Genomic DNA, 48934 nt, shown 5'->3' with positions numbered 1-48934 from the left:
ACACCGGCGACACCCCGATCACCGAACCGTCAGCCTGACCATCAAGGCCCCACCCCGAACACCGGGACGGGGCCTACGTCATACCGCCTCAACCGCACCCACGATGACGCCGACATCCTCATCCAGCGTGGCGGCTAACACCGAGAAGGAAGTGGTGCATCTGCACGATCACCCTCGTTCGCCCCGGTTGCCGTGGAAGCTAGGCGGCCCGTTGCCACGGGTACCGCTGGGTGACCGTGATCTGCTGAGATCCCTGGACAACGATCGTGGCGGTGTACACGGGGACGAGCCGGGTTTGCTTGACGAAGAAGAGGGCGAATCCGACGAGGCCCACAAGTATCCAGACGAACAGCACGATGATGATGATGCCGGTGAGTACCGCCCAGGCTGGGTGGTACGTCTCTTGGATCTCACGCTGCTCGCGGACGAGTGTGGCGTCGCGCGCATCCCAGCGGGCCAGCCAGGCGCCGTTTGTGGCCGCGCCAAGGTAGTAGTAGCTGGAGACGAGCGCGACCGTGGAGCCTACGGGTACGGCCGCTGCAACTGAGTAGGTGACTGTGCCGACTAGCGTGTCGGCGGTCTCGCCAGCGTCACCTGGCGGTGTGTAGCGCGGGTCCGGGGCGGACATGTGGCCCAGCATCGCACGGTTTCCGGCTGATGGCCTCGTGCGATCTTGCCGCGCGCTCCCGGGCGCCTGGACCGCGCGCAGCCTCCGCCGCGCTTTCGCCACCCAGGTCTATCGGGAGTCGGGCCAGGACTTGCGGTTGACCCAGGATTTGCCCAGGCATTCGGCTACGGCGGCGTATGTGGCGGTGGCGGATGAGGCATTGTGGGCGGCGGTAGCGGCGGCGGCGTGAGCGCGCCGGGGAAGAACGTTTGCAGAAGTTCGGGTGAGTGTCGCGCCAGCCACGCTTGGGCGGCCGCGCCGTCGATCTCCCACACGCGTCCCCCGGCGCTCCACGCGCCGCCACCGACCCACACAGCGTAGGTCGTGGCCGCACCGCCACGAGCGCGGATGATCCACGCTCCTGACGGGGAGAGGAGGAGCTCCTCCTGGATCCAGTCGCTGATACCGGCGGCGATGGTCGCGACGGCGACTGTCACCGCTCCGGCGAACTGGGCGGTCATGTAGCCGAAGCTACGCCTGAACCGGGGGTTTCGCTGGACAGGGCCGGGGGTTGTCTTGGTCGCGGCCCACGCGCGTCGCGTTGGCGTTCTAGTCAGGGTTGCGGCTGCTGCCCCTGGCTCCACGTGGCGTAAAGGCGGAAGACGCTTTCATTCAGCGCGAGCCGTTCGCTCCAATCGCCGGACGTAGGCGGCCACTTGAACTCCGCGATAAGCGCTCGGATGACTGATTCGAGAGATGTCCGCCCGGCAGGTATGTGACTTCGTGGCGTGATCACGCCCTTGTTAGTGAGCGCGGCTTTCTGGAGATGCAGATGGGGGAAGACCACCCCGAGAGTCGAGTCCGGGTGCCAGTGCCATTCGATGAGCGCCTCTGCGTCCACTGCGATCTGGTACTTGTAGCCGCGAGTGCTGATCTTCCAGCGTTCACCGGGCAACTCGTCGGGTCGCTCCGTGAACGAGTAGAGCATCAAGGCGCGGAAGTGGAGTCGCCCGTTCTGGAGTCCGTTGTCGCCGTTGAGCATCCAGGAATGGATCTGCGTCTGATCCTTGTCGCTCCGGCCCCCAGGGCTGCATGTGACCTTGCCTTGGCCCTTGAGGCAGGCAATGGACTCCTGAATGGGCTTCGCGAATGCTTTGTAGGCCGCGCTTGGAGTTCGTCCGGGCAAGAGGATCAGGCTTCGCCGAAGGGCAGAAGCATCACTAGCTCTGTCACGCCGGGGCTCGCCGGGTCCTCTTGGATGGCGCCCGAGTGGTAGCCGTCGAGGAACTCCTGGCCCGGCAGTCCCAGGAGTCGACGAGCTTCTCTGTCGAACAACTCATGTGCTTGCTTGACCGTGAGTTCTTCAGTTTCCACGGTTGGCGGTCTGCTGAGGACAGCCATGGCGACCCCTTCGCTTGTCTCCTATCAGAGTAGAGCAGAGGGGCACGACATAACCTGGTGGATCAGGATAGAAGTCCCAGGATGCCGTTAGGTCACCCCAGGCGCGAAGAAACGCCCCCGTTGACCGAAGACAGCGGGGGCGTCAGACCTGGAGTCATCCTCCCGGCGGGGTTGGTCTGAGTCCAGCGCGGCCCCCTCCAAAGGGGGTGCACCACGCCTTGTCAATAGGGGAGACGTGCTTAGGCCGCGAGAGGTTCGAATCCTGTCGGGGGCGCCTCGTGAAGTCGCGTGACATAGGAAAGGGTCTTTCAGGAATCCGCGGCGAGTTGGGGCACACTGTTGCGTTGAAGTTCGCCGAGGACTGGGAGCACACGATGTTCAAACATGGCTGGGTTGCAGCGAGGGCCAAGGTCATCGACGCCAGTTTCGGGGACGTGATCCAAGCGGGCCCGCTGATCTACGCAAACTACGTCATTGACGACGCCAAACTGGATGCACTGCCGGAAGATCTTGAGGGAAGTTAGGGCTCTTGAGACTCGGGCCTGTTGGCGTGTTCGCAGAACTCACCGCTAGCGGTGGCCGCGCGACCATCACTCAGACGTTGGCGTGCGCTTCCATACCTGCCCGATTTCCGGGGTGGTGGGTTCGTCGCTCATGGCCGAGTCGGGGGGGTACCGGTCCAGCAAGGACGTCAGGGTCTGTGCCGGCGGGACGTCGCCAAGTCGACGAATCACGTCGACGGTGCCGTAGCCAGGCAGGAATCCGGCAGACGCCCGGGCAGCGAACCACGTCGGGTGCGAACTCTGGGACACGTAAGACGACGTTGCCCACGTCCAGTAGTCGGCATAGGTCTTGCCCAGTACCGGCGAGTATGCGGATCGGTCGAACTGTTCGTCACCAGGTTGCGGCTGCTGGGATTTCTCGTACCAGCCGATTTCGCGCAGACCATAGAGCGCCGGGCGGGTCCCTGGCCGGGAGTTCAGTTCGTCGTCTTGCCACATCGACTGCACGACTGTGCCCAAGCCCTGGTGCTGCGGGTGAGCCCACAGCTCATCCGGGTTAAGCGTGATAATCACGTCCGGCTTCACCTGCTCAACGATCTTCATCAACTCGGACTGCAGGAGTGCCGTGTCCCAGTTGCGGGTCCCGTTGTCCCAGGAATCCTCGAACTGCGGATGAGCCGGATCGGACAGGAAGAAGATCCGGCTGACCCCTTGCTTGCCCATCGAATCGGTGAACTCCCGCTGACGTTCGTTCGCCAGATCGACCGGAGATTCGATGGTCGAGCCGTTGGCGCCGGTCGGGGGGTTCGGGACCACCCTGACCCCCGGTCCCGGTGGCCGCTCGAGGAGCACCTCCCCGTCGGACTTCGGGTTCTTGCGGATTGCCTCAACGACCTGGCCAGATTCGCCGTTGGTAACCAATGCGATGTCGACGGTCCAGCCCCGTTCCGCGAAACGACCAAGACCGAAGAGGGTCTCGTCATCTGGGTGGGCGGTGATGAACAGCACGGCCTGCGGGCCAGCTGACGGGTCATTGGCTTGCGTCCCCGAGCAGGCGACTGTAACCAAGCTCAGTGCGACGAGCAGCAACGTCGCCAACTGTGCGCGCTTGCGGAAGTGCTGCCGCAGCCAGGTCGCGAGCCTCAACTTCAGATCCAGATGCGAACGTCGGTCGAGGCGGTCGCCATCGTGCGAGCGTTCCACACTCCCCAGCCCCGCGCAACGAGTCAACGTCCTGCTCGCCCCGGATCATTGTGTTACTGGCGTAGGAGTGCCGGCGCTAGGAAGTCGTCGCGACCCCCGGCATCAGGTCACGGGGCAGACACGTGCTGATAGTCCTTGGCTCCGCGCCATCGTCCGCCCCAAGTCCACCCGGCGGCATCAAAGGCCCGGAGCGCCGCACTTCCCGGTAGCAGCATTCCTAGCCGCTCGGGTCTGCGGGCCACGTACTCGTCGCTGGCCGGGTGCGATGTGCGGCCACGCGAGACGTAGGGGTTCTCTATCGGGTTGACATCAATGGCACGGCCGTACGCGTGCATGGACCAGCGCTGGGTTCCGTCGACGTAGCGGCAGTTGAAGGCGCTCGTGTTGTCTGCCTCGATGGAGGCGTAGTCGCTGCCGCCGAACCGCTGGATCGGGCGCATCCGGCGGATTGGGAACTTCGCGGAGGACAGGTCCTTCATGATGCGAGCAACCTGCCTCGCCACCCTCCGGTGCACGACCAGTCGACCTACGCGAGTCCGCCCGGAGAAGGTCCAGTGGCGGACACGCACGACGCGGAGCGCCCGGAGAGGCACGGGGCAGCCACGGCGCCAAGCGCTGGGCGTCATCGCGCGTCGCTCTGCCTGCGTTAACCGCGTGACGCTCGCGAATGGGGGCGGATCGGCTTCGGTCTTCAGTGCGTCAGTGGTGACCGACCCGCTCGCCGGTATCGCCAGCGCGATGCTCGCCACCACTGCGGTAGCAGACAAGGGGAGTCTCGAAATGCGCGAGCCTCCAATCCGTCCCGCCGCCGGCTCAGGCCATTCGTGAACGAGGGGCGTCGGCCCTGAGCGTGATTAGCGGCTTGTCAAGGTACCAGCCCCGGCTCGGCGCGCGAAGGGCCCAGGCCGATGACCCAGGTGGTGCAAATCCTCTACCGATCAAGGACATCCGCCACCCCTCAGGTAGGGGTATCCCCTTTAGGGGAAGGGAAGATCGCGGACGAGCATGATCATGAGGGGGTTTGCATCAGTCAGCCCACGACAAGAGCCGTCGGCGAGGCCCGAGGGGGCTGTCGAGGGCTGGGCGCGGCCGCGGCTAGGTGAGGTCCTGCCCGCAGTGTGGGCAGAAGTGCGCATCGGGGGCGTGCTGCTTGCCGCAGTTCGGGCAGAAGCTCTCCGAGTCGTCATCGGCGACGGCCTGGGGCGCGGGCGGCACCTCTGCCTCAGCGGGCAGGGGCGTCTGGGACTCCGGCGGGGCTACGGGTGCCGGGGCTCCGGGGGCTTCTGGGGCCGTCTCGGCAACAGCGGGCGGGAGCCCCTCAGTGACCGGACCCGCAGTTCCGCCGGGCGACGGCTGTGGAGCGGGAGGAGGTGCCCACTCCGCTGGACCCGAGGCGTCGGATGCGGCGGATCCGGTTCCGCCCTTGCGGCGCCGTCTGGCCACCACGATGATCACCACGACCACGATGATCACGAGAACGACTACGACTACAAGGCCGATCTTGACAGCGGGTGAGCCGAGGCTGAGCCCCGACGCCGGCAACTCCTGGGCCTTGCGCTTGTACTGCTGGGCGAACTGGTGGTTCGGCACTATCGCGATGACTTGGTCGAAGGCCTGGATCGCCGCGTCTCGGTCCCCTGCGAAGTAGGCGGTCAGACCGGTCCGATACAGGTCGGTGACCTTCCCGAGTGAGTTCTCCACGCCTTCGCCTCGTAGCAGCTCCTGCAGGGTTCCGGATGGCTGTACGAAGTTGAACGACTGAGGCTCGCCGGTGATCCCGAAACTGTTGACGCCGATCACGTCACCGACCTTGCTAACGGTTGGCCCGCCGCTCATGCCGCCGGACACTGCCGCGCTTATCTCGTACACGGGGAGAAGCCCGCCCGAAGTCGTCTTCTCGGCGCTGATCGAACCCTCCTTGAAGCTGGGGTTGAAGTTCGCGTCGGTCACGAGGTCCACGGAGATCGGATACCCGATTGACACGACCTCGGTGCCAACGCCCGTGTTGGCGTTGTTGGACAGCGGGACAACTGTCAGATCCTGTGCCTTGATCTTCAGCAAGGCCACGTCCCCCTTGTCGAAGGCAAGCGATTTGATGATCCGCGCAGGGAGCGCCTTACCGGAGGGCTCCCCCGACACGCTCACGCCATATGCGACCGACACGGCCTCATCCGGTTGACCCTTTGTGGACTTGCCGTCGACGCGCCAGTTGCGGGAGAAGGTCGCGATCGTCTCCTTCGACGGTCGTGCTTCGTAGTAGTTGTTCTCAAAGGCGTAGTTGACGACCTTGGTGAAGATGGCGTCCCGGACCGCATTCTCGTAGTTGACGCAGTGTCCGGCCGTGGCAACGTATCCGTCGGGGTTGACGACAAATCCCGTGCACTGGAAGGTCGCGGTGAACGGTTCTGTCTCGGAGAAGTACCCGCCGTTGGTGATGTCGTACACCCAGCCAGTCCAGGTGATCTGCTCGTAGACAACGGCGGGTTGCACGAGCGCCTGTACTTGTTCTAGTGGTGTCGAGGGCGGCGCGGAATCCGAAGGCAGCTGCGCGGAAGCGGCCGCGCCCGGCAGGGCGAGTGCGGCTGCGGCTATCGCGACGCCGAAGATTGTGATGGCGGCGGAGCGGAGCGGATGCTTGCTCTCCCTTCGAGCGACGCCGTCGCGCGTGCATCTCGGAATCGGTGCCATTTCAACTCCCAACATCGACGGGGACCCCGCTGGCGGTCGCCGTGTCACTTGGCGGAAATTGTCCCACTCCGGCCCCGATGAGGCGCGTTTTCAGGCGGTTGGCTGTTCGGTTTCTTCGAGGAGCTTGTCGTGCCCAGGCAGGACCTTGTCCAGTCCGAGAATCGCCATGCCAAGCAGGAACGCGAACGCCAGAATCGCGAACGAGATGGTGAGGGCCTTCGGGTAGCCGATGTTGTCCACGTCCAGGAACGGGTACGGGTACCAATGCAGGAGCGCCCCGTGGATGAACGTGACCAGGAGCCAGACGAGACCGATACCCATCGCGTAGAACAGGTACTTGAACCGAAACGGAGTCCTCGGGCCGAATATCAGCCAGCCCAATGTGGCCAAGATCGGTACGACGACGTGAACCATGTCGTTGTTGATCAGGTCGATGCCCTCAAGGTGGACGAACTTCCCGAGGTAGAAGTTGACGACCAGGCCGGTGATGATGATCGAGAACAATCCGAAGAGCCTGAACACCCGGAATACCGTCGACGTGCGATCAAGGCGGATCGCCAGTAGCAGAGACGTCACCCCCACGACGACGTTCGACAGGATCGTGAAGTAGAAGAACGTGATGGTTAGGCGCACGAACCAGTTATCGAAGTCGGCGGGGTTCCCGTGTCCGCCGCCGTGCGCCACCAGGGCGGCTGGATCGGTCATGACCCAGATGCTGGCGCTGAGCGTCACTCCCCAGATAGCGATTGCCGCGACTACCCCGAACCACACCCGTGCGATTACGTCCCGCATGGTTAGACGGTATCGGCGTCGGCCGCGCCATGCTCGCTGAGCGCCTTGGCCCTGAGGCTCAGTGAGGCTGCATGTTGTCGGCCGCGCTGGAGCCTAGTGCCAGAAGTGACGGGTCCCGGTCAGGTACATAGTGATACCCGCAGCGCGGGCAGCTGCGGTGACGTCGTCATCACGCACCGATCCGCCCGGCTGAACGACTGCCCGCACCCCTGCGTCGATGAGAATCTGCAGACCATCGGGGAACGGGAAGAACGCGTCAGAAGCCGCCACGGCCCCGTTGGCCCGGTCAGCGCCCGCTCGAGCCACGGCCAGCCGCGCGGAATCCACGCGATTGACCTGCCCCATCCCAACGCCGACAGCGGCGCCGTCCCTGGCCAGCATTATCGCGTTGCTCTTCACAGAACGGCACGCCCGCCAGGCGAAAAGTAGATCCCGCAGCACGGCCGAGTCGGCCTGCTCACCGGAAACGAGCCGCCATGAGTCGGCGTCGTCGCCTGGCGCGTTCACCAGATCAGCCTGCTGCAACAACACTCCACCCGTGATCGGTCGGTACTCGGCCCGCGGTTCGGTGAAGTCGTGAGCGACCGTGAGCACCCGAAGGTTCTTCTTCTCGGCGAGCACTTCCAGCGCCGCGGGATCAATGTCCGGCGCTACGAGGACTTCGGTGAACACATCTGCCATAGCGACGGCCATCTCGCGCGTCACCGTGCCGTTGGTGGCAACGACGCTGCCGAACGCCGACAGGGGATCCGTCTCCAGGGCTAGCCCGTAGGCCTCTGCCACATCGTTGGCGATCGCGATACCGCAGGGGTTCGCGTGCTTGATGATCGCTACGCACGGCTCTGTCTGGTCGAACGCGGCCCGAAGCGCGGCGTCGGAATCGACGTAGTTGTTGTAGGACATCTGCTTGCCCTGATGCTGCTCGGCGGCAGCCAGACCGCCTCCACCACCGCCGACGTACAGGGCAGCGTTCTGGTGCGGGTTCTCGCCATATCGCAGTAACTCGGAGCGTTCCCAGGATCCGCCGAGCCACTGTGGGAACCCGCTCGCGTCAGGCGCCACGACATTGCCGAGCCAGGACGCCACCGCGATGTCGTAGGTGGCGGTGTGCGCGAATGCCTTCGCGGCCAGGTCCCGCCGTTGGTCGAGGGTGAATCCGCCGTCGGCAACTGCCTGGACGACCGCGTCGTAGTCGAAGGGCTCGACCGCCACCGCCACACAACGATGGTTCTTGGCGGCCGCACGGATCATCGCTGGTCCGCCGATGTCGATTTGCTCGATGCATTCAGCGGCGTCGGCTCCGCTGGCGACGGTCTCCGTGAACGGATACAGGTTGACGATCAGTAGCTCGAACGGCGCGATTCCAAGATCGGCCAGAGCGCTGACGTGTTCTGGAGCCGAAACGTCTGCGAGAAGGCCCGCGTGCACTCCCGGATGCAGTGTCTTCACCCGCCCGCCAAGGCATTCGGGAAAACCGGTGACGCTCGACACTTGCGTGACGGGGATGCCAGCGGCTGTGATGTGTCCGGCGGTGCTGCCCGTAGACACGATCTCGACCCCGGCTTCGTCCAGGGCGCGCGCGAGGTCGGGCAGGCCCGACTTGTCGTACACCGAAACCAACGCCCGTCGCACGGGTGTGCGGTCGCTCATGGAATCGTCACCTTCCTTCCATCCACGGTGCAGCCGAACCGCGCCAGCCGCGCGACGATGTCCACGAGTAGCACTCGTTCGACTGCCTTGATGCGCTCGTGCAGGGCCGCTTCATCGTCCCCCGGCTCTAGGTCGATCGCTCGTTGCCCGAGAACCGGTCCTGTGTCGATTCCCGAATCCACCAGATGCACGGTGCATCCACTCACTTGGACACCGTAGGTCAGGGCGTCTCGGACCGCGTGAGCGCCCGGGAACGACGGCAGTAGCGCCGGGTGGGTGTTGACGATCCGGCTAGGGAACCTGGTCAGGAACGCCGGGCCGAGGATGCGCATGAAGCCGACGCTGACGATCCACGTTGGCGCGAACGCGGACACGACTTCTGTCAGCGCCTCATCCCACGCCAAGCGGTCCGGGAAGTCCCCTGGCGAAACCTGCGCAACCGGTATTCTCGCCCCAATCGCGCGAGTGACGGCTCCTGTGCCCGACCGGTCGGCGACGACTGCCGCGATCATGGCAGGGAACGACGAGTCCCGGCAGGCATCGATGAGCGACTGGAGAACTGTTCCGGAACCTGACGCGAGTGCTACGACCGGAACTCGATCCACGAGCCAATGCTATGGGGTCCGCACGGGCAGCCCGGCCCGGGTACGAGCGGGCGGCTCAGCTGACGTCGGCTCCGGCCTGCGTCGCGCCTGCCTCTTCGTCAATCCAGCGCCGATCCGTGTGCCGACGTCCTGTGCCATGGGCCGCGCATCCGATACCAAAGTCGGCAGTAGTGCCCAAACAACCGCACCGAGGCCAACTAGCGCCCCGGACGCTAGGGCAGTACCTGGGGCCGGTCCGATCCATTCCAGGCGCCCGCCGCCCAGGGTTCCCCCGGCCAACGATCCCGCGGCGAACCAGACCGCTGCCGTCCCGCCGCCAAGGATCGCGGCCCGCCCTAGGCGGTGGGTCAGGCTGGCGCAGCCACATCGGCGGTGCGCGGTCATTCCCGCGAGCGCTCCGCCGACAGCTATGAGTATCGGCAGGAGTGCGGTCCATGCCGGAGAGGTCGGTGGAAGCGACTCAAGCAACGGTAGGTTCGGCGCGCTGGCGGTGACGCCGACATAGGGCGATAGAACGTTGCTGCCACCGACTGCGATCCCCGGACCCGCTGCGTAGGCGGCCCCCCAGAGGACAGCATTCGGCAGGTACGCGACCTGCAGGATCATCAGACCTATCGACTGCGCGGCCCCCATCTGTGCCGACTGTCGCGCGTCAACGATCGCCGGAGTACTAGCGGCTAGCGACCCGGCAACCAACACAGCGCCGACCGCCACCGCGAACGCGAACGCCACTGCGACTCCTGCCACCGCTCCCGGAAGAGCCAGGGGAGTGTTCGACTGCTTGCGGAAGCCCCAGAATCCAGCTACTGCCGCCACCGCGGTTGACATCACGAGAGCGGACACGGCTGACGCCCGGAATCCCGACACGTCGACAACCGCCGCGACCATCACCGCGGCCGCGACGTATAGACCTAACGCGGGTGCGCACAGGCGAGTCCGCGAACCGGTGGAGCGGCAGATGAGCCATCGAGTGGCTCGTCGGACCGCGAGCAAGGGAATGACCATCATGCCAAGCGGAAGCAGGGTGATTCCGCCGTCCGGGGTCAAGATCCGCGAGTGGTGAGATGCGAGCCACGCAAGACCAGCGGGGCCGACGAGATCTCCCGCCGCCGCTCCCCCTGCCAGCAGCAGCAGCGCCGTCGCGAGAACTCCGACCACAGCCGCCCAAGCCGCGGCCAGGACAGGGACCAACAGCCGGGGCACATCCGGCCCTGCCCGGGTCATCGCCGCTATCCGGAGCGCAGCCCCCATCGTGGATCGTGCGCGAGCCCCTCTTGACGAGGACCTCTGCTGACTCACGGACATCTCACGATGATGCACCGTGAGGTGCCTTCAACCCGGCAGGCACGCTCAAACGCGCGCGGACATTAGGTCTCGAACGATCTGAGCGGCACCGCTCGGTGTCCGGCCAACCCTGACTCCTACTAATTCCAACGCGTCTTGCTTCGCTTGGGCCGTACCCGAAGACTCAGACACAATGGCGCCCGCGTGCCCCATCGTCTTGCCGACGGGTGCGGTGAAGCCAGCCACGTAGCCGACCACCGGCTTGCTCACGTTGCTGGAGATGAAGGCGGCTGCGCGCTCCTCGGCGTCACCACCGATCTCGCCGATCATGACGATCGCATCGGTCTCTGGGTCATCCTCGAAGGCCTGTAGGCAGTCAACATGCGTCGTGCCGATGATCGGGTCTCCTCCGATGCCGACACAGGTCGAGAAGCCGATGTCACGCAGTTCGTACATCATCTGGTAGGTGAGCGTCCCTGATTTGCTCACGAGCCCGAGGCGCCCGGGCGTTGTGATGTCGGCGGGGATAATTCCCGCGTTGCTCTGGCCAGGTGAAATGATCCCTGGACAGTTCGGACCGATTATCCGCGTAGTGCCGGAGTTCTGGGCGTACTGGAAGAACTGGGCAGTGTCGTGTACCGGGATCCCCTCGGTGATCACAACGGCCAGGGCGACACCGGCGTCCACGGTTTCCTCAACCGCTGCCTTGGCGAACTTCGGCGGGACGAACACGACGCTGACGTTGGCTCCGGTGGCCGCGACGGCCTCGGAAACTGAGTCGAAGACTGGAATCCCGTCGACTTCAAGTCCGCCCTTGCCGGGGGTGACTCCAGCCACGATGGATGTGCCGCTGGCGACCATCCTGCGAGTGTGCTTGGTGCCCTCGGATCCGGTCATGCCCTGCACCACGATCCGGCTATCGGAGTTCAAGAAGATTGCCATACCTGCTCCTGATCAGGACGCGGCCAGCTCGGCTACGCGCCGCGCCGCATCGTCCATCGTTTCGACCAACTCGATTACGTCGTGTTCGGCAGCGTTGAGGATCCGCCGCCCCTCGACCGCGCTGTTGCCATCAATGCGGCACACGATCGGCTTGGTGACGGTCTCGCCCTTGGCTGCGAGCATGTCGAGTGCTCCGACGATCCCGTTGGCGACTTCGTCGCATGATGTGATCCCGCCGAAGACATTGACGAATACCGCCCGGACATCCGGGTCATTGAGCACGATGTCCAGACCGTTGGCCATGACTTCCGCGCTGGCGCCTCCTCCGATGTCGAGGAAGTTCGCGGGCCGGATACCGCCGAACTGCTCGCCCGCGTAGGCCACGACGTCGAGCGTGGACATCACCAGTCCGGCGCCGTTTCCGACGATTCCGACGTGGCCGTCGAGCTTGACGTAGTTCAGGTCCAGGTCCTTCGCGCGCTTCTCGATGGGATCGATATCGTCCGCCAGCGCCAGGTCAGCGTGGGAAGCGTGCCGGAAGTCGGCGTTGTCATCCAGGGTCGCCTTGCCGTCCAGTGCGACGATCGAGCCCGCCGCCGTCAGCACCAGCGGATTCACCTCCACCAGCGTGGCGTCCTCGCGAGTCATCACTGACCACAGACTCTGGATCACATCTACGAGTGCGTCCCGGTGCTGCTCGGGGAACCCGGCCGCGGTCACGATTTCCTCCGCCTTGGCGCGGTCCACGCCCACAAGGGCATCAACGCGGATCTTCGCGAGAGCACCGGGGTTAGTGGCGGCCACCACTTCGATCTCGACGCCACCCTCGACACTCGCCATAGCGAGGAAAGACCTTTCGGCGCGGTCGAGCAGGAAGGACACGTAGTACTCGTCCGCGATCTCTGCCGCTTCAGCGACCAGCACCCGCTTGACCTTGTGGTCCTTGATGACCATCCCAATGATCTTCTCGGCCCAATCCGCAGCTTCTTCAGGCGTAGCGGCCAGTTTGACGCCGCCCGCCTTGCCCCGGCCGCCTGTCTTCACCTGGGCCTTGACGACGACCGTTGTGCCGATCTTGCGAGCCGCCTCGGCGGCCGTGTAGGACGACGTGCACACCTCTCCGGGAACGACCGGTACACCGTTCTTGTCGAACAGATGCTTGGCCTGATACTCGAAAAGATCCATTCGGGAAGACCTCTCAGCCGGTGCGCAACCGGGCTGAGACTACCCAAAGTCCATATGTCGATCTTCGCCGGGTTGCCCGGCCAATCGACCGCACTACGACGTGTAGGCGGGTCGGCCTGGGAGGAAACTGCGACATTGAGTCTTTGTTTGGCGCTTCCGTCCGCGTGAGTCGTGGGCTAACGTCGGCATCCGTGACCCCATCGGCGTTGCCAGACGAGCCCGCGGTTGAATCCGCACCTTGGGCAGACATCTGGGACGGCGAGGACTGCGGCCCTAAGGGCCTTCGGGCGGTCGCTCGTGATCGTGCTCAGCGGACCCGCCGCGCCACGCGGAAAGGAGCCCGGACGCTGCTGAGCGCGCGAGGGCTGCGCGGCGCCGCTGTCGAAGTCGCCTGGGTATCGGCCCACATCGCTATGTACCCGCTGGGTCTAGTCGAGGAGAAGGCGCGCGAGGAGGTAGTCCGCCACAACTTGGACGGGCTGGATCCTGTTCGCAGGGGTCTGCTGATCGGTGACGTGGAAGCTGCCGGGACTCCGATCATCCTCATCCACGGGATGGTCGACAACCGAAGTATCTTCGCGCTGCTGCGCAGGGGTCTGCGCAAGCGCGGGTTCGGCCGAGTTGTTTCTCTGAACTACAGCCCCCTGACAGCGGACATCCGGCTAGTCGCGGAACGGCTGTCTCGGCTGGTTGAGACCGTAGTCAAGGAGACTGGGTACGAGCGTGTTCACGTAGTTGGCCACTCGATGGGCGGGATGATCGGCAGGTACTACGTGCAACGCATGAACGGTGATGAGCGTGTCCATACCCTGGTCACGCTTGGCACCCCGCACCTGGGCACTGCGCCGGCCAAGTTCGTACCCCATCCGTTGGCCCGGCAGATCCGGCCCGACTCGAAGGTCGTAGCAGACTTCGATAGCCCCGCGCCGGAATGCCGGACCCGCTTCTTGGCTGTTTGGTCAGACTTGGATCAGTTGATGGTCCCCAAGCGAAACGCTCGTGTTGTTCACCCTGACCTGAACGCTCGCAACGTGTTCGTGCGCGGAGTCGGTCACATGTCGTTGCCAGTCGACGGAAGAGTTGTCCACGAGATCTGCACGACCCTGGCCCATCTGGACCACGACGGCCGGATCGTGGTTGACGGCGTCACTTCGATAGCTCGCTCGAACGGACGTGTCGCTGTTGTGCCGCAACCGCGGTCAGCGCCAGCAGCGGTCGTGCGTGACGCGCGACCCGCTGGCTAGCTCGCTGAGGGCCAACGCATGCACTTCTCACACCTGGCTGTCGTGCTACAACCGCTCCAGGGGCGCGTAGCGCAGCAGCAATCGTTTGACACCCTGTGATGCGAAGTCGACGGTCGCCTCCGCGTGGTCACCGTCGCCCGCTATGGTCACCACCGTGCCCATCCCGAACTTGTCATGGGTCACGCGGTCCCCGGCGGCTAGATCTGTCGGGGAAGCTCGCCCTTGTCGGGCGGGCTTGACAAAGCGTTCTGAGGTGCGGCCGCTTGGCTCCCATGCTGTTGATGCGGTCGTCGCCGCCTCCGGCAAGCGCCTCCAGTCCAACAGTGCCGGCGGGATCTCTTCGACGAACCTGGATCCGGCGTGGTACTCGGGCGCCCCCCAGGAAGCGCGGGACAAAGCTCGGGTGACGAACAACCTCTGCTCGGCCCTGGTGATGCCGACGTAGGCCAGACGCCGCTCCTCGGGTAGCTCGCCGGAGTCCAAGGTCCTGGCGTGGGGGAAGATTCCCTCCTCCATACCAGTCAAGAACACGACAGGGAACTCCAGTCCCTTCGCCGTGTGCAGCGTCATGAGAGTCACTTGACCCCCATCGGCGTCGGGTATCTCATCGGAGTCTGAGACGAGAGAGACCCGCTCCAGAAAAGTGATCAGGTCCCCTTCTGGCTCTGTGCGCTCGTAGTCGCTGGCCACTGACTCCAGCTCTCCGATGTTCTCCAGGCGGGTGACGTCCTGAGGATCCTGGGATTGCTTCAATGCCGCCAAGTACCCGGACCGGTGTAGCGCCTCGTTCAGCAAGCCCGCGGGGCCGGCACCGCCTTCGGCCAGCTCACGAAGCCCGGTCAACATGGCGTGGAATGCCGCGACAGCTTGGGCAGATCGTGCGGCCAGCCCTGGTGTCTCCTTGGAGCGTGCGCAGGCTTCGTCGAAGGCGATCTGGTTGCTCGCGGCGAACTGAGCCAGCGCCGCTTCGGCTCGATCGCCGATGCCACGGCGTGGCGTGTTCAGGATCCGGCGCAGGCTGGTCTCATCACCCGGATTGGCTACCGCGCGAAGGTAAGCCAACGCGTCACGCACCTCCCGGCGCTCGTAGAAGCGGACGGCGCCGACGACCCGGTACGGGAGGCCCTCGCGGATCATGACTTCCTCAAGCGCCCGCGACTGAGCGTTGGTGCGGTAGAAGACGGCCACGTCCTGTGGCTTGACCGCGAAGTCGTCAGCCAGCCGGAGGATCTCATCTGCTACGAACCTGGCTTCGTCATGTTCATCGTCGGCGACGTACCCGATGATCTTCTGTCCCGCCGGGCCGTCAGTCCACAGCCGCTTGGGTTTGCGCCCGGGGTTGTTTGAGATGACGGCATTGGCCGCGCTGAGGATAACTTGCGTCGACCGGTAGTTCTGCTCGAGCATCACGGTCACGGTGTTTGGGAAATCTGTCTCAAACTCCTCGATATTGCGGATCGTCGCACCACGGAAGGCGTAGATGGACTGATCCGCGTCACCGACGACGCAAAGTTCCCCCGGTGGCGGCTCGGACCCAGGCGCCCCGACGAGCTCGCGCACCAGCACGTACTGGGCATGGTTGGTGTCCTGGTACTCATCTACCAGCACGTGCCGGAATCGCTCTCGGTAGTGCGCGGACACTTCCGGGAACGTCCGCAGGACAGCTACGGTCGATCCGATCAGGTCATCGAAGTCGAACGCGTCGGCTCTCGCCAAGCGTCGCTGGTATTCGGCGTAGACGGCTGCTGTGGTCTCTTGATCCGCGCCGGTGGCCTGGCTGGAATAGGCGCCGGGGTCGATCAGTTCACTCTTGGCCGCGCTGATCCTGCCAGCGAGCACTCGGGGCCTGTGGCGCTTGGGGTCCAGATCAAGATCCCGCAGGACCATAGTCAGCAACCTCTGCGAATCGGCGGAGTCGTAGATCGAGAAGCTGCTCTTGATGCCCAGCCGCCGGGATTCCGCACGCAGGATTCGAACGCACGCTGCGTGGAACGTCGATACCCACATCCAGCGGGCAGCCGTGCCAACCAAGACCGAGACCCGGTCGCGCATCTCGCTGGCCGCCTTGTTTGTGAACGTGATGGCGAGAATCTGGCCCGGGCTGGCATCCCTGGTAGCGAGCAGGTGGCCGATGCGCCGGGTGAGCACGCGGGTCTTGCCGGACCCAGCACCAGCGACAACGAGCAAGGGGGAGCCGCGATGAACCACGGCCCTGCGCTGTTCAGCGTTCAGGTCCGTTAGAAGGTCATCCGGATTGAAGAGGGTCCCCACCCGGGAAGTCTATGGCCGGGTGTCGGACGGCTTGAGAAGCGTCGCGGTCAGCGTGCTCTGACTCTTAGCTTCCCGGATCTGGCGACGCGTGTCGAACCAGATTTCACGATCGCGCGGACCTTGTACTTCCCAGGAATCGGCAGCAATGCCTTGGCGGCGAAGGAACCGTTCGCGGCGGGCCGATGGCCGGCCTTGCGCCACTTGTACCCCGCGAGTTTGCGACGCAACACGATCCGGCTGCCGGCTGGGGCCCCAGCCACCGTGCCTCGGACGCGGGTTTTCTTCCCGGCCGCGATGGGTGATTTCGCTGACGTCACGACTACGGCCGGCGGGAGCACCTCTACGCGGCGCTTGGCCGACCTGTCCAGCTTCTGACCGTTCTTGGTGATCAATGCCCTGTACACGTACGTTCCTGGCGTCGTGGGTGCTGCGCTCGCAATGGAGTAAGCCCCCGTCGTCGCGGACTGGGTAGCCAGGTCCGCGAAGGCGCCTCCGACGAGCTTGCGCCGGATCGTCAGTGACGTGCCCGACGCGATGTTCGCCACCGAGCCGACCAAGGACACCGCGTCACCAACGTGGACTTGGCCCGAGGGGGGACTGAGAGCCACAGTCGGGGATGGGGGTGGGAGCGGAGCTCCTGTGCCGAGGCCTCGGACCTTGAACCGCGAGTAGCCGGCTCCGACAGAGAAGGTGATCAGGCCCTTGGAGTTCAGCGGAATGTCCATGGATATGGGCAGCTTGGCGCCTCGCGGGACTGACTTCGACGCTGCGCTGGAAACCCACACCGAGGACGGCGCGTTCAGATTCATCTTCGTGATCTTGATGCGTTGGACAGGGGTATACCCCGCGGCCACCGTTGGCACCGGAACTTTCACCTTGTAGGTCCGGCTCGTGTAGCTCGTCCCGGCTGCCAGTCGACACCGGGAGGACGTAAGTCCGATTCCGCTGTGCGTGTTGAGCAGTGTCGTCGGCTTGTCCGACGTGCCGTTGGTCCGGCTCGCTGTCGACGAAGAGCACGGTCCCCGCGTCTCGGCCACTCCAGTCCAGAAGGATGTCGTGCCGTAGGCGCCGTCCCAAGTCAGCGAGATGTGGATGTGATCGCGGTGGCAGACCGTGTCGTAGGAGCTGGACGACTTGCCCGATGAGGAGCAGTTCTGGTACTCGCGCCACCCAGCTTGCGGGCTGTATACGCCCCAGATCTTGTTCTCGTAGATCAGATACATGATCCCCAATCGCCGCGCCATCGCGCCTGGCTCGCCGTTGGGCCCAGGGGCGATCGCCCAGTTGAGGAATCGGAACGCCTTCTTCCTCTGCTTGTCGATCTTGGAGTTCACCATCCAGTCGAGAGCTCGGCCCTCCTCGTGTTCGCTCGTGCCAGGAGTGGCGCACGACCGTGCGATGTACTGGGTGAACGTGCCGTAGGTGTCATCTAGGAGCTTGCCGAGCCGTAGAGTTCCCGGCTTGGCGGTTGGTGTGCATAACGTTTGCCCCTGGTATTCGGCTTGCCAATCGACCTGGGCCGGGAGCTGGACAGTTGGGGCCGGAACTTTGAAGCTGATGACGGTTGCCGCGATGGCAGCCGGGGCTGCGACGACCGCACAGGCGGCGACTATCGCGGTCGCGATGCGTAGCGGGCCGCGTCGAAACGCTCCGCCGCGGCGAGCCGCACTACTCACCGTGTCATCATCGGTACCGCCTGCAACGATCTTGACCACGGCGTCACCGTGACAGGATCGAGAGCCATTCGCAATTGAGCCACGCGAGAATTGGGCAAGATGTCTGCATAGCGGACGGCTGACGACTATTTCCTCTATCTGTCAGGTGCGAGGTCTTGGTCCCAGGGGCCGAGCGAAGGAGGCTTGATGGATCCGACCGCGCTCCCAGAACGTGTACTCACGGTCACGGCGCACCCGGATGACGTCGATTTCGGAGCTGGCGGGACGGTCGCGGGATGGACCGCGGAGGGCGTGCCCGTGTCCTACTGCGTTGTTACCGATGGCGACGCAGGTGGGTTCGATCCCGGGATTCCGCGTGCTGAGATCCCAGGGATCCGTCGGAGTGAGCAGCGCGCCGCGGGTCGTGAGCTTGGTGTCACAGACATCCATTTCCTGGGGTATCACGATGGCGAACTCACCGTCACGCATGGATTGAGGCGTGACATCGCCCGCGTCATCCGCAAGGTCCGGCCGTCGTTGGTGCTGATCCAGTCCCCAGTTCGGAATCTCGAGCGTATGTACGCCAGTCACCCCGACCATCTAGCTGCCGGGGAGGCGGCGATGCAAGCGGTCTACCCTGACGCGCGCAATCCGTTCGCGCATCCGACACTCCTGACTGATGAGGCCCTGGAGCCTTGGCCGGTGCCAGAAGTTTGGCTCATGGGATTTGAGTTCCCCGACCACTGGGTGGACATCACTGGCGACTTTCCGCTGAAGCTCGCCGCGTTGCGCGCGCATCGAAGCCAGACTGGTCACCTTGATGATCTGGAGGAGCGAATCAGGTCTTGGGGCGAGCGCACCGCCGCCGATGCTGGGCTCGCGCCCGGCAGGATCGCTGAAGCCTTCAAGGTCCTGGACACGCGGTAGTCGTTGAAGGCCTTCAGTGCCCTCGGGGTCCGCTCTGGCTGACGGGATAGATTCGGCGAATGGCCGTCGTCCTTCCATTCCGCGCACTGCGTCCTCGCCCCGACCTGGCAGCCCGTGTCGCCGCACTGCCATACGACGTCATGGACGCCGCTGAGGCCAGAGCGATGGCGGTCGGCAACGACGTGTCGTTCCTGCATGTTTCTCGCCCTGAGATCGACTTGCCGAATGATGTCGACCCCTACAACGACGCGGTGTACACGCGGGGCCGGGCCAACCTTGATTCGTTCATCGAACGAGGTGCGCTCGTGACCGATGCGACTCCAACGTTCACGATCTACCGCCAACGGATGGGGGACCACGTTCAAACTGGGATAGTCGGTTTGGCGGCCGTTGACGACTACGAATCTGGCGTAATCGCACGTCATGAGCTGACACGTCCCGACAAGGAACTGGATCGCGTCAGACACATCGATGCCCTTGAGGCGCAGGACGAGCCGGTGTTCTTGCTGTGCCCCCGTCACGACGAGATCGAGGCCGTGATCGCCCAGGTGACCGCGGGAGTGCCAGACATCGACATAGTCACAGACGACGGGATCGGACACACCCTGTGGATCGTCACCGGTGACGACGACTTGGCCCGCGTGAGCCGGGCCTTCGCGCAGATGCCGAGGCTATACGTGGCCGATGGTCACCACCGCAGCGCCGCGGCTGCACGCGTGCGGGATCTGCGCGGGCAACGGGGCTTGACTGGGGATGGTTGGCAAGGCCACGACGGGTTCCTGGTGGTCGTGTTCGCGGCAGACCAACTCGCGATCCTGCCGTACCACAGGGTTGTGGCTGATCTCGGCGGACTCACTGGGGGCGAACTTCAAGCGCAGTTGGAGCGCCGTTTCTCAGTATCACCGTCTGACGGCCCCCCGAGTCCTTCCGGAAGACACGTCATCGGCATGTACCTGCCGCAGGGGTGGTACCGGCTCGAACTCCGGGATGGGCAGGTCGACGAGGCAAACCCTGTGGCGCGGCTGGATGTGTCGGTGCTTCAGGATTTCGTGCTGGCGCCCCTGCTGGGCATCGGTGACCCAAGGCTCGACGCGCGGCTCGGATTCGTAGGTGGCATCAGAGGTACCGGCGAGCTGGAGCGCCTAGTCAGGGCTGGAGCCGGAGTCGCTTTCGCTCTTCATCCGACGTCGGTAGACGACCTGATGGCCCTGGCGGACGAGGGTCAAGTAATGCCGCCGAAGTCAACCTGGTTTGAGCCGAAGCTGCGGTCGGGGCTGTTCCTGCACAGCTTGCGCTGATACCCGAGTCGCCCCCATCCCGTTGACGTGAAGCGTGAACGCTGAACGCACTTGGCCGACGCCCTGTCGGACGCGCCCTGCTCACCAGCGCTCGCCCTGCCACCAGCGCAGAAACGGCCGCTCCCAACAAAGGCACTCGTTGCCGAAAGAAACTCCCGTTGCAACGGGCGCGTCTGTACCCAAACATTCGCGTTTGTCGGGAACGGCCGCTAACTGAGGAGGGGCTCGGTTCCATAGATCCAAGCGACGTACCGGAACCCGGGGCGCCATCATCTCGCCACGCCATGTCCGTCGCGAGCCGAGGCGTCTGGTGTGCAACGCCAGCGCATAGGCTCCACGGGTGAGGACTAGCAGCGTGTTGGCGTTCGCGCTCGCCGGGGTGACTCTGGCTGGATGCGCCTCAGTCGCCGGGCCCAGCGGTTCGCCCTCGCCTTCGACACCGGCTACGACCGCCCCCGCTCCGACGCCAACCCCGACTCCCGCCGAGACGGTGAAGCCCACGGCGACTGCGATCACGAACGGCAGCCGGAGGAGCAACCAGGTCGCGATCACCCTCGATGCCGACATGACGCCGTACGCGCTTCAGCGAGTGCGCTCTGGAGAGTACGGCCCCCAGGTCAACTACGCGGTGATCCGGTTCCTTGAGCGGCGCGAAGTGCCGGCGACGATCTTCATCACGGGGATGTGGGCCAAGCAGTACCCCGAAGTGCTCGCGCGGCTCGCGGCCAATCCGCTCATCGAGCTGGGCAATCACACGTGGAATCACGATGCTTGGACGAGCAGTTGTTATGACCTGCCGTTCGTTGCCGGGGACCGGCAGAAGAGGTCTGAAGTTCGCCGGACGAGCGCGATACTGCGAGCCGCCACCGGGAGGCAGCCAACGTTCTTTCGATTCCCCGGGCTGTGCCACGACCAGCGCGACGTGGAGATTGTCGCGGAAGAGAGCCTATGGACAGTCGACTTCGACCTGACAGCGAGCGACGCGTTCGCACAAGACGCGGGTCGGGCCGCCAGTGCGATCGAGTCCGAGATCCGCCCAGGCTCGATCGTGATCCTGCACCTCAACGGTGCCCCCAACGCTCCGGCGACCGCGCCAATCCTGCGCCAGCTCGTACGGACGCTCGATGACAGGCAGCTGGAGCCGGTTACTCTCTCCACGCTGCTGCGCCCCCAGGGATAGCTATCTCAGTGGGTCGTTGGAAGGGAAGGCTCACGATGCGCATGATCGGTGGAGTCGAATCCGGAGGCACGAAGACTGTCTGCGTCGTGGGGACGGATCCGGAGACCATTACCTCCCGCACACGCATTCCAACGACGTCGGACCCAGTAGAGACATTGGGTGAAGTCGCGGAATTCTTCGCGGCTCAGTGCGCGGCAGCGGGGCCGTTGGCAGCCATCGGAATCGGTAGCTTCGGGCCCTGCGATCCGAATCCGACGTCCCCGACTTATGGCTACGTGACGTCCACGCCTAAGCCTGGATGGACGAACACCGATGTCTCGGGCGTCCTAGCGGCGCAGATGAGGGAGCGTGGCATTGGTGAAGTGCCCGTCGTGTTCGACACCGACGTCAACGCCGCGGCGCTGGGTGAGCAGCGGTTCGGGGCCGGACGTGGTGTTTCCTCGCTGGTCTACCTGACTGTCGGCACCGGCATCGGCGGTGGCGCGATGATCGACGGGCGTTTGGCTCATGGTCTGATCCACCCGGAAATGGGGCACATCAGGATTCCGCGTCCCGCGCAGGAGCTCGCCAGATTCGCGGGCGTCTGCCCGTTTCACGGCGACTGCTGGGAGGGAGTCGCCTCCGGGCCAGCGATGGCGGCGCGATGGGGCCAGTCCGCGGAGGATCTGCGGCCCGATCACCCAGCCTGGGATCTTGAGGCCGAGTACATCGCGTCGGGATTGCACGCACTCGTTTGTGTGCTGTCGCCGGAACGGATCATCCTCGGCGGCGGTGTCGGGTCGGTGCCGCACCTGTTGCGACGTGTCCGGCCACGGCTGGTGGATTCCCTGGCGGGGTACATCGCAAGCCCGATGATCACTGAACGAACGCTGGAGTATGTCGTGGGCCCCGGCTTGGGCAACGACAGTGGCGTAGTCGGCGCGCTTGCTCTGGCCCAAACCGCATTGTGAGCACGCCAGTTACTGCCCGCCACGTTGATGGGGAACCCGTGCACCAGTCTGGACGGGAGGAGCACGCCGACCTCGGGTGACGCCGATTCGGGTGTGCGCCCGACTATCGAGTGGCACGGCTGAGACATAGATCGAGCTCGTGCGGTCCTGCGACTCGCCAATGCGAGGAGGCGCGAAGAGGCGCCTGCGGCAATTGTCCGAATTATTCCGCCAGTAGTTTGGAAAACACCCGGCGCGCCGCCTTGCTCGGTGGCAGTGTTCCTCGCATGTGCTCATTCACAGCAACGGAATGGAGCTGGCATGGCTAGGACGTTCTTGCTCGGCGTAGTCGCTGCGGTTCTCGGCGTGGGCGTCTTGCTGCTCGTGTCAGTACTGAACCTGGGAGTCGAGAATGGCTTGCTGGGCGTAGGTGCCGGGTTGGTGCTGGGCCTCGTGCAAGAAGACTCGCCGCTGGCGCGGTATGCCGCGTTCCTGATCGGACTTGTCCTGGGACTGATTGCCCTGGGCGCCGGGCTCGTTGGATGGGTCGGGTTCGTGATCGTGATTCTGCTGCTGACGGTTATCTCGGGGCTGACCGGCGGGCGGCTCCCGATGTGGGCAATGGTGCTCGGCGCCGGGGTATTCGCCGCGATGTACACCGAGCAGCTGCTGAGCACAGGTTGGTTCTTCCTCACCCAGTACCCGACGGCGTTCTTCGTCGCTCTCGCGACTTCCTCTGGCGGATTCGTCATCGCCGTGTTCGTGGAGCTTCTCCGTGACAAGGAAGAGGCAGCGGATGAAGCGAAGGAAGAGGCCGAAGAAGCTGAAGCATCCGGGATCGACACAGTGATTGGCGGGGCAAAGTGAAACTGCTGAACAGCGTCAGGGCGAGACTAATCAGCTCGCTGAATTCTCCGCCGAAGGCCCTCCGGCGATCGACCCGCCGCAGGCTAGTCGCCGCGACAGTGTGCATCGCCGTGGTTGCGGGAAGCGCGAGCGTCGGGGCGAGCGCGGCGCCTGTGGCGCCGACCTCGGCCCTGAACGAGATCCTGTTCTCCCAATCCCTGGCAGGCGAGCAGTCTCCGCTTGCCGCCAGCGACGACAAACTCAAGGTCACGGTCGGCAAGACCGTCGCGGTCACTACGGATCAGAGCGGGGGAGTGACTCCCTTCAACATCATGTTGGTCAACGGCCAGGTTTCTGGCCAGGGCACTGGAGAAGTCAAGATCCCGATGGGTCCGGACTCTGAGAAGACCGTCGATATCAACAGCGCCTCCGGCCAGGTCAGCAACTTCTTCGACTTCGGCGGGTTCTACAAGGGCGATCTGCCGGTCAGCGTGAAGACAGAGGTGAAGGTCAACGGGGAGTCCATCAACCCAGACGAAGCCTATGGGCTGACCGGTGACGCGGAGATCACGTACACATTCACAAACCACACGGCCCGCAAGCAGGAGATCTCCTACAAGGACATCACGGGCAAAACCACGAAGAAAGAGGTTGAAGTTCCCGTTCCGTTCGGAGCGACCTTCGATGTCCCGTTCGGCTCGGGGTGGTATGTCCAGGACGCCCCTGGTCTGACGTCTGCGGTCGAGCCGAACCAGACACATCTGTCGGGCACAGTCGTACTGTTCCCGGTCGTCCAGGGGCTGTACGGCGGGACGACGCAGAAGCTAACGGTCAAGGCCAGGGCGGACAACGCGTCCCTGCCGTCTACGAAGACGACGTCGATCGTGCTGGACATGGACACCTACATGGGTGGACTGCTCACAACCGTTGTCCCGATGATCGAGAAGGATGCCCTCGCGCCGGCTGACGCGGCCATCGGTGGTGTCATCGGTCAAGTTCTTTCCGCAGTCCGGCTCGTCAGCGGATACGTGGGAGCTCTTCAGAAGCTGGACAAGGAGTACCTCAAGCCAGTCTTCAAGAAGATTGAGCGAATCAACGTCAACCCCGAGAACCTGGACCGGGACCTTGGCAGCTTGGGCGTCGGGCTGACAAAGCTGGGCGAGTTGATGGGCGCGAATAAGACAGCCCAAGGACGTGTCGCCAACCTCGCGAAGTCAGTCTCAAACGTCGTCCGGAAGGACGCGCCAGCCATCCTGAAGTGGCTGAAGGCCCTGATCAAGACCGCCGCGCCCCAGTCGGGGCAGGCCGCGAAGGGCCTGAAGAAGCTGGACAAGGCCATTACGTCGCTCGACCTCACCCAACTCGAGAATGACTCCGCCACTCTCGACCAGGCGTGTCCAACCGTCGGGAAGACCAGCGACTACTACGGCTACGGACCGGTCGAGGTAATCATACCGATCACCAAGGGCTCCGATGGCTACAACGCGCTGGCGGCAGCCATCAAGGCGGGGAAGAAGAAGCCTTGGCAAGGCGACCTGGAGGACCTCCAGACGACTCTGGACAACCAGAGCGTTGGCGCTATGATGCCGAGCCTGCTGGTCCTAGTGGGGGGTCTGCTGCCGGACACGATCCCCTACAAGAAGCTCATTCAGCAGATACTGACCGAGTCGGCCTGCGAGTCCATTAATGAAACCCTCATCCCGCTGGTAATCGTAGGAGCGGGCCTTTGGGATGAAGAAGTCCATCCCTGGATTGACACAGCCGTCCTCGTACTCGACCTGCTGGCGGAATACGGGGACAGCCCAGTAATGGACAAGATCTTCAACGAGATCATGAAGGACGTGAAGATCCTCGCGAATCTGCTGAGCAACGACAAATGCACTTCGTCGGACATAATCGATCCGATTCTGGCCGCGTTACAGAAGTACGGGATGAGCGGAATAAAGGACCACATCCTGCCCGTCCTGCTGTCGGTATTCAAGAACTGTGGCGTGGCTCAGGTTCTGGAGTTCTTCGGCTCCGTGGACGGCCTGATCGGAGAAGCCCTGATCGGGTTCGGGAAGATCGTGGATGGCGCGAGGGGCGACGTGCCGACGATCGTCAATGCGATCAACAGCGTCAAGGCCGTCGTGAAGCAGGTGGACGACATCGCCGACACGATTCCTGGCGCTGCCAACGAAATCCTGGACGTGATAGCGGACACAGCGTCGGGCTACGGCGTCGAGGGTCAGGACGCGATCGCCAAGGTCAGCAACTTCGTGGAGGAAACGGGCGCGACGTTGCAGGCCATGAACGCGCGGGCCAAGGCGGGCGACGGGGACCCCTACGGTAAGGCGGTCGGACCTGACACGAACACGATGACCGCCTACCAAATCACCCAGCAGGAGGCCTCGCCCTACGCGCGCAACTGGGCTACCGGTGTCGTGCTGGCGCTGGTGTTCCTGGCTGTAGCCGTTGGTGTGGGCACGTACCTGTACCGGCGTCGTCGCTCGAGTTGACCAAGGATTCCACGGAGCTAGTAAGGAGCCCGCAATGGCGAGAACGTTTCTGATCGGCCTCGCAGCCGCTGTGATTGGTGGGATCGGCCTCATGATTGGGGGCGCACTCGGGATGGATCTCAACAACACGATCCTCGGAGCTGGTGGCGGCCTGATTATCGCTGTGGTTCGAGTCGGCGCGCCGCTGGAGCGGCTAATCGGCTACTTGCTCGGGTTGGTCCTTGGAGTGGGATTCGCGGCACTGCGGCTGGGCGTGTTTCCCGGCGGAGAGTCAGCTTGGGGGGGAGCCATCGCGCTAGGCCTGGTGCTGTTGGTCGTGGCTGTCGTGTCGGGTCTCACGGCGAACAGGATTCAGGCGTGGACGTTGCTTCTGGGGATGTTGGTGTACGTCGCGAGTGTCACTTCCCTGATGGAAACGAAGCCGTGGACCGCTGCGGAGCAGTTGCCAGGCGAGTTCCTGTCGATTCTGGCGATGTCGGCGATCGGATTCCTGGTCATCATCGCGGTGGAGCTGTTCCCAGAGAAGTCTGGGCGTCCTGCCGACAGCGGCGGTCAAGGCGATGATGTGGCCCCCAGAGAACCAGCAGCGCAAATCACAAGTGTGGACGGGATCATAGGTGGTGCGAAGTGAAGCGTTTTCCGGGCATCAAGCGAAGGATCAGGGGCTCCGGCTCTCCGACCGGGACAGCGGCTCGACTGGCCGCGTCCGTGTGCGCTGTGTCGCTGGTTGTGGCTGCGGTCGGTGGCGGGGCTGGGGCTGCGGCTGATCCGGCTGGAGCTGGCGCTGCTGGCGTGCGGGAGATGTTCGCGGACTGGGGAGCTGGGCAAGGCGCCGCCTCCGTTGATGGGCCGCTGAATGTGGCGGTTGGGAAGGTCGTTGCCGCGTCGACGTCTGCGGGGGGTGAGTCCCAGGGCCAGGGTCTGTACGTGGCCACGAACGTGTCCGGCAACGGCTCCGCGACTGTGAAGGTCCCGGTTGGCACGGACAACCCGGTTGACGTGAACTCGATCTCGAAGCTCAAGACCGACGGGAATTCGATCGTCTACGACGTGCAGAACTCTGGCGGTCAGGTTCAGCAGATGATCGCTTCGGCTGGCCAGTTCAAGGGTCAGCCTGGGGTCACGTTCAACGTAGAGGTCAAGGTGAATGGCGAGACGGTCGACGCGAATGACGCGACCTCGCTAACCGGTGATGTCGAACTGAACTACAACTTCGTCAACAACACGACGAAGACCGAGACCGTGAAATTCATGAACGCTCAGAGGAAGGTCCAGAGGAAGACCGCGCCGATCCCCGTGCCCTTCTACGTGCATTTCGACGGCGTATTCGGAAAAGGCTGGGCGGCCCTAACGGCACCGTGGGCGAACAGCGGGTTCTCGACTGGCCAGGACATTACCGGCGGCAAGCTGCTCATTCCGACTGTGCTGAACAAGGAGGACCCGAACGGCACTCTTACGATCAAGGGTCGGGCCGAGAATGCCTCTTTGCCAGCGGTGACGCTCACCGCGACTCCGAAGTCGACGAGCGGCGATGCGATCGCCTCGGTAGAGGGCGTGATCGACAAGTTCGGTCCCACGATTGAGGACTTGCTCGAGGGTAAGGCTCTCCCGATGCTGTTGAAGGTTCAAAACGACGTCGGCAAGGCATCTGGCGTCGTCGGCAAGGTCCTGAAGGACAAGGTTGACCCCATTCTGGACATGTTGGGCAAGATGTACCTCGACCCGAAGAAGGCGGACGAGTTCCTGGAGAAGACAGGTAAGGAAGTCTCCTCTATCGGGGGCTTGCTGCTTGGCGTGAACGCCGCTGGGGAAAAAGGCGAGGAGTTGGTAGCGAAGTACCTAGCTCAGGCGACGTCCAAGAAGACCCAGGCGACGCTGACCAAGGTAATCGCGAAACTGGACACTGTTGAGAAACTTCTCAAGCAGTACCTCCCGCTGGTGGAGCAGGTCACCGGATACCTGGACGTCTTCGGAGTGTTCCTGGGCTTCACGCCTGATGAGATCGCCCAGGCGTTGGGGAAGAAGGACTTCGTAGAACTCGCTGAAGGCCTGGCCGTGGACTTCTTGATGAAGCCGGGAGGGTTTTGCGATGGGCAAACAGCTGCCGAGTGCCTGGAGTTCGTGCAGGAGATGCTTCCGGCGCTTGACCCGTTGTTCGCGCAGCAGACGAAAACGCCTGATGCTCCGGATGGATACACGCTTCTCTGCGACGGTGGTGTGCCAGGGGCGAAGTGCTTCGGAGCGCAGACAGTTGGACAGATCATCGACTCGTTGCTGATCGACCATCTGGACTCGACCTGTACGACTGGCAACGCCACTAGGAAGGCCTGGAACGAGGGGACGATGAAGGCATCGTTCCAGTCCGGTATCGACGCACTCTCTGGTGATTCGAAGGCCAACATGACCAAGCTGCAGGGCCTGCTGAACAAGCAGGGCGACGCCGTGTGGAACGCGGGAGCCTGCGCGGCGGCTGGTAAGCGAATGGAAAAGCAGCTGGACGACATTCTGGACAATGTAGGCGGCATCAGCGAGGACATTGAAGACTTGGTGCCGTTGGTTACGACACTTTCGAAGACTCTGCCTGACATTCAGAAGGCTCTGGTCCAATTGAGGAACAGCATGCCAGCGGTGCGCAAGGCGATGGATCGGCCGTGTCCGAACAAGACTGTGTTTGATGACCTCTCGTCCTGTGGCCTGATGCAGGCGCTCGACATCATTTCGAATGCCAACACGGCAGCTGTCGCTCAGGTCAATGAGGGTGTTCTGGAGATCGTGGAGAAGATTGAGCCAGCGGTGAATGAGGTGTTCGGTATCGCCAATGGCGTGTTCAAGGCGGCTCCGCACATAAAGTCGACGGCTGACCAGTTGCCAGCCCTGATCTCGCAGCTCGCGTATGGCACGATCGGTGGCTTCGTGAAGGACATCGAGGACATCGACGGCTTCTCGCAGAAGCTGGTCAACGCGTCCGCCGAGGGCACCGCCATCAACAAGCAGATGGACATCCGGTTCCACTCCGGCGAGGGCTTCCCGTACGGATCGGCTGAGGGAGGCGACGCCTCGACGCAGGCGATGTACACGTTCAAAGTGGCCGCGCCCGGTGGGACCGACGCCCCCGCGTCGACGAAGCTAGTGTTCAGCATCATTCTGCTGCTGCTCGGCGCCGGCTTGGGTACGTGGCTGTACGTAAGGGCCAAGCCGGAGTAGCGGGGCATCATGGAGCGGAAGCCGGGTTCGAGGCGGTCTTGAACCCGGCCTGCGCGTGTCTAGTGTGACGAAATGGTCACAGAGTGTTTGAGTCGTTGACTTTGCGCGCATAACAAGGTGATGCTCGTTCAATAGTCAAACGGAGGTCACTGTGTCGTTCACGCAGAGCAGTTCGTTCAGATCGTCAGCAAGAGTGAAAGCGGCCTGTGGTCTCGTGGCCGCAAGTGTTGCGCTGCCAGTGACGATGTTCGTCGCGCCAGCGCAGGCAGCCAGCTCAACAGTCAGCGGCGTGTCTGTCAGCACGGTTGCTGGAAGCCCGTCCAAGGCCGCGACGAAGACGAAGTGCAAGAAGGGCAAGAAGGGGAAGAAGTGCCGCCGCGCCAAGCTCGCGAAGAAAAGGCGCGCCGAGAACCGCATTCCGCTGAAGACGAAGCTTCTGAGCGCGTCGGATCTTGGGTCTGGCTGGGTGACGCGAACGGTGTCGGATAGTCAGCGATCCGAGGCCCTGGGCTCGGTGTCGGTGTCGCCAGCCAAATGCCTTCCTACGGATTCAAGCCTGCCGGGGGCCAAGAAGTCCAAGGACAGGGCGTTCACGGAGGGTGAGTCGAACGTGAGCGCTGGGCTTGGGCAAACGGTCGGAAGGTTCAGGACCAAGAAGGCCGCGAAGGCGTCGATGGCCCAGCTCAAGACCCAAGCAGCGGCATGCGGGTCAGTAGTGGTCACAACGGAATACGGTCCGGTCAACGTCACAGTCCAGCGGACGTCTTCGCCCAAGTACGGGCACCAGACGATCGCGTACAAGCTGAAGGCGACGCATCTGTTCGCGAACGGCGAAGCCTACGCGGTGGCGATTCGCAAGGGTCGCTTCGCGACAGCGGTGGTCTTCGGCGAGCTAGGCACCGCGTCAAAGGCGTTCACCCTGAGGATGGCGTCGAAGGCGGCGGATCGGCTGTAGGGGGACGGGTCCCTGCCGGGCCCGAGGCTCCGCAGGGCAACGGGGGATCGCGGGTCAGTAGAGGATTCGCATCAGCTGAGTGTGAGCACTGCCTCAACTTCCGCGATCACGGCGGCTACGACAGCGTCAACGGCGGCCGCGACTTCGAGTGACAGCCCCTCGCCGTTCGCGACGTCCTTGGTCTCAACGCCGAGGATTGTCAGCCGGTCGGGAATCCGGTCCAGGGCCAGGCCTAACTGCACAGCCTCAGCTACGCCGAGCCCGTGCGTGCTGGCCTTGCTGTTGCGGGCGGGAACTGCCCAGTTCCCGTCGCTGCATTCGATGCGGTGGACGGTTCCTGGTGCGGCCCCGGAGGAGACGGCGTCGATCATGATCACGAAGCTGTACCCGGCCCAGCGTGCGATCAGCCCAGCAGACTCGCCAGTTTCCTCGACGATCTCGACTTCCTCGAGCGGTTGGGATCGCAGCCGATCAAGAATCGCCAACCCGACACCGTCGTCGCGTCGGTATGGGTTACCCACACCGATCACAAGGACCGGCCTCACCACTAGTCTCGGTCGATCTGAAGATCGAGGAAGTGCGTCGCGCAGGAGATGCAGGGGTCGTAGTTGCGGATGGTCTGTTCGCATAGCCCTGTCAGGTCAGCGTCTCCGAGGTCGAGGTTGTCCTGGACCACGTGCAGCAGATCGTGCTCGATGGCGGGCTGGTTCTGTGCCGTTGGCGGCACGATCGTCGCGGACTGCACGATCCCCTCGTCGTCCAGCTCATAGCGGTGATACAACAAGCCGCGGGGTGCTTCGGACATCCCATGCCCGACGCCTGCCCTTGGAGTCACCTCCACGAACGGTTGTTCTGGCGTGACGTACTCGTTGATGAGACGTTGGGCCTCGTCGCAGGCGGCGAGGAGCTCGACGGCGCGGACGATGATGCTCTTGAACGGGTTCCTGCAGTCGGGTCCGAGTCCAACCTCAGCGGCAGCGTCGCGGGCGACCTGGGGAAGCAGGTCATAGTTGAGGCTGTACCGGGCGAGCGGGCCCACGGCGTACTCGCCCAAGTCCCAGTGCCCGTGCAGCGCGTTGCTGTGTTCGACATGCTCTTCAGTGATGTGGTCGCGGAACTCGGAAATCGGGATATCCAGGCGTCCGCTGACCGATGCGATCCGGTCGCCGATGATTGGGTACTTGTCGGTGCCAAGCAGCGCGATCAGATCCCACTCCCCTTCGAGTTCGGGGAAGTTGAACGTCGAGACCAGACGCACTGTTTCTAGGGAGCACTGCCGCGCCCAGTCCAGCTCGGGGATCAGCGCGCGCAACTCGTCGGCGTTTGGGGCCTGATGGAAGCCGCCGACTTTGACGTTGATCGGGTGGATCGCCCGGCCGCCGACGATCTCGAGGATACTGTTGCCGAGTTTCTTCAGCCGGAGTGCTTGCTCGACGATCTCGCGGTGGGTGACAGCCAGGTCTATCGCACTGCTCACTCCCAGGAAGTCCGGAGCGTGGAGCAGGTAGATGTGCAGAGCGTGGCTCTCGATCCACTCACCGCAGTACAGAAGCCGACGCAGATCAGCGATCTGGCCTTCGACCTTCACGCCGCAGGCATCCTCAATCGCCCGGCACGCGCTCATCTGGTAGGCCACGGGGCAGATCCCGCAGATGCGCGCTGTGATGTCCGGGGGCTCCTCGTAGCTGCGTCCCCGCAGGAAGGCCTCGAAGAACCGTGGCGGCTCGTAGATGGTGAGCTCTGCCTGTACGACCTCGTCACCTCGAATGGTGACCTTCAGGGCGCCTTCGCCTTCGACTCGTGCCAGGGCTTTGACACGAAGAATGCGGCCACCTGTTCGGTGAGTCACGGCTTGGCCTCCTCGGTGAGCCCGAAGTCTCGGAATTCGGGTGCGGCGGCGGCGAATGTGTGGACCAGCCGTTCGATCGCGCCGTCGGTCATGTTGAGCTCGCGCAGACGGTCCGCGAGAGCTGGGACGTTAGTCGTGTCCGATGGGCCGAAGCATCCGAAGCAGCCACGATCGAACGCCGGACACAGGGCCCCGCAGCCCGCGTGAGTCACGGGCCCAAGGCATGGTGTGCCGTCCGCGACGACGAGGCAGGTCGTTCCGCGCCGCTTGCACTCGAGGCAGACGGCCGCTGACTCGAGCTCGGGGACTCCGCCCAACAGGAACTGGGAGATGACTTGGAGCAGCTGTGCTTTGCTGATGGGGCAGCCGCGCAGTTCGAAATCCACCTTCACGTGATCTGAGATCGGCGTCGAAGTGTCCAGGGTGCTGATGTACTCCGGGTGGGCGTAGACCATCGGGATGTACTCTTTGACGTCCGCGAAATTCCGCAGGGCCTGGATGCCGCCGCTGGTCGCGCAAGCACCGATCGAAATCAGGGCCGCCGACTGTTCCCTGATTCCCTGGATCCGCTCGGCGTCGGACTCCGTTGTCACGGACCCTTCAACGATCGACAGATCGTACGGTCCGCCCGAAACGGTGCTAGTCGCTTCGAGGAAGTAGGCGAACTCCACCGCGCCGGCGACGGCCAGCAACTCGTCCTCACAGTCCAGCAGTGTCAGCTGACATCCGTCACAGGACGCGAACTTCCAAATGGCGACTCTGGGTTTCCTTGCGCTCATAGCTCACGCACTTCCATCAACGGTAGAGCTGACTGCCAGGTGTACACAGGACCGTCCGTGCAGACGAAGTCGCCCGCCAGTTGACAGTGGCCGCACTGCCCGATCCCGCACTGCATGTTGCGCTCCATCGACACCGCGATCCTCTCGGGGTCAACACCCTCGTCGATCAAGTGGTTGGCCACGAACCGCATCATGATCTCGGGCCCGCACACCATCGCGACTGTGCGTTCGGGGTCGACGGTTACGCGTCGAAGCTCCTGGGTGACGATGCCGACGTTTCCGCGCCAGTCAGGAGTCGATTCGTCGACTATGGTGCGTACACGGATGCTCTGGCTCCGCCACCAGCCGTCCAGCTCCCCACGGAACAGCAGGTCCTTGGCGTGTCGGGCTCCGACTACCAGTGTCACGTCGCCGAAAGCCGAGCGATCAGCGAGGATCGCGTGGATCACGGGACGAAGCGGCGCCATGCCGATACCGCCGGCCACGATGACGACATCGTGACCGCGGGCGTCATCCACTGGCCATGTGTTTCCGAAGGGCCCCCGGACTCCGATCGCGGTTCCGGGCTTGGCCGCGCACAGAGCGTGGCTGACCGCACCGACTTCCCGGATCGTGTGGACAATGACGTCCGGCGACGGTACGGCGCTGATTGAGATTGGAATCTCACCGAGCCCCCACGCCCACAGCATGTTGAACTGGCCGGGCATGCCTTGGGGCACAGGGTCACCAAGCGGGGCCAGCGTGATCGTCACGGAGTTCTTGGTCTCGCGCGCGTGCTCCGTCAGTTGGTACAGCGCTGGTTGCATCGGCTTCACCCGCGTGGGCTCCTGCGTGTCAGCTAGATGCGTCATGGTTGCCGCCATAGAGATCGAGGAGACGTATGCCTGCTGATTGGAGCCTCTCTTCCATCACGGCGGCGATGCCAAGAATCAGGGCATGCGCTGCTTGCGGGTCGCTGTCCATGAACGGTCGTAGCCGGTCGGCGTGGAACTCGATAGCGTCCACAGGTTCCAGGGCAATCGCATCGAAGTTCCACCGGTAGGGGGGAATCAACCATGACCAGCCGAGGATGTCGCCAGAGTGGAGCGTCTCGATCGTCGCCAGTCCCCGATTGGGAGTGCGTAGGCCAACGCTGACCCGTCCCGACAGGACCGCGTAGAAGCTGTTGGCAGGAGAACCCTCGGTCAGGATCTCCTCGTCTTCATCGAACGAGACCCTCTCGGCGCAGTCCGCGAGCCTATCGAGAAGCTCCGCGGGCATCTTCTTGAAGAAGCGATGATGGTCTAGCTGCTCTCGTGTCGACTCCATGTCTATGCTCTCTCCTCAACCGGATCGGCAGGGTCGTCCCGAATCGCCCGCACTTCCGCGGTGATGTCGATGCCGACCGGGCACCACGTGATACATCTGCCGCAGCCCACGCAGCCCGACATGTCGAACTGGTCCCACCAAGTGGATAGTTTGTGCGTCATCCACTGGCGGTATCGGGACTTTGGCGAGAGGCGGATCGAACCTCCGTGGATGTAAGAGTGGCTCAGCTGGAAGCAGGAACTCCAGACCCGAACGCGCTCATTGACACCTTCCGCGGCGTTCGGTACGTCGTCGATGTCGGAGCAGAAGCAAGTCGGGCACGACATGGTGCAGTTGCCGCAGGAAAGACACCGCTTGGCGACGTCCTTCCACTGTGGATGGTTGGCCGAGTCGCGCAGCAGCTGCGGCAGACCTTCGGTGTCCATGTGCCGCTCGATGCGTTCGTTCGCTGACGTGTTGACCCTGTCTGCCGCGGCGATGTCTTCTGGGGTGGCGGGGCCCGCACCCAGTTGCGCCAAGACAGACTGCCCGCGCACGGTGTGGGCGTCGATCAGGAACCTGTGGCTGTCGGGGTCCGCTGGGTCCAGCTCGGTGATGACTAGATCTGCTCCGCTACGCACGGCGGGTCCGGTTCCCATCGATGGGCAGAAGCAGGACGCGGAGGGATCCGAGCAGTTCGCGGCGACTATGAACAGGCCCTCGCGTCTAGCCGCGTAGGCGGGGTCTGTAGTCCTGTCTGCCATGAACACCGCGTCCTGTACGCCGATTGCCGCCAGGTCGCACCCGCGGATTCCGAAGAAGGCTCGCTTGGGAATTTCATCTGCGACGTCTTCGACCGTTACCGAGTCGCCGTCAACGTGGGAACGAAACAGCACGCTGCGCGGCGGGAACAGGTACTTCTTCCAGCCGCCGGCAGGATTGGCGAAGGCGAAGTACGCCCCGTCGTCCCGCTCGAGGACCCTGTACTGCCCGTTGTCCTGGGAGTCGCCCAATCCCCGGGGCAAGTCCACCAAGCAGTCAATGGGTGCTACACAGATCGCGTTGCCTTGGACCGTTGGCCCAATGAGCTGGTATCCGTCTTGGCGCAGGCTGCCCATCAGGTCATCCAGCCCTGCTCTTGGGACGACTGAGGGGGGAGCCTGGGAGGCGGTCGCTTGGTTCACCCGCACAGCATCGCAACATGTGACGCGGGTCTCAAGCGGAAGAGCATTGTTGGTCAATATCTGGTGGTGAAAGTCGCAGGAGTCGGGCAGCGGCGGCCTTGGAAGTGCGCCAGGGTTGGAAGATGTCAGTCACGACGCTGCCGCCAATCCCAGGGGAATCCATCGATCCTCCGCCCAAGTCGGTCGTGCGGACGCTGAGCGTCGTCGAAGATCGCAGCCGAACAGCCGGGGTCGTCTATCGGGGCCTTCTGCGCTACTCCTTGTCGGGGGCGTCTCTGCTGGCGGCGGGTACGGCGTACTACCTGTTCCTGGCTGTCTTCGCGTTGACCGCGCTCGCCTTCGGGCTGACGGCCCTTATAGGAAGCGATCAGGCGGCCAAGTTCATCGAAGAGGCGCTGCGCCAGGAATTTCCTGGGGTGCTCGGAGTCGGCGGGATCGACGCCGAACAGCTGCGCAAGGTGGGACAGACGACGTCGATCCTGGGTCTGGTCGCGCTGGCGTATGCCAGCGGCGGGGCGATGGTGGCGGTGAGCGCTTCGTTGCACCAGATCTACGGTGCGGCCAAGGACGGGCGAAACATGGTGTTGGCCCGCGTGAGGTTGGTCGGGTGGTCGCTACTGATCGCGCCGCTAATCGCGATCTCGCTTGTGTTATCGGTCGCCATCATGTCGTTCGCGCAACCTGTGATGAACGCGATTGGGTTCGATGGTGCCGTATCCCGCGGTGCGGTGGTCGCTTTCACGGCGTTGGTGTCCGTGGCCCTGGATGGGATCGTCGTGTATGTGATTCTCGGGACCATGGGTGGGATCCGGCCAGATCGCCAACCTCGACTGATCGGAGCGGCCGTCGGCGGGGCCGGAATCGCGGTCCTGCAGTACGTAATGGACGGAGTTGTGGCTTACTCGGTATCCAAGCCCCAGTATGGCGCATTCGCCGCTCCCGTCGCTGTACTGCTTGTCCTCTACCTGCAATCGGTCATCTTGTACGGATCGGCGGCGTTGACGGCGGGGATCGCGGAGAAGGATCAACCTCTGGTCGCTTTGCCGCCCAGCAGTCTAGAGAACCAGTAGCCGGAGTCTTTGATGTGACGCTCCTGAGTGGCGTAGTCGACATAGGTCAGGCCGAACCTGGGGCGCAATCCTTCCGTCCACTCGAAGTTGTCCAGCGCGGACCAGCAGAAGTACCCGTCGACCGCAACGCCCCGCCGCTGCGCTGCGAGGACCTGGGCAAGGTGCGCCTTGTAGTAGGAGATGCGCGCAGGGTCGCGGACCCGTCCTGAGTTCAACTCATCGGGGAAGGACGCTCCGCCTTCAGTGACGATCAGCTTCGGGAACCGGCCGTAGGCCCAGACCTTGTCCAGCACCATGCCCAGGCCCTCTGGCCGGATCTCCCATCCCAGCGAGGTGAGACCGACGCTGCGGTCGTGTCCGAAGTGGGGCAGGGTCCACAGGCGCGGGATGGGCAGCCAGGGGGCTTTCAGTCGCGTGTAGTACTGGACTCCGAGGAAGTCGAGATCGACGGCGCAGTCCTGTAGGTCTCCGTCGCGGATGAACTTGCGGATGCCCTTCAGGATCGGAGCGTCGGTGACCGGGTAGCCCAATCCGAGATTCGGTTCTATGAAGGTGCGGTTGAACAGCGCGTCGGCGGAGCGTTCCGCTTGATTCGCCAGTCGTCCAGGACCGCTAGCGAGTACGGGTGACAAATAGCATGTCGTACCGACGTTGGGTGTCTGCGAAGCGTGGGCGCGAAGAGCTCTCGCGCCGCGGGCCGTGGCGAGGTTGACGTGATGTACCGCTGCGAGGAACGACCCGAGCCCACGCCTTCCGGGGGCGTGAACCCCGAGCAGGTATCCGAGCAGCGTGAAGCTCAGGGTCTCGTTGAAGACCATCCAGTTGGTGACGCGATCACTGAGCGCTGAGGTCACGGCGGCGATGTAGTCGGCGAACCAGTTCACGATGTCCCGGTTCGTCCAGCCCCCGCGATCTTCGAGCGCCTGTGGCAGATCCCAGTGGTACAGGGTCACCCACGGTTCGATGCCAGCTTCCAGGCAAGTGTCGACGACCTTGTCGTAGTGGTCGATTCCGGCTTGATTCAACGGTCCTGATCCACGCGGGAAGATCCTGGGCCAGGAGACGGAGAATCGGTACGCGTCGAAGCCCAAGGATTTGATCAGCGCGACGTCTTCTGGGTAGCGGCGGTAGGAGTCGGTGGCGAGGTCCGCTGTGGTTCGGTCCTTGATCGGACTGCGGCCCATGAGGTTCCGCTTGTGTACGAACGTGTCCCATATCGACGGGCCTTTGCCGTCAGCTTCCGGCGACCCTTCGATCTGGTAGGCGGCCGTCGCGCATCCCCACGTGAAGTGTGAGCCGAAGTCCTGACGGGAGAACCCTTTCATCGGGCTCAGGTTAGGTCAGGTGCGGTGCCTGACGCGACGCGAAAGCGCACGGGGCTACGTTGGCCTATGAGCCAACTCCCAGCTCCAACTCCAAGGCGGCGCCGAATGTTGGCGCCTGCCAAGTGAACCCGCCCTGACTCAATCGGCCTGGCAACACCCCCTGGCTGGCCAAGATCTCGCCTGCGAACTTGCCGACTGCGATTCGTAGTGCTGCGGCGGGGGCAGGCACGATGCTCGGCCGGTGCAGGACGCGGCCCATCTCGCGCATGATCTTCCGGTTGGGAACGGGGTGCGGCGCGACCAGGTTGATCGGCCCTTCCACGTCACGTTCAAGGCTCCAGCGCAGCGCCGCGACTTCGTCCGCCAAGGCGATGAACGACCACAGCTGGTTGCCACTTCCGACTCGGCCCCCGAGCCCCATGCGGGTCAGCTTGATCAGGCGTGCGAATGCCCCTCCGCGCGCGCTCACAACTAGGCCGGTCCGCGCGCACACAACGCGAGCGCCGGCTTGCCGGGCGGCAGCAGTCGCCTCTTCCCATTGACGCACCACGTTGGCTAGGAACGTGGTCCCGCACGCGCCGGACTCGTCCACCGAGCGGTTGCCGGTGTCGCCGTAGTAGCCGATGGCTGACCCAGAGACCAGCGCTGGCTGCGGGTCCATCTTGGCGACCGCCGACGCAATAGCGCGGGTGCCCTGGACTCGCGAGTCGAGGATCGTGCGCTGGTAGGCCGCAGTCCACCGCCGATCGCCCACGCCAGCGCCAGCCAGGTGGACGACTCCAGTGACCTCGGCTGCTTCGAAGGCGTCGCAGTCAACCCACTCGCGCCCCGGATCCCAGGCGATCGTGTCCGCAAGTGCCGACTCGCGTGACTCGCGTCCGCGTCGCACCATTCGGATCACGCGGACGCCATCGTCGGCCAGGGAGGCAGACAGTGCCGACCCGATCAACCCGCTGGCGCCTGTGATCGCGATGGTCGTCCCCGGTCCGAGGCTGATGGCAGTCACGTCGCGAGTATCGCAGTGCTGCCGCCGGCTGGTGGAGTACGCGGTCCCCGGTGATCGACCCCGTCGCGTCATTCGTGGCATGTCGTCGGCCTCGGGACGGCCGACTCATCAGTTCGCGTTCATTTCTGGTCGGTTGGCTCGCGGGCCGGAGGGATGGGCACGTCGAGAGTGAGCGTCGTGCCCTGGCCCAAATGGCTCTCGACCCTGAGTGAGGCGTCGAGGAGTTTGGCTCGCTCTTCCATTCCCCGCAGGCCCAGGCCCGTGTCGGAGGGTTGCCCGCCTGACTGGCCATTCGTCGCCATCCCCCTACCGTCGTCCTCAACAACGACCACGAGGGTGCCATCTGAGAAGGACAGCTCCACGTGGGCATGCGTTGCCTGCGCATGACGCTCCACATTGTGGAGGGCTTCCTGGATGACCCGGAATATCAGCAGTTCGTCGCGGCTGCCCAAACGCTGCGGCGTGCCCTGGATCGTCAGGTCAACGGTGAGATTCGCTCGGGTCATCAGGTCGCCGACTAGCCAGTCAACGGCGTCGACGAGCCCAAGATCGTCGAGCAGAGAGGGGCGTAGACCCCTGCAGTAGCGCCGGAGGTTGTCAACGGCGCCCGACAGGATTCCTTGGACGTCGACCAGACGGGCGTGCTCAACCTGGGGCAGATCGTCGGTGGTCACCGACGCGATATTGGATTTGGCCACGACAAGGGATTGGAGGATGTCGTCATGGAGTTCGCGGGACAGTCGCCTGCGCTCTTCCTCCTGGGCCTCGGTTGCGAGCGCGATGTAGATCTCCAGGTTCTCCTTGGCCCGGGACAGAGCTGCTAGTGCCTCACGGGTGCTGGCGTGGTTGCGGATGTTGTTCAGGGCCACGCCCAGCTGGTTCGCGATAGTCATGTGGACTTGGCACTCGTCCTCAGAGAGTGCCTCGTCCGGTTGAGTGACGCCGATGGCGCCCACAGTCTGACCCTCGGACTTCAGAGCGGCGACGATCGTGTGAGGCGCGATTCCACCAGGATCGTCGCGCTGGAAGCTCCCGGCCGAGCAAGCTGCGGTCGTCAGGAATTCCTGCGAGGTTGTCAGCTCCGCGGGTGGGGTCACCTTCCGGGCGTCGATGACCGTCAGGCAGGGGCCGTGCAGGCCAGGAAGGACGCGGATCCAGGCGACTTGCCGCTTCCCTGGATCGAGCTTCGCCCGCAAGGTGCCGCTGAGGACCCGGTCCAAGTCGAGGGAGTCCGCCACCGCAGCCGCCGACGCATTCAGTCGTGCCAACCGGCGGTTCGCCTGCTCGGCCTCCCGCGTGGCAGCTTTCTCCCGATCCACGCGCTGGGCCACGATGACGGCGATCGCCAGCACGATGCCGAATTCGGCCAGGATGCCCACGCGCGTTGTCCATTGGTGGAGGATGATCTCCGGCATGGACAGAGCGAGTGCCCACAGTGTCGTTGGCAGGGCACCCCGCAGACCGAAGCTCAGCGCCGCATAGACGACGGGGATCAGGATCACTGAAACGGATAGCAGGTACAACTCGGATTCCCCGACCAGCACCTGCACTCGCTCGAAAAAGAGGTGCCCGGTGACGATCGCCAGGACGAGTGCCTGCGTGACCCAGAAACGCGGATCCCGGACAGGAACTCCTCCGCGATTGGCCCTCTCGCTCACGGCCCACAGGAATCCCGGAGCCTGGGCCGGATCAGGTTCAGTCTGCATCCGGCAGCCGGATCCATTGGTGGCGCACGGCCTCTGTCACTGCCTGCATGCGCGATGAGACACCGAGCTTGTCGAAGATGTTGCGCATGTGCGCTTCGACTGTCCGGGTGCTCAGGAACAGCTCCTGTCCGATGGTCCTGTTCGACGCGCCATTCGCCGCGAGCTGGAGCACCTGGAGTTCGCGGACGCTTAGCTGGCCAGACTCGGCGGAGGGGTCCGAAAGCCGAGTGAGCAGCGCGCGCGCGACCGAGCCGGACAAGGCGGATTCGCCGTGGGCTACGCGCTTGATCGATTCCTTGAGTTCGATCGGCTCGACCGTCTTGAGCAGGTAGCCGCTGGCCCCGGCCTCAATGGCCTTGCGGACATACTGCGTATCGTCGTAGACGGACAGGATGATGATCCCGACCTCGGGGAATTCAGAGTGGATGAGCCGAGTCGCTTCGATCCCGTTCATTCCCTGCATCGCGATGTCCATTAGCACGACGTTCGGGGTCAATGAGCTGACCAGCTCGCGGGCCTGCGCGCCGTCGTGAGCTTCACCTACCACCACGATGCTGTCGTCATCGGTGTGGAGGCGTTCCCGGATGCCCGCGCGGAATAGTGGATGGTCATCGACGATGAGTACTCGGATGCCACCGTTCTGATCCTCAGGTTCATCCATGAGTGGTCTCCCTGCGGCAGTGACTCCGACTGGTCAACTCTACGCCGGGAATTGCAGCTTCCCCTACGTCCTGAACGGCGACTCCCCGAGGCCTAGGTGCTCCCGCCTAGATGGACTAGGTGGTTTCACGGGTGGGCCGTGCGGTCCGCACCGATGCGCGCGCGGGCTCCGGCAGTCGATCCTGGACGGTGTCGGCACCAGCGAGGCGACTGATCGAGTCGCACGAACCAATGAGGCCGGCGAAGCCAAGAGGGGGCTTAGCTCGATGGAGGAAGACATGACTAGTTTGATCGGCCCGAGGCAGGGCAGGAGTCGAAGCCGCGTCAGAGTTGGGGTGATCGCAGCCGCCAGTTTGGCGCTCTTCGCACTGGGCGCCTGTAGCAGCAGTGGTGGCTCAAGCGCACCAAGCACCAGCGGCGGTTCTGCACCCGCAGCGGGTCTGGCGGCCGATGAGTGGGTCACAAACGCTGGCGACTACAAGGAGGCCGCGAACTGGGATACCGCCCAAACGGTGAGCCTGGACTTGGGCGCGTCGGCGATGACGCCGGGTTCCCTAGAACTCGTGGCCGGTGAGCCGTACGTGATCGAGATAACGAACAACGGCGCTGCCGCTCAGGGCGTGTCAGCACCCGACTGGTTCCGGTCCGTCGCGGTACGGAAGACGGAATCGGGAGCTGAGATCAAGCTGCATCAGTTCACGGACGTGTACGCGAACGCGGGCAAGACCGTGTCGCTCTACTTGGTTCCGGTGTTCCCCGGGACGTACCCGCTTGAAGGGGTAGCCGGGGGCATCCCGGTTGAGGGCCTGTCCGGGCAGGTTACGGTCACCGGATCGGTTCCCACCGCCCCTGCGCCAGTCGTTGAGAAGCTGAGCTCCGTGGGAGTGCCGGCGGGCGCTGCGGACATGATCGCCAAAGCCATCCCGACCTGGGATGCCAAGGCCAAAGCGGTCACCATCACCATGGACGACCAGAACGGCAAAGACGGCACTGGCATTTACAAGCCAAAGAACGCCGTGCTCAAGGTTGGCGTGCCGGTGACGCTTACGTTCACTAACAAGGGCAGCGTCATGCACGTCTATGAGTGCGAGGACTTCCTGAAGACGGCGGCTCTGTGGAAGGTCGCAGCCGCCGACGGTTACAACACTGGTGTGATGGCGCGTCCCGCTGACGTCGAGGCTGGCGTAACGACAAGCCTCTTCTTGATCCCGACTGTGGCGGGCACGTACACGCTGACCGACTCCGCACCTGGCATGGAGAAGATGTCGGCCACGATCACCGTCACCAAGTAGGGGTACCGCAACGCGGGAACGGTCAAGTTGGGATGGAGTGGTCGCAATGCTCAGGCGGAAGAAGCACGATGCGAGGCCGAATCCGGTGGATGGCAGCTCGGCAGAAGTGGGCGCCGTCGCCCGGCGCGACTTGCTGCTGACCCTCGGGGCCGTGGGCGTAGCGGCCGCGAGTGGCTCCCTCGGTCTGGTCTCGTACAGAGATGAGGCGCAAGCGGTCGAAGTCATTGCGGATCCCGCCAAGGAGCATCAGTGGTGCCGAGTGGTCGACCTGAGGAAGTGCACCGGTGAACGCAAGTGCGTCAGCTCCTGCCAGATGAGGCACGGCCTGCCGCCGAATCAGACTTGGATGCGAGTCCTTTCTTGGAAGGACGATGCCGGCGAGGAGTTCTTCATGCCGGTGCCCTGCCAGATGTGCGAGAACCCTCCCTGTCTCGATGTCTGTCCCGTGGGCGCCAACTTCCACACTCCACAGGGTGTCGTGCTGGTGGATCAGGAAATCTGCATCGGCTCACGGGCATGCATGGCCGCCTGCCCTTACGAGGCCCGCTACTTCAACTGGAGTGCCCCCGCGCCGACCAACCGGATGCCGACCCCGTCACCCAACACGCCAGAGTTCCCGGCGAACCAGATAGGGACCGTCGGCAAGTGCGTCCTGTGCGCGGACCTAATCCCCTACAGCAAGCAGCTGCCTGCCTGCGTCGATGCTTGCCCCAACCATGTGCACTACATAGGTGACCTGATCACGGATGCTGCCGTCAACGGCGCTTCGACGGAAAGGCTGTCGACGTTCCTACATGACAACAATGCCGTGCGCTTCAAGGAGGAGCTAGGAACCAGTCCCAGGACCTACTACATCCTCGGCAATGGCCAGCCGCTTGGTGGACCGCTGGAAGGTGTGAAGTGAGCAGCCAAACTGACGCGTCCCCGGTGACCGTCTCGGATCCCGATACCGTCGAAGCCGCGATGCGGCCGATACGCGAGGCGAGTAGGAAGTTCTGGATCGCCATCGCGATCCTGGCCGCGATCGTGGCGTTCGGTCTTTTCGCGTGGATCGTTCAGCTCCAGCAGGGCATGGGGGTCGCTGGGTACTCAGACCGCTCGTTCTGGGCCATCTACATCGCCAACGTGGTGTCTTTCATAGGGGTTAGCTACGGCGGCGCCGTGGTGTCGGCGATCTTGCTCCTGACCGGCGCGAACTGGCGCGCACCGCTGTCAAGAATGTCCGAAGGTATGGCCTTGATCACCGTGCTCATCGGCGCGGCGTTCATCATTCCCCACCTGGGTCGGCCAGATCGGATCCTCGGAATGGTTACTCACCCGAACTTCACCTCGCCTGTCTTCTGGGACATGGTCGCGATCTTCACCTATACATTCGCGACGATCGTGTTCTTCCTGCTGCCTCTCGTGCCCGACACCGCCATCCTGCGAGGGGCCCATCCTGATGAGTTGGGGCGCGGGCGAACATTCGTGTACCGGCTCATTTCAGGCAACTGGCGCGGCTCGGAGCACCAGCGCAGCGTGCTGCGCTCGGCCACTCTCGTGATTGCGATCATCATCATCCCCCTAGCCGTCTCTGTGCACTCGGTCCTAGGGTGGGCGTTCGCCCTCGTCAGCCGGGCGGGATGGCACGAGAGCATCTGGGCGCCGTATTTCGTTGTCGCTGCGCTCTACTCGGGGGTTGCCCTCGCGATTCTGGTGATTGCCGGCTTCAGGCGCGGCTACCACCTCGAGGCCTTCATCACGGAGAAGCACTTCGTCCGCCTCGGGTTCCTCATGGCCGCCCTCGGCGCGGTGTACCTCTACCTGACGTTCGGCGATCTGCTCCCAAGTGCGTACGTTGGCGAGAACGGACCGGCCGATGTGATCTACGCGATGCTCGCGGGAGACGTGGCCGTGTGGTTCTGGCTCTTCTTGGTCGCCGGTGTCATTGTGCCGATCGTTGTCGTGGCCCTGCCGTGGACCCGGAACATCTGGGGAATCGTGATAGCTGCCGTCCTCGTGGTCATAGCCATGTGGATAAAGCGAGTGATCATGGTTGTTGAGACAGCTGGGTACGACCGCCTGTCGGGTTCCTTCGGCGACTTCTTCAGTTTCACATGGGTGTCTATCGCCATCACGCTCGCCGGTGCCGCCGCGATCCCGCTCCTGCTGATGTTGCTTTTCCGTGTCTTCCCCCTGCTCGCGATCGACGAAATCGCCGAAGTGTCTGGGAAGCCGATCACGCCGATTGTCGTCGGCCCGACGCGGAGCAAGGTCTCACGTGGGAAAGTGGTCGGCAGCGTTGGCGCCGCGATCCTCGTGGTCGCAGCGCTCGGTGCGATCGGAATCGGTACCGCTCAACCGGCGCGTGCCCAGGCTGACTCTCGGCCCGCGACCATGTCTTTGACGGCGACTGCCTCCGGAGCAGACGTGACCGCGAAAGTGACCCTCACCGCAGGCGGCAAGCCGGTTGTGGATGCGCCGGTGAGCTTCTACCAGAGCACGCCCATGTTCGCTCCGGGCGACAACCGAGTTCCACTCGGGGAGATCACGACAGGTCCGGATGGCAGCGCCGAGGTGACCTACGTCGCGACTGAGTCTGGACAAGTGACGATCTACGCCGAGTACTACGCCTCGCTCGACGCGGAGGCGGTTGCGGCGGAAACTCCGCTCGAGATCCCGGAGTCGGTCTCGTCCTACGTCCCGCCGTCGCCAAAGCCGCTCGCGACCGTGGGCACCACGCTGGTGATCACTTTGTTCGTGGTGGTTCTAGCTGTGTTCACGATCGTGATCGCGCAGGTAGTTAGGGTGCGTCGCGCTGTGCGACTGACGGCCGATGAGCCTGCGAGGCGTGACACTGTCTGACTCGTCGCGATCTCGAGGATCACGTCTACGGGTCGACTGGACCGGTGCCAGTGTCAAGGACCTGCCTGCGGTCTTCCCCAGGATCAGCCCATGTTCTCGTTCAGAGCGTCCAGCAGTGCCTCGTCGCTGGTGTCTGATGACATCTCCCAGAACATCGCCCCCGCCAGTCCATTCGCCTTGATGAACTTCGCCTTCCTCGCGATCGACTGCGGGTCGTCGTAGGAGATGAATGTGCGAGTGCCCGGGTTCCACAGGTACGGCACGTCGGCGGTCTCGTCCCAATACCGCACGTACCCGTTCTTGTCGACGTAGTTCGCGGCCAGATCCTTGTAGTCGAAGACGCCGGGCTCCCAGGTTCCGGTGGGCGTACCCGCAGCGGGCTGGAATAGTCCGTTGTTGGCACTGGTCACATCGCTCCAGCCGCGACCGTAGAACGGCACTCCGACCACAATCTTGCTGGCTGGAGCCCCGGCCTGACGCCAAGCTGACACAGCGCTCGCGACGTCGAACCCGGCCGGACCTGGGTCGGCCGCGTCCGGGTGCAGTGGTGCGTTGTGGCCGGTTGTCTTGTCCCAGCTGCCGTGGAAGTCGTAGGTCATCACGTTGATCCAGTCAACGGTTTCCGAGACGCCGGGAACCTCCTGGTTGGCGATGTTGCTGGGGCCCGCAGGTGCCGCGACGGTCAGCAAGTAGTGTCCTGAGCCGTCGGCGGCGCTCTGTGCGTCCAGCTTCTCGCGAAGCGCCTGAAGGAGCAGCGTGTAGTTGTGCTTGTCCGCTGCCATGCCCGGCGTCAGTCCTCCATCGACGGGGTACTCCCAGTCGATGTCGATCCCGTTGAATCCCCACTGCTTCATGAACGCGACGCACGAAGTGGCGAACTTGTGCCGTGAGGCGGCAGTTGCCGCAGCCGCCGAGAAGTTGCCGGACCAAGTCCAGCCGCCGACAGAAATGAGAGTGCGCAGGTTGGGGTTGGCCGCCTTCAGCTTGTTCAACTGATTGAAGTTGCCTCGTTTGGCGCCGGTATCCCAGGAGTCTCCGGGGAAGGCCTTGTCGGTATCGGCGTAGGGGTCGCCCAGGACGCACTCGCCATTGGCGATGTTGGCGAACGCGTAGTTGATGTGTGTCAGCTGCTTGGCTGGGATGTCAGCTACCTGGTAGTCGCGTCCGTAGGTGGACCAAGCCGTGTAGTAGGCCACTGACTTCATGCCGCCCGGAGGAGCTGGCTCGCCTGGGCTTCCGGACTCGGTGGGGGTCGGCGTCGGCGTGGGGGTCGGCGTCGGGGTCGGGGTCGGTGTCGGCGTCGGGGTCGGGGTCGGTGTGGGGGTCTCGCCGTTCAGGGAACACGGAACCTCGCTCCCGCTGGCTGTCGCGGTGCACGAGGACGGTGTCGGCAACGATGGTGAGCCGTCGTTGAATCCGAAAGTCGTACTACTCCCCTGCGCCACGTTCCCGTTCCATGAAGCATTCGCGACTGTCAGATTCCCGTTGGCATAGGTAGCGTCGCCGTTCCACGTGCTGGCCGACATGGGCCATTCGAAGGTGACTGACCAGGATGTCGTGGCCGGGCCATCGTTCCTGACCGTGCCCTGCATCGTCCGCCCCGAGCCCCAGTCCGAGGTGGCTTCAAGGCTCAGATTGATGCTGGCGTCTGCTGTGGGCGTGGGGGTCGGGCTCGGCGTGGGGCTCGGCGTTGGCGTTGGCGTGGGCGTTGGCGTTGGGACTTCGCCGCCGGTGAAGCTCAGGGCAAAGGCCCACGCGGGAGCGGGGTCGCTGCTGCAGCTTGGGCTGGCGCTCCCGCCAGGGGTCGCGCAAGGCTTGTCGCGTCCAACTGACCACCAGCTGACCATGCCAATCGAGTTGTCGCGGCCCCACTGGCCAACCTGAGTGGCATCCGCGGTCGTGAAGAACTCAGCCGCCACGTCGTTCTGGCCGATCATCGGTGTCACTCCGATGTGGCCCAGCCGCTGGCCGTCGGTCAGATCTGGCCACAAGTCGGACAGCTGAGCTGAAGTGTTGTTGACTGAGTCGATCGCGTACTGGCCCATCTTGCCGGACGGATTAGGGGCCGCCCAGGATCCGTAGTCCATGGCCATGACGTTGACGAGGTCAACGCGGGCTCCAGCGGACTTCGTCGCGTTGACGGTGTTGATGCCGTCGGGGGTCAGACCTGTTGGCAGCACGGGCAGAGTCAAGGACACGTCGAGGTTCTTGCCAGAAGCAGCCATCTCGGACTGGAGCTGTCCAAGCGCCTTGCCACGTCTTGTGCTCGCCGCAGTGTTCGCTACGGCGCCGCCCTCGACGTCGAAGTCAACGCGGGTGACGGCGTAACGGTCTATGACGGACTTGTAGGCAGCCTTGAGCGACTCGACGCTGGGGCATGTGGTCGCTAGCTCGGACCCGTTGGCTCCGCCGAAACTGATGATGTAGTCACCGCCCGCGTCTCGCAGGGCGGTCATCGCGTCTTCGATACCGGCCGCGTCTGCGCTTCCTGGGGCGATCATGCCTCCCCACTTCGGGGTGCAGCCGCCACCGTCAACCACGAAAGCGAGGCTGTAGGTGGCGACCCCGGAACCGTCCTTGGCGGCGACGAGGTTCGCGGTTGGCCAAAGCGTCATGTCGACGTAGGGGGCCACAGCGAAGCCGTCCGGCAGGGGCGGCTGGGTAGGCGCTGGAGAGGGGGTCGGCGTCGGGGTTGGGGTCGGCGTCGGGGTTGGGGTCGGTGTCGGGGTCGGTGTCGGTGTCGGCGTCGGTGTCGGCGTGGGCGTGGCGCCCACGACAGTGCAGGTCGTTCCCGCGACAGCGCAAGAGCTCGGCGTCAGCGATGCTCCCTCGACCTTGTTGGCGACTAGCCCGAATCTTGCCGTGGCTCCGTCAGGGAGACTCGGAGCCCAGCTTGGCCCTTTGGCTCGGAAACCTCCAGTGATTTGGGATGAAGTGGCGTCCCAGATGGACGAGATGGTGTTCGCTGTAGCGAAGTCGACCGTCCACGGGTCAAGCGGCTTGCCGCTGTGGTTGGCGATCTCCGCCGAGACTTGGAAGCCCGATGTCCACTCGTTGTCCACCTTCCATGAGACCGTCACTCCGGTCACTGGGGGTCCCCCCACCCGCGAAGCGGGAAGGGGGAGGGGTCCCCCCATCTGGGGGAATGTGGAGGCAGTGGGCGCCGAGGTCTTCTTGGCGCGGGCCCGTCGAAGCTCAGCCCGTTGGCGCTTGCTTAGCGCGCGCTGCTTCTTGGCGCGCTTCTTCGCGTGGCGTTTCTTGAGTTTCGAGGGGGCTGTCCGGGACGCTGCCGAATCGACCTGGGCCTGTGACAAGCTTGCCTGCGGTGTCGCCGCCATCGGGACGGATGCCGACGCGGCGGGAACCCCGATCGCCAGCGCTGCGAACGTTCCCAGCGAGGTCACGATCACCAGTGCTTTGCGCGCTACCGAAGTCATCCGCACCTCCCCCGGGCCAGTGCCCAAGTCGGTCGCACCCGACATCTAGCCAGGCTTCATCGGTGTTTCGGGTCTTTCCGGTTGCCGCTGGAGGTCCGATCGGGTGAGGGGTCAGTGATGTGTGTCATAGCGGCTCTTCGGATTTGGGTGGGGGTCCCCCCGCCCGCGAAGCGGGAAGGGGGAGGGGCGCGGCTTCGGGCCCCCACCCCGGCTACTCCCGTAGTGGCGCTACTCCAGTAGTAGCGGCGGGGGCTTGTCGGTGATGGTGATGCCCGCTGGTGTGCGCCATGTCCACCCGGCCGCTGCCTCGTTGCCGTCTTGCCCTGTCTTGGAGTCAGGGTCGGGGCCTGGGTCGAGGCCTGGGTCTAGGGCCCATCCGTGGTGGGTCTTCTGGCGGTGATGCCTCCGACACAACGGCCCCAGATTCTGCGCGGTGGTTGCCCCCTTGGGCCATGGGACGGCGTGATCGAGATCGCAAGCCTGGGAGTGGCGGCGGCAGCCAGGATGGCGGCAATACGGTTCGCGGGCCCGAACCAACCGAGCCAACGCCGCACCCGGGGTATACGTTCGAGAACCAGTCGCCGTCACCGTCGACGACGCCGCATCGGTAACCCACAACCGCCACTTG

General features: G+C 64.0%; 42 protein-coding genes. 15 read left to right on the top strand and 27 right to left on the bottom strand.

Features of this window, described 5'->3' with window-relative positions:
* Positions 1-199: 199 nt before the first annotated feature.
* The 4 genes from Q8P38_00485 to Q8P38_00470 form a co-directional block, all read right to left on the bottom strand.
* Positions 200-628, bottom strand: coding sequence for a hypothetical protein (locus tag Q8P38_00485; GenBank protein ID MDP4013091.1), 429 nt, complete (start codon positions 626-628; stop codon positions 200-202).
* 164 nt (positions 629-792) lie between these two features.
* Positions 793-1128, bottom strand: a complete 336-nt coding sequence (locus Q8P38_00480) for a hypothetical protein (GenBank protein ID MDP4013090.1) — start codon at positions 1126-1128, stop codon at positions 793-795.
* Between the two features lie 92 nt (positions 1129-1220).
* Positions 1221-1793, bottom strand: a complete 573-nt coding sequence (locus tag Q8P38_00475) for a hypothetical protein (GenBank protein ID MDP4013089.1) — start codon at positions 1791-1793, stop codon at positions 1221-1223.
* Between the two features lie 5 nt (positions 1794-1798).
* Positions 1799-2008, bottom strand: coding sequence for a hypothetical protein (locus tag Q8P38_00470; GenBank protein ID MDP4013088.1), 210 nt, complete (start codon positions 2006-2008; stop codon positions 1799-1801).
* Between the two features lie 278 nt (positions 2009-2286).
* Between Q8P38_00470 and Q8P38_00465 the strand changes: the two genes are divergently transcribed.
* Positions 2287-2532, top strand: coding sequence for a hypothetical protein (locus Q8P38_00465; GenBank protein MDP4013087.1), 246 nt, complete (start codon positions 2287-2289; stop codon positions 2530-2532).
* A gap of 66 nt (positions 2533-2598) precedes the next feature.
* Here Q8P38_00465 and Q8P38_00460 read toward each other — a convergent pair whose 3' ends face one another.
* The 9 genes from Q8P38_00460 to sucC all read right to left on the bottom strand — a co-directional run bounded on the left by Q8P38_00460 (position 2599) and on the right by sucC (position 12860).
* A complete protein-coding gene (locus Q8P38_00460; protein ID MDP4013086.1) occupies positions 2599-3714 on the bottom strand; it encodes a PIG-L family deacetylase in 1116 nt (371 codons plus the stop codon).
* Between the two features lie 107 nt (positions 3715-3821).
* The gene (locus Q8P38_00455; GenBank protein ID MDP4013085.1) at positions 3822-4466 is read right to left on the bottom strand and encodes a M15 family metallopeptidase; all 645 of its coding nucleotides are present in this window, start codon (positions 4464-4466) and stop codon (positions 3822-3824) included.
* Positions 4467-4809: 343 nt separating this feature from the next.
* On the bottom strand, positions 4810-6402 hold the full coding sequence (locus Q8P38_00450; GenBank protein ID MDP4013084.1) for a trypsin-like peptidase domain-containing protein: 1593 nt from the start codon (positions 6400-6402) through the stop codon (positions 4810-4812).
* A gap of 90 nt (positions 6403-6492) precedes the next feature.
* Positions 6493-7194 carry a Pr6Pr family membrane protein gene (locus Q8P38_00445; protein ID MDP4013083.1) on the bottom strand — a complete coding sequence of 234 codons (702 nt, stop codon included), beginning with the start codon at positions 7192-7194 and terminating at the stop codon, positions 6493-6495.
* 93 nt (positions 7195-7287) lie between these two features.
* Positions 7288-8844, bottom strand: a complete 1557-nt coding sequence (gene purH / locus Q8P38_00440; protein MDP4013082.1) for a bifunctional phosphoribosylaminoimidazolecarboxamide formyltransferase/IMP cyclohydrolase — start codon at positions 8842-8844, stop codon at positions 7288-7290.
* Positions 8841-9449 carry a phosphoribosylglycinamide formyltransferase gene (gene purN / locus Q8P38_00435; GenBank protein MDP4013081.1) on the bottom strand — a complete coding sequence of 203 codons (609 nt, stop codon included), beginning with the start codon at positions 9447-9449 and terminating at the stop codon, positions 8841-8843. The genes purH and purN overlap by 4 nt, the downstream gene beginning before the upstream one ends.
* Positions 9450-9458: 9 nt before the next feature.
* Entirely contained in the window at positions 9459-10673 is a 1215-nt protein-coding gene (locus tag Q8P38_00430) for a DUF6350 family protein (protein MDP4013080.1), read from the bottom strand.
* A gap of 126 nt (positions 10674-10799) precedes the next feature.
* The gene (gene sucD, locus Q8P38_00425) at positions 10800-11675 is read right to left on the bottom strand and encodes a succinate--CoA ligase subunit alpha (GenBank protein ID MDP4013079.1); all 876 of its coding nucleotides are present in this window, start codon (positions 11673-11675) and stop codon (positions 10800-10802) included.
* A gap of 12 nt (positions 11676-11687) precedes the next feature.
* A complete protein-coding gene (gene sucC, locus Q8P38_00420) occupies positions 11688-12860 on the bottom strand; it encodes an ADP-forming succinate--CoA ligase subunit beta (protein MDP4013078.1) in 1173 nt (390 codons plus the stop codon).
* A gap of 191 nt (positions 12861-13051) precedes the next feature.
* Here sucC and Q8P38_00415 point away from each other — a divergent pair, with 191 nt between their 5' ends.
* Positions 13052-14104, top strand: coding sequence for an alpha/beta fold hydrolase (locus Q8P38_00415; protein MDP4013077.1), 1053 nt, complete (start codon positions 13052-13054; stop codon positions 14102-14104).
* Between the two features lie 45 nt (positions 14105-14149).
* Here the strand turns inward: Q8P38_00415 and pcrA are convergent, their stop codons facing one another.
* Both pcrA and Q8P38_00405 read right to left on the bottom strand, forming a co-directional pair.
* A complete protein-coding gene (gene pcrA, locus Q8P38_00410; protein MDP4013076.1) occupies positions 14150-16375 on the bottom strand; it encodes a DNA helicase PcrA in 2226 nt (741 codons plus the stop codon).
* A 47-nt stretch (positions 16376-16422) separates the two neighbouring features.
* The gene (locus Q8P38_00405) at positions 16423-18090 is read right to left on the bottom strand and encodes a hypothetical protein (protein MDP4013075.1); all 1668 of its coding nucleotides are present in this window, start codon (positions 18088-18090) and stop codon (positions 16423-16425) included.
* A 147-nt stretch (positions 18091-18237) separates the two neighbouring features.
* Between Q8P38_00405 and Q8P38_00400 the strand changes: the two genes are divergently transcribed.
* The 9 genes from Q8P38_00400 to Q8P38_00360 all read left to right on the top strand — a co-directional run bounded on the left by Q8P38_00400 (position 18238) and on the right by Q8P38_00360 (position 29867).
* Positions 18238-18957, top strand: a complete 720-nt coding sequence (locus tag Q8P38_00400) for a PIG-L deacetylase family protein (protein ID MDP4013074.1) — start codon at positions 18238-18240, stop codon at positions 18955-18957.
* A gap of 59 nt (positions 18958-19016) precedes the next feature.
* Positions 19017-20255, top strand: coding sequence for a DUF1015 family protein (locus Q8P38_00395; GenBank protein ID MDP4013073.1), 1239 nt, complete (start codon positions 19017-19019; stop codon positions 20253-20255).
* A 340-nt stretch (positions 20256-20595) separates the two neighbouring features.
* Positions 20596-21435, top strand: a complete 840-nt coding sequence (locus tag Q8P38_00390; GenBank protein MDP4013072.1) for a polysaccharide deacetylase family protein — start codon at positions 20596-20598, stop codon at positions 21433-21435.
* Between the two features lie 8 nt (positions 21436-21443).
* The gene (locus tag Q8P38_00385) at positions 21444-22385 is read left to right on the top strand and encodes an ROK family protein (GenBank protein MDP4013071.1); all 942 of its coding nucleotides are present in this window, start codon (positions 21444-21446) and stop codon (positions 22383-22385) included.
* Between the two features lie 300 nt (positions 22386-22685).
* Positions 22686-23231, top strand: a complete 546-nt coding sequence (locus tag Q8P38_00380) for a hypothetical protein (GenBank protein MDP4013070.1) — start codon at positions 22686-22688, stop codon at positions 23229-23231.
* Positions 23228-25708, top strand: coding sequence for a hypothetical protein (locus Q8P38_00375; GenBank protein ID MDP4013069.1), 2481 nt, complete (start codon positions 23228-23230; stop codon positions 25706-25708). The genes Q8P38_00380 and Q8P38_00375 overlap by 4 nt, the downstream gene beginning before the upstream one ends.
* A 34-nt stretch (positions 25709-25742) precedes the next feature.
* Positions 25743-26339, top strand: coding sequence for a hypothetical protein (locus tag Q8P38_00370; protein MDP4013068.1), 597 nt, complete (start codon positions 25743-25745; stop codon positions 26337-26339).
* Entirely contained in the window at positions 26336-28912 is a 2577-nt protein-coding gene (locus Q8P38_00365; GenBank protein MDP4013067.1) for a hypothetical protein, read from the top strand. The genes Q8P38_00370 and Q8P38_00365 overlap by 4 nt, the downstream gene beginning before the upstream one ends.
* A gap of 214 nt (positions 28913-29126) precedes the next feature.
* Entirely contained in the window at positions 29127-29867 is a 741-nt protein-coding gene (locus Q8P38_00360; protein ID MDP4013066.1) for a hypothetical protein, read from the top strand.
* Between the two features lie 71 nt (positions 29868-29938).
* On the opposite strand, the gene Q8P38_00355 is transcribed toward Q8P38_00360, so the two are convergent.
* From Q8P38_00355 to Q8P38_00330, 6 genes are read right to left on the bottom strand one after another with little or no spacing between them, the layout of a single operon-like run.
* Positions 29939-30412 carry a hydrogenase maturation protease gene (locus tag Q8P38_00355; protein MDP4013065.1) on the bottom strand — a complete coding sequence of 158 codons (474 nt, stop codon included), beginning with the start codon at positions 30410-30412 and terminating at the stop codon, positions 29939-29941.
* 2 nt (positions 30413-30414) lie between these two features.
* Positions 30415-31716, bottom strand: coding sequence for a Ni/Fe hydrogenase subunit alpha (locus tag Q8P38_00350; GenBank protein MDP4013064.1), 1302 nt, complete (start codon positions 31714-31716; stop codon positions 30415-30417).
* Complete coding sequence (locus tag Q8P38_00345) at positions 31713-32495, bottom strand: hypothetical protein (protein MDP4013063.1); 783 nt, start codon at positions 32493-32495, stop codon at positions 31713-31715. The genes Q8P38_00350 and Q8P38_00345 overlap by 4 nt, the downstream gene beginning before the upstream one ends.
* Positions 32492-33301, bottom strand: a complete 810-nt coding sequence (locus Q8P38_00340) for an FAD/NAD(P)-binding protein (protein MDP4013062.1) — start codon at positions 33299-33301, stop codon at positions 32492-32494. Before Q8P38_00340 ends, Q8P38_00345 begins: the two co-directional genes overlap by 4 nt.
* A 28-nt stretch (positions 33302-33329) precedes the next feature.
* Positions 33330-33803, bottom strand: a complete 474-nt coding sequence (locus tag Q8P38_00335) for a cyclic nucleotide-binding domain-containing protein (GenBank protein MDP4013061.1) — start codon at positions 33801-33803, stop codon at positions 33330-33332.
* A 2-nt stretch (positions 33804-33805) separates the two neighbouring features.
* On the bottom strand, positions 33806-34966 hold the full coding sequence (locus tag Q8P38_00330; GenBank protein ID MDP4013060.1) for a 4Fe-4S dicluster domain-containing protein: 1161 nt from the start codon (positions 34964-34966) through the stop codon (positions 33806-33808).
* Positions 34967-35088: 122 nt separating this feature from the next.
* Between Q8P38_00330 and Q8P38_00325 the strand changes: the two genes are divergently transcribed.
* The gene (locus tag Q8P38_00325) at positions 35089-36036 is read left to right on the top strand and encodes a YihY/virulence factor BrkB family protein (protein ID MDP4013059.1); all 948 of its coding nucleotides are present in this window, start codon (positions 35089-35091) and stop codon (positions 36034-36036) included.
* On the opposite strand, the gene Q8P38_00320 is transcribed toward Q8P38_00325, so the two are convergent.
* The 4 genes from Q8P38_00320 to Q8P38_00305 all read right to left on the bottom strand — a co-directional run bounded on the left by Q8P38_00320 (position 35991) and on the right by Q8P38_00305 (position 40734).
* Complete coding sequence (locus tag Q8P38_00320) at positions 35991-37361, bottom strand: GH1 family beta-glucosidase (protein ID MDP4013058.1); 1371 nt, start codon at positions 37359-37361, stop codon at positions 35991-35993. The two genes, Q8P38_00325 and Q8P38_00320, sit on opposite strands and share 46 nt — an antisense overlap.
* A gap of 64 nt (positions 37362-37425) precedes the next feature.
* The gene (locus Q8P38_00315) at positions 37426-38367 is read right to left on the bottom strand and encodes a TIGR01777 family oxidoreductase (protein MDP4013057.1); all 942 of its coding nucleotides are present in this window, start codon (positions 38365-38367) and stop codon (positions 37426-37428) included.
* Positions 38368-38486: 119 nt separating this feature from the next.
* On the bottom strand, positions 38487-40073 hold the full coding sequence (locus Q8P38_00310) for a GAF domain-containing sensor histidine kinase (protein MDP4013056.1): 1587 nt from the start codon (positions 40071-40073) through the stop codon (positions 38487-38489).
* The gene (locus tag Q8P38_00305) at positions 40063-40734 is read right to left on the bottom strand and encodes a response regulator transcription factor (protein MDP4013055.1); all 672 of its coding nucleotides are present in this window, start codon (positions 40732-40734) and stop codon (positions 40063-40065) included. Before Q8P38_00305 ends, Q8P38_00310 begins: the two co-directional genes overlap by 11 nt.
* A gap of 277 nt (positions 40735-41011) precedes the next feature.
* On the opposite strand from Q8P38_00305, the gene Q8P38_00300 reads away from it, so the two are divergent.
* Genes Q8P38_00300 through nrfD form a run of 3 tightly spaced genes read left to right on the top strand, consistent with a single transcriptional unit; the run spans position 41012 to position 44869 of the window.
* Positions 41012-42025, top strand: coding sequence for a hypothetical protein (locus Q8P38_00300; protein ID MDP4013054.1), 1014 nt, complete (start codon positions 41012-41014; stop codon positions 42023-42025).
* 46 nt (positions 42026-42071) lie between these two features.
* A complete protein-coding gene (locus Q8P38_00295) occupies positions 42072-42929 on the top strand; it encodes a 4Fe-4S dicluster domain-containing protein (protein MDP4013053.1) in 858 nt (285 codons plus the stop codon).
* The gene (nrfD, locus tag Q8P38_00290) at positions 42926-44869 is read left to right on the top strand and encodes an NrfD/PsrC family molybdoenzyme membrane anchor subunit (protein ID MDP4013052.1); all 1944 of its coding nucleotides are present in this window, start codon (positions 42926-42928) and stop codon (positions 44867-44869) included. Before Q8P38_00295 ends, nrfD begins: the two co-directional genes overlap by 4 nt.
* An 83-nt stretch (positions 44870-44952) precedes the next feature.
* Here nrfD and Q8P38_00285 read toward each other — a convergent pair whose 3' ends face one another.
* Both Q8P38_00285 and Q8P38_00280 read right to left on the bottom strand, forming a co-directional pair.
* Entirely contained in the window at positions 44953-48351 is a 3399-nt protein-coding gene (locus Q8P38_00285) for a glycosyl hydrolase family 18 protein (GenBank protein ID MDP4013051.1), read from the bottom strand.
* Positions 48352-48534: 183 nt separating this feature from the next.
* Positions 48535-48934, bottom strand: a 400-nt coding sequence (locus Q8P38_00280; protein ID MDP4013050.1) for a hypothetical protein, incomplete at its 5' end; no start/stop codon positions are given.

The organism is Candidatus Nanopelagicales bacterium, from assembly GCA_030700225.1.
In the GTDB taxonomy this organism is placed as follows: Bacteria; Actinomycetota; Actinomycetes; order S36-B12.
Note: the sequence above shows the minus strand (reverse complement) of the source record. Positions and strands in the feature narration are given on the sequence as shown.

Coding starts and splice junctions, on each gene's coding strand:
- Q8P38_00485 (MDP4013091.1), bottom strand. CDS start 628: ATGTCCGCCCCGGACCCGCGCTACACACCGCCAGGTGACGCTGGCGAG.
- Q8P38_00480 (MDP4013090.1), bottom strand. CDS start 1,128: ATGACCGCCCAGTTCGCCGGAGCGGTGACAGTCGCCGTCGCGACCATC.
- Q8P38_00470 (MDP4013088.1), bottom strand. CDS start 2,008: ATGGCTGTCCTCAGCAGACCGCCAACCGTGGAAACTGAAGAACTCACG.
- Q8P38_00450 (MDP4013084.1), bottom strand. CDS start 6,402: ATGGCACCGATTCCGAGATGCACGCGCGACGGCGTCGCTCGAAGGGAG.
- Q8P38_00445 (MDP4013083.1), bottom strand. CDS start 7,194: ATGCGGGACGTAATCGCACGGGTGTGGTTCGGGGTAGTCGCGGCAATC.
- purH (MDP4013082.1), bottom strand. CDS start 8,844: ATGAGCGACCGCACACCCGTGCGACGGGCGTTGGTTTCGGTGTACGAC.
- Q8P38_00430 (MDP4013080.1), bottom strand. CDS start 10,673: ATGACCCGGGCAGGGCCGGATGTGCCCCGGCTGTTGGTCCCTGTCCTG.
- sucD (MDP4013079.1), bottom strand. CDS start 11,675: ATGGCAATCTTCTTGAACTCCGATAGCCGGATCGTGGTGCAGGGCATG.
- sucC (MDP4013078.1), bottom strand. CDS start 12,860: ATGGATCTTTTCGAGTATCAGGCCAAGCATCTGTTCGACAAGAACGGT.
- Q8P38_00400 (MDP4013074.1), top strand. CDS start 18,238: ATGGATCCGACCGCGCTCCCAGAACGTGTACTCACGGTCACGGCGCAC.
- Q8P38_00395 (MDP4013073.1), top strand. CDS start 19,017: ATGGCCGTCGTCCTTCCATTCCGCGCACTGCGTCCTCGCCCCGACCTG.
- Q8P38_00380 (MDP4013070.1), top strand. CDS start 22,686: ATGGCTAGGACGTTCTTGCTCGGCGTAGTCGCTGCGGTTCTCGGCGTG.
- Q8P38_00370 (MDP4013068.1), top strand. CDS start 25,743: ATGGCGAGAACGTTTCTGATCGGCCTCGCAGCCGCTGTGATTGGTGGG.
- Q8P38_00345 (MDP4013063.1), bottom strand. CDS start 32,495: ATGAGCGCAAGGAAACCCAGAGTCGCCATTTGGAAGTTCGCGTCCTGT.
- Q8P38_00340 (MDP4013062.1), bottom strand. CDS start 33,301: ATGCAACCAGCGCTGTACCAACTGACGGAGCACGCGCGCGAGACCAAG.
- Q8P38_00335 (MDP4013061.1), bottom strand. CDS start 33,803: ATGGAGTCGACACGAGAGCAGCTAGACCATCATCGCTTCTTCAAGAAG.
- Q8P38_00325 (MDP4013059.1), top strand. CDS start 35,089: ATGTCAGTCACGACGCTGCCGCCAATCCCAGGGGAATCCATCGATCCT.
- Q8P38_00320 (MDP4013058.1), bottom strand. CDS start 37,361: ATGAAAGGGTTCTCCCGTCAGGACTTCGGCTCACACTTCACGTGGGGA.
- Q8P38_00310 (MDP4013056.1), bottom strand. CDS start 40,073: ATGCAGACTGAACCTGATCCGGCCCAGGCTCCGGGATTCCTGTGGGCC.
- Q8P38_00305 (MDP4013055.1), bottom strand. CDS start 40,734: ATGGATGAACCTGAGGATCAGAACGGTGGCATCCGAGTACTCATCGTC.
- Q8P38_00300 (MDP4013054.1), top strand. CDS start 41,012: ATGACTAGTTTGATCGGCCCGAGGCAGGGCAGGAGTCGAAGCCGCGTC.
- Q8P38_00295 (MDP4013053.1), top strand. CDS start 42,072: ATGCTCAGGCGGAAGAAGCACGATGCGAGGCCGAATCCGGTGGATGGC.
- Q8P38_00285 (MDP4013051.1), bottom strand. CDS start 48,351: ATGTCGGGTGCGACCGACTTGGGCACTGGCCCGGGGGAGGTGCGGATG.